The organism is Psychrobacillus sp. OK032 (genome assembly GCF_900111345.1).
Lineage (GTDB): Bacteria > Bacillota > Bacilli > Bacillales_A > Planococcaceae > Psychrobacillus.
Genome location: NZ_FOGY01000006.1, coordinates 115,344 through 173,014, shown reverse-complemented (window position 1 = coordinate 173,014; position 57,671 = coordinate 115,344). Strand labels below are relative to the sequence as shown.

General features: G+C 37.7%; 60 protein-coding genes, 1 pseudogene and 2 riboswitches (2 of these 63 cut by a window edge). Of the genes and pseudogenes, 20 read left to right on the top strand and 41 right to left on the bottom strand.

Annotated features, from left to right (window positions below; translation table 11 throughout):
• The 6 genes from BMZ04_RS13250 to BMZ04_RS13225 all read right to left on the bottom strand — a co-directional run.
• Positions 1–100, bottom strand: partial view of a carbohydrate ABC transporter permease gene (locus BMZ04_RS13250; protein WP_093271346.1) — the beginning only. 716 nt of this gene lie to the left of the window's left edge; 100 of the gene's 816 nt are visible here — the first part of the coding sequence; its start codon is at positions 98–100; the stop codon falls past the left edge of the window.
• Complete coding sequence (locus tag BMZ04_RS13245) at positions 97–990, bottom strand: carbohydrate ABC transporter permease (RefSeq protein WP_255367924.1); 894 nt, start codon at positions 988–990, stop codon at positions 97–99. Before BMZ04_RS13245 ends, BMZ04_RS13250 begins: the two co-directional genes overlap by 4 nt.
• A 44-nt stretch (positions 991–1,034) precedes the next feature.
• Positions 1,035–2,153, bottom strand: a complete 1,119-nt coding sequence (locus tag BMZ04_RS13240; RefSeq protein ID WP_093271343.1) for an ABC transporter ATP-binding protein — start codon at positions 2,151–2,153, stop codon at positions 1,035–1,037.
• A gap of 438 nt (positions 2,154–2,591) precedes the next feature.
• Positions 2,592–3,209, bottom strand: a complete 618-nt coding sequence (locus BMZ04_RS13235; protein ID WP_093271340.1) for a hypothetical protein — start codon at positions 3,207–3,209, stop codon at positions 2,592–2,594.
• Between the two features lie 15 nt (positions 3,210–3,224).
• Positions 3,225–4,403: a ParM/StbA family protein gene (locus BMZ04_RS13230; protein ID WP_093271785.1), complete on the bottom strand. Its 1,179-nt coding sequence runs from the start codon at positions 4,401–4,403 to the stop codon at positions 3,225–3,227.
• A 1,035-nt stretch (positions 4,404–5,438) separates the two neighbouring features.
• Positions 5,439–8,600, bottom strand: a complete 3,162-nt coding sequence (locus tag BMZ04_RS13225; RefSeq protein ID WP_093271336.1) for a DEAD/DEAH box helicase — start codon at positions 8,598–8,600, stop codon at positions 5,439–5,441.
• 191 nt (positions 8,601–8,791) lie between these two features.
• Between BMZ04_RS13225 and BMZ04_RS13220 the strand changes: the two genes are divergently transcribed.
• Together BMZ04_RS13220 and BMZ04_RS13215 are read left to right on the top strand one after the other, a co-directional pair.
• Positions 8,792–10,042: a mechanosensitive ion channel family protein gene (locus tag BMZ04_RS13220; protein WP_093271332.1), complete on the top strand. Its 1,251-nt coding sequence runs from the start codon at positions 8,792–8,794 to the stop codon at positions 10,040–10,042.
• A gap of 215 nt (positions 10,043–10,257) precedes the next feature.
• Positions 10,258–10,645, top strand: a pseudogene (locus BMZ04_RS13215) (YsnF/AvaK domain-containing protein).
• A 491-nt stretch (positions 10,646–11,136) separates the two neighbouring features.
• Here the strand turns inward: BMZ04_RS13215 and hpaB are convergent.
• A complete protein-coding gene (hpaB, locus tag BMZ04_RS13210; RefSeq protein ID WP_093271328.1) occupies positions 11,137–12,570 on the bottom strand; it encodes a 4-hydroxyphenylacetate 3-monooxygenase, oxygenase component in 1,434 nt (477 codons plus the stop codon).
• A gap of 177 nt (positions 12,571–12,747) precedes the next feature.
• On the opposite strand from hpaB, the gene BMZ04_RS13205 reads away from it, so the two are divergent.
• The 5 genes from BMZ04_RS13205 (at position 12,748) to BMZ04_RS13185 (ending at position 17,537) form a co-directional block, all read left to right on the top strand.
• Positions 12,748–13,356, top strand: coding sequence for a TetR/AcrR family transcriptional regulator (locus BMZ04_RS13205; RefSeq protein ID WP_093271323.1), 609 nt, complete (start codon positions 12,748–12,750; stop codon positions 13,354–13,356).
• Between the two features lie 19 nt (positions 13,357–13,375).
• Positions 13,376–14,875, top strand: coding sequence for an o-succinylbenzoate--CoA ligase (gene menE / locus BMZ04_RS13200; RefSeq protein ID WP_093271318.1), 1,500 nt, complete (start codon positions 13,376–13,378; stop codon positions 14,873–14,875).
• Positions 14,872–15,288 (top strand): MaoC family dehydratase, encoded by a 417-nt coding sequence (locus BMZ04_RS13195; protein WP_093271315.1) that lies wholly within the window; start codon positions 14,872–14,874, stop codon positions 15,286–15,288. Before menE ends, BMZ04_RS13195 begins: the two co-directional genes overlap by 4 nt.
• Entirely contained in the window at positions 15,285–16,286 is a 1,002-nt protein-coding gene (locus tag BMZ04_RS13190) for a 3-oxoacyl-ACP synthase (protein WP_093271311.1), read from the top strand. The genes BMZ04_RS13195 and BMZ04_RS13190 overlap by 4 nt, the downstream gene beginning before the upstream one ends.
• 63 nt (positions 16,287–16,349) lie before the next feature.
• Positions 16,350–17,537: a substrate-binding domain-containing protein gene (locus BMZ04_RS13185; protein WP_093271780.1), complete on the top strand. Its 1,188-nt coding sequence runs from the start codon at positions 16,350–16,352 to the stop codon at positions 17,535–17,537.
• Positions 17,538–17,612: 75 nt separating this feature from the next.
• On the opposite strand, the gene BMZ04_RS13180 is transcribed toward BMZ04_RS13185, so the two are convergent.
• On the bottom strand, positions 17,613–18,233 hold the full coding sequence (locus BMZ04_RS13180; RefSeq protein WP_093271306.1) for a hypothetical protein: 621 nt from the start codon (positions 18,231–18,233) through the stop codon (positions 17,613–17,615).
• 20 nt (positions 18,234–18,253) lie between these two features.
• The gene (locus tag BMZ04_RS13175) at positions 18,254–18,877 is read right to left on the bottom strand and encodes a hypothetical protein (protein ID WP_093271302.1); all 624 of its coding nucleotides are present in this window, start codon (positions 18,875–18,877) and stop codon (positions 18,254–18,256) included.
• Positions 18,878–19,048: 171 nt separating this feature from the next.
• Between BMZ04_RS13175 and BMZ04_RS13170 the strand changes: the two genes are divergently transcribed.
• On the top strand, positions 19,049–19,708 hold the full coding sequence (locus BMZ04_RS13170; protein WP_093271298.1) for a Dph6-related ATP pyrophosphatase: 660 nt from the start codon (positions 19,049–19,051) through the stop codon (positions 19,706–19,708).
• Between the two features lie 201 nt (positions 19,709–19,909).
• On the opposite strand, the gene BMZ04_RS13165 is transcribed toward BMZ04_RS13170, so the two are convergent.
• The 23 genes from BMZ04_RS13165 to BMZ04_RS13060 all read right to left on the bottom strand — a co-directional run bounded on the left by BMZ04_RS13165 (position 19,910) and on the right by BMZ04_RS13060 (position 39,638).
• Positions 19,910–20,761, bottom strand: a complete 852-nt coding sequence (locus BMZ04_RS13165; RefSeq protein ID WP_093271293.1) for an ABC transporter permease subunit — start codon at positions 20,759–20,761, stop codon at positions 19,910–19,912.
• Entirely contained in the window at positions 20,761–21,549 is a 789-nt protein-coding gene (phnE, locus tag BMZ04_RS13160; protein ID WP_093271288.1) for a phosphonate ABC transporter, permease protein PhnE, read from the bottom strand. The genes BMZ04_RS13165 and phnE overlap by 1 nt, the downstream gene beginning before the upstream one ends.
• A 13-nt stretch (positions 21,550–21,562) precedes the next feature.
• Positions 21,563–22,336 carry a phosphonate ABC transporter ATP-binding protein gene (phnC, locus tag BMZ04_RS13155; protein WP_093271284.1) on the bottom strand — a complete coding sequence of 258 codons (774 nt, stop codon included), beginning with the start codon at positions 22,334–22,336 and terminating at the stop codon, positions 21,563–21,565.
• Positions 22,337–22,413: 77 nt separating this feature from the next.
• Positions 22,414–23,454, bottom strand: a complete 1,041-nt coding sequence (locus BMZ04_RS13150) for a PhnD/SsuA/transferrin family substrate-binding protein (protein WP_093271279.1) — start codon at positions 23,452–23,454, stop codon at positions 22,414–22,416.
• A gap of 125 nt (positions 23,455–23,579) precedes the next feature.
• Entirely contained in the window at positions 23,580–24,404 is an 825-nt protein-coding gene (locus BMZ04_RS13145) for a PHP domain-containing protein (RefSeq protein WP_093271274.1), read from the bottom strand.
• Positions 24,394–25,116: a phosphonate C-P lyase system protein PhnL gene (phnL, locus tag BMZ04_RS13140; protein WP_093271271.1), complete on the bottom strand. Its 723-nt coding sequence runs from the start codon at positions 25,114–25,116 to the stop codon at positions 24,394–24,396. The genes BMZ04_RS13145 and phnL overlap by 11 nt, the downstream gene beginning before the upstream one ends.
• Before the next feature lie 20 nt (positions 25,117–25,136).
• Positions 25,137–26,318 (bottom strand): phosphonate metabolism protein PhnM, encoded by a 1,182-nt coding sequence (gene phnM / locus BMZ04_RS13135; protein ID WP_093271269.1) that lies wholly within the window; start codon positions 26,316–26,318, stop codon positions 25,137–25,139.
• A gap of 14 nt (positions 26,319–26,332) precedes the next feature.
• Positions 26,333–27,172, bottom strand: coding sequence for an ATP-binding cassette domain-containing protein (locus BMZ04_RS13130; RefSeq protein ID WP_093271266.1), 840 nt, complete (start codon positions 27,170–27,172; stop codon positions 26,333–26,335).
• Positions 27,165–28,031: an alpha-D-ribose 1-methylphosphonate 5-phosphate C-P-lyase PhnJ gene (locus tag BMZ04_RS13125; RefSeq protein WP_093271263.1), complete on the bottom strand. Its 867-nt coding sequence runs from the start codon at positions 28,029–28,031 to the stop codon at positions 27,165–27,167. Before BMZ04_RS13125 ends, BMZ04_RS13130 begins: the two co-directional genes overlap by 8 nt.
• A complete protein-coding gene (locus BMZ04_RS13120) occupies positions 28,021–29,136 on the bottom strand; it encodes a carbon-phosphorus lyase complex subunit PhnI (RefSeq protein ID WP_093271260.1) in 1,116 nt (371 codons plus the stop codon). The genes BMZ04_RS13125 and BMZ04_RS13120 overlap by 11 nt, the downstream gene beginning before the upstream one ends.
• Complete coding sequence (phnH, locus tag BMZ04_RS13115; RefSeq protein ID WP_093271257.1) at positions 29,136–29,732, bottom strand: phosphonate C-P lyase system protein PhnH; 597 nt, start codon at positions 29,730–29,732, stop codon at positions 29,136–29,138. Before phnH ends, BMZ04_RS13120 begins: the two co-directional genes overlap by 1 nt.
• 19 nt (positions 29,733–29,751) lie before the next feature.
• Positions 29,752–30,174: a phosphonate C-P lyase system protein PhnG gene (gene phnG, locus BMZ04_RS13110; RefSeq protein WP_093271254.1), complete on the bottom strand. Its 423-nt coding sequence runs from the start codon at positions 30,172–30,174 to the stop codon at positions 29,752–29,754.
• Positions 30,175–30,809: 635 nt separating this feature from the next.
• Positions 30,810–31,514, bottom strand: a complete 705-nt coding sequence (locus BMZ04_RS13100) for a GntR family transcriptional regulator (RefSeq protein WP_255367923.1) — start codon at positions 31,512–31,514, stop codon at positions 30,810–30,812.
• Between the two features lie 112 nt (positions 31,515–31,626).
• Positions 31,627–32,601, bottom strand: a complete 975-nt coding sequence (locus BMZ04_RS13095; protein WP_093271249.1) for an NAD(P)-dependent alcohol dehydrogenase — start codon at positions 32,599–32,601, stop codon at positions 31,627–31,629.
• Positions 32,602–32,648: 47 nt separating this feature from the next.
• Positions 32,649–32,912 (bottom strand): hypothetical protein, encoded by a 264-nt coding sequence (locus BMZ04_RS22035; RefSeq protein WP_143128303.1) that lies wholly within the window; start codon positions 32,910–32,912, stop codon positions 32,649–32,651.
• A 140-nt stretch (positions 32,913–33,052) separates the two neighbouring features.
• Positions 33,053–33,391 (bottom strand): YrdB family protein, encoded by a 339-nt coding sequence (locus BMZ04_RS13090; protein WP_093271246.1) that lies wholly within the window; start codon positions 33,389–33,391, stop codon positions 33,053–33,055.
• Between the two features lie 2 nt (positions 33,392–33,393).
• The gene (locus BMZ04_RS13085; protein ID WP_093271243.1) at positions 33,394–34,071 is read right to left on the bottom strand and encodes an MBL fold metallo-hydrolase; all 678 of its coding nucleotides are present in this window, start codon (positions 34,069–34,071) and stop codon (positions 33,394–33,396) included.
• 13 nt (positions 34,072–34,084) lie between these two features.
• Positions 34,085–34,705: a TetR/AcrR family transcriptional regulator gene (locus tag BMZ04_RS13080; protein ID WP_093271241.1), complete on the bottom strand. Its 621-nt coding sequence runs from the start codon at positions 34,703–34,705 to the stop codon at positions 34,085–34,087.
• A gap of 187 nt (positions 34,706–34,892) precedes the next feature.
• Positions 34,893–35,096 (bottom strand): hypothetical protein, encoded by a 204-nt coding sequence (locus BMZ04_RS22835; RefSeq protein WP_255367915.1) that lies wholly within the window; start codon positions 35,094–35,096, stop codon positions 34,893–34,895.
• Positions 35,097–35,126: 30 nt separating this feature from the next.
• On the bottom strand, positions 35,127–35,264 hold the full coding sequence (locus BMZ04_RS22830) for a sporulation protein (protein ID WP_255367914.1): 138 nt from the start codon (positions 35,262–35,264) through the stop codon (positions 35,127–35,129).
• Positions 35,265–35,548: 284 nt separating this feature from the next.
• On the bottom strand, positions 35,549–36,478 hold the full coding sequence (locus BMZ04_RS13070; protein ID WP_093271239.1) for a DUF2971 domain-containing protein: 930 nt from the start codon (positions 36,476–36,478) through the stop codon (positions 35,549–35,551).
• Complete coding sequence (locus tag BMZ04_RS13065) at positions 36,468–38,504, bottom strand: bifunctional diguanylate cyclase/phosphodiesterase (RefSeq protein WP_093271236.1); 2,037 nt, start codon at positions 38,502–38,504, stop codon at positions 36,468–36,470. Before BMZ04_RS13065 ends, BMZ04_RS13070 begins: the two co-directional genes overlap by 11 nt.
• Before the next feature lie 174 nt (positions 38,505–38,678).
• A complete protein-coding gene (locus BMZ04_RS13060) occupies positions 38,679–39,638 on the bottom strand; it encodes a 2-hydroxyacid dehydrogenase (RefSeq protein ID WP_093271233.1) in 960 nt (319 codons plus the stop codon).
• Positions 39,639–39,761: 123 nt separating this feature from the next.
• A riboswitch (TPP riboswitch) is annotated at positions 39,762–39,867 on the top strand.
• Positions 39,868–39,947: 80 nt separating this feature from the next.
• On the opposite strand from BMZ04_RS13060, the gene BMZ04_RS13055 reads away from it, so the two are divergent.
• From BMZ04_RS13055 to BMZ04_RS13030, 6 genes are all read left to right on the top strand, one after another.
• A complete protein-coding gene (locus tag BMZ04_RS13055; RefSeq protein WP_177184437.1) occupies positions 39,948–40,529 on the top strand; it encodes a YkoF family thiamine/hydroxymethylpyrimidine-binding protein in 582 nt (193 codons plus the stop codon).
• A 4-nt stretch (positions 40,530–40,533) separates the two neighbouring features.
• Positions 40,534–41,112: an ECF transporter S component gene (locus tag BMZ04_RS13050; protein WP_255367922.1), complete on the top strand. Its 579-nt coding sequence runs from the start codon at positions 40,534–40,536 to the stop codon at positions 41,110–41,112.
• Positions 41,072–42,475, top strand: coding sequence for an ABC transporter ATP-binding protein (locus tag BMZ04_RS13045; protein ID WP_093271224.1), 1,404 nt, complete (start codon positions 41,072–41,074; stop codon positions 42,473–42,475). Before BMZ04_RS13050 ends, BMZ04_RS13045 begins: the two co-directional genes overlap by 41 nt.
• A gap of 1 nt (position 42,476) precedes the next feature.
• Positions 42,477–43,211, top strand: a complete 735-nt coding sequence (locus BMZ04_RS13040) for an energy-coupling factor transporter transmembrane component T family protein (protein WP_255367913.1) — start codon at positions 42,477–42,479, stop codon at positions 43,209–43,211.
• Positions 43,212–43,245: 34 nt separating this feature from the next.
• A complete protein-coding gene (locus tag BMZ04_RS13035) occupies positions 43,246–43,746 on the top strand; it encodes a DUF1697 domain-containing protein (RefSeq protein ID WP_177184436.1) in 501 nt (166 codons plus the stop codon).
• Between the two features lie 302 nt (positions 43,747–44,048).
• A complete protein-coding gene (locus tag BMZ04_RS13030) occupies positions 44,049–44,417 on the top strand; it encodes a VOC family protein (RefSeq protein WP_093271215.1) in 369 nt (122 codons plus the stop codon).
• A 37-nt stretch (positions 44,418–44,454) separates the two neighbouring features.
• On the opposite strand, the gene BMZ04_RS13025 is transcribed toward BMZ04_RS13030, so the two are convergent.
• From BMZ04_RS13025 to BMZ04_RS12995, 7 genes are all read right to left on the bottom strand, one after another.
• Positions 44,455–45,663, bottom strand: a complete 1,209-nt coding sequence (locus BMZ04_RS13025; RefSeq protein ID WP_369802668.1) for a DUF418 domain-containing protein — start codon at positions 45,661–45,663, stop codon at positions 44,455–44,457.
• Positions 45,664–46,017: 354 nt separating this feature from the next.
• On the bottom strand, positions 46,018–47,049 hold the full coding sequence (locus BMZ04_RS13020; protein ID WP_093271209.1) for a ribonucleotide-diphosphate reductase subunit beta: 1,032 nt from the start codon (positions 47,047–47,049) through the stop codon (positions 46,018–46,020).
• Positions 47,021–47,464: a flavodoxin gene (locus BMZ04_RS13015; protein ID WP_177184435.1), complete on the bottom strand. Its 444-nt coding sequence runs from the start codon at positions 47,462–47,464 to the stop codon at positions 47,021–47,023. The genes BMZ04_RS13020 and BMZ04_RS13015 overlap by 29 nt, the downstream gene beginning before the upstream one ends.
• Positions 47,464–49,689 carry a ribonucleoside-diphosphate reductase subunit alpha gene (locus BMZ04_RS13010; protein WP_093271204.1) on the bottom strand — a complete coding sequence of 742 codons (2,226 nt, stop codon included), beginning with the start codon at positions 49,687–49,689 and terminating at the stop codon, positions 47,464–47,466. The genes BMZ04_RS13015 and BMZ04_RS13010 overlap by 1 nt, the downstream gene beginning before the upstream one ends.
• A 198-nt stretch (positions 49,690–49,887) precedes the next feature.
• Positions 49,888–50,065, bottom strand: a riboswitch (cobalamin riboswitch).
• Between the two features lie 160 nt (positions 50,066–50,225).
• A complete protein-coding gene (locus BMZ04_RS13005) occupies positions 50,226–51,053 on the bottom strand; it encodes an undecaprenyl-diphosphate phosphatase (protein ID WP_093271201.1) in 828 nt (275 codons plus the stop codon).
• Between the two features lie 11 nt (positions 51,054–51,064).
• The gene (locus BMZ04_RS13000; protein ID WP_093271198.1) at positions 51,065–51,667 is read right to left on the bottom strand and encodes a DedA family protein; all 603 of its coding nucleotides are present in this window, start codon (positions 51,665–51,667) and stop codon (positions 51,065–51,067) included.
• On the bottom strand, positions 51,667–52,755 hold the full coding sequence (locus BMZ04_RS12995) for a metallophosphoesterase (protein WP_093271195.1): 1,089 nt from the start codon (positions 52,753–52,755) through the stop codon (positions 51,667–51,669). Before BMZ04_RS12995 ends, BMZ04_RS13000 begins: the two co-directional genes overlap by 1 nt.
• A 233-nt stretch (positions 52,756–52,988) precedes the next feature.
• Here BMZ04_RS12995 and BMZ04_RS12990 point away from each other — a divergent pair, with 233 nt between their 5' ends.
• The 6 genes from BMZ04_RS12990 to BMZ04_RS22030 all read left to right on the top strand — a co-directional run bounded on the left by BMZ04_RS12990 (position 52,989) and on the right by BMZ04_RS22030 (position 56,929).
• Positions 52,989–53,342, top strand: coding sequence for a lmo0954 family membrane protein (locus BMZ04_RS12990; RefSeq protein WP_093271193.1), 354 nt, complete (start codon positions 52,989–52,991; stop codon positions 53,340–53,342).
• A gap of 13 nt (positions 53,343–53,355) precedes the next feature.
• Positions 53,356–53,994 carry a PspA/IM30 family protein gene (locus BMZ04_RS12985; RefSeq protein WP_093271190.1) on the top strand — a complete coding sequence of 213 codons (639 nt, stop codon included), beginning with the start codon at positions 53,356–53,358 and terminating at the stop codon, positions 53,992–53,994.
• 122 nt (positions 53,995–54,116) lie between these two features.
• Positions 54,117–54,818 carry a cell wall-active antibiotics response protein LiaF gene (gene liaF, locus BMZ04_RS12980; protein ID WP_093271188.1) on the top strand — a complete coding sequence of 234 codons (702 nt, stop codon included), beginning with the start codon at positions 54,117–54,119 and terminating at the stop codon, positions 54,816–54,818.
• Complete coding sequence (locus BMZ04_RS12975) at positions 54,815–55,972, top strand: sensor histidine kinase (protein ID WP_093271185.1); 1,158 nt, start codon at positions 54,815–54,817, stop codon at positions 55,970–55,972. The genes liaF and BMZ04_RS12975 overlap by 4 nt, the downstream gene beginning before the upstream one ends.
• Positions 55,947–56,588, top strand: coding sequence for a response regulator transcription factor (locus BMZ04_RS12970; protein WP_093271181.1), 642 nt, complete (start codon positions 55,947–55,949; stop codon positions 56,586–56,588). Before BMZ04_RS12975 ends, BMZ04_RS12970 begins: the two co-directional genes overlap by 26 nt.
• A 59-nt stretch (positions 56,589–56,647) precedes the next feature.
• Complete coding sequence (locus tag BMZ04_RS22030) at positions 56,648–56,929, top strand: hypothetical protein (protein WP_143128302.1); 282 nt, start codon at positions 56,648–56,650, stop codon at positions 56,927–56,929.
• On the opposite strand, the gene BMZ04_RS12965 is transcribed toward BMZ04_RS22030, so the two are convergent.
• Positions 56,832–57,446 (bottom strand): P-loop NTPase family protein, encoded by a 615-nt coding sequence (locus BMZ04_RS12965; protein ID WP_093271178.1) that lies wholly within the window; start codon positions 57,444–57,446, stop codon positions 56,832–56,834. The two genes, BMZ04_RS22030 and BMZ04_RS12965, sit on opposite strands and share 98 nt — an antisense overlap.
• A 116-nt stretch (positions 57,447–57,562) precedes the next feature.
• Positions 57,563–57,671 carry the 3' portion of an ATP-binding protein gene (locus BMZ04_RS22825; protein WP_255367912.1) on the bottom strand. It continues 23 nt past the right edge of the window, so only the last 109 of its 132 coding nucleotides appear in the window; its start codon lies beyond the right edge, outside the window; it ends in the stop codon at positions 57,563–57,565.

Genomic DNA, 57,671 nt, shown 5'->3' with positions numbered 1-57,671 from the left:
AGCTCATCACAATGGCCATAATCATGGGTCCTACTACAATAAGAGCTGAAAGGATCAGTATTACATATAAAATGACGCTTCGGCTTTTAGATATGGTCATTGATAGTGAACCTTCCTTTCCCCAAGCTTAAATTGCAATGCTGTCATCAATAAAATTAGGATAAATAATACAATTGCTTGAGCACTCGCGGATCCAAATTTATAATTCACAAAAGCTTCTCGATAAATCGAGTAAACGATTAAATTAGTTTCATTTATTGGACCGCCCTGTGTTAAGATATCGATTTGCCCAAAGGATTGAAAAGCATTAATAATCGTCACCGTAATTACAAAAAACATGGTCGGAGACAACATCGGAATAGTTACTCTTCTTAATTTGTATAAATATCCTGCACCTTCAATATCAGCACTTTCGTATAAAGATGAATCAATAGATTGCAAACCACCTAACAAAATTAAAAAAGTAAATCCAATATTCATCCAAATCGTAGTGATAGATACAGATAGGAGAGCCCATTTTGGGTCTGTTAGCCATCCAATTGCTTCAATCCCAAACGATCCTAATACTTGGTTAAGTAATCCCATTGATGGGTTAAATAAATACAACCAAAATACAGATGCAGCTGCAACAGATACTCCCATCGTTGAGGAATACATCGTTCGGAAAAAGCCAATCCCTTTCAGTTTTTCATTCGCAATAATAGAGAGAAATAAACTAATGATTACTGATGCAGGAACTGTATATAGAACAAACAAAAACGTTGACTTCATACTTTTTAGAAAAATCGGCGAGCTAAACATATTTATATAGTTTTCCAAACCAACAAATACAGTTGGATCTCCGTTAGCTTTCGTTAAAAAAAAGCTTAGATAAATAGTACGAAACATCGGATAAAATAAGAAAACGCTAAATAAAATAATGGATGGTAATAAAAAAGCCATACCTTTCATAAAGCTTTTGATTCGTTGTTTCTTTTTTACTGGCTCCATGTCAAATACAGTGGTTTCATTTATTTGAGCTGCGTTAGTCATGCTCATGTGGCAAAAACCTCTTGTTCTTTATCTTTCAGAGCAGATTGAATTAATTCGCCTGTTTCAGAATTAAAGAATAGTAGATTTTCCGGCAATATTTGTACAGGCACTTTTTGACCTACATGAATGGACCATTGCCCTGGCCACTTAGCCGTCCATAATTCTGACCCAACGTCAAATGCAATCGATGTTTCATTTCCTAATTGTTCCACATTGACCACTTCCAAAAAGTGATCTTTATTTTCATTTGTACCAGGCTTTAAATGCTCCGCCCGGATACCAATAGTTAACTGTTTATGTACGTGTATATCCTTTACAAATGCAGAATCAACCGGAATATGCAGTTGATTTTCAACAATTATTTCCTTGTTTTCTTTTGAAAATTTGGCTAGTCCTATATTCATCTTTGGAGAGCCTATAAAAGAAGCAACAAATAGATTTGTAGGTTCATTATAAAGAGTTATCGGTTTACCTACCTGTTGAATTTTCCCATCATTTAAAACCATTATTCTGTCACCCATTGTCATCGCTTCTACTTGATCATGAGTAACATATATTAATGTCATTCCTATTTTTTTTTGCAATCTACGAATTTGGATCCGCATATTAGCTCGAAGCTTGGCATCCAAGTTGGAAAGTGGCTCATCCATCAAACAAAGTGGCGCTTGACTGACAATAGTTCGTGCTAATGCAACACGTTGTCTTTGACCACCGGAAAGCTCTCTTGGTTTACGTTCTAACAATTCAGTTAGTCCCATCATTTCAGCCGCTTCTAATAATCTTCTTTGTCGTTCTTGTTTATCAACTTTTTTCGCCTTTAAACCAAAAAGAATATTCTCTTTCACTGATAAATGTGGATATAAGGCATAGTTTTGAAAAACCATTGATAAATTTCGATCCTTTGGTGGTATGTGATTCATCGATTTACCGTTAATTTTTAAAATGCCTCCAGAGATTTCTTCCAGTCCTGCAATCATTCTGAGTAATGTACTCTTTCCAGATCCAGAAGGACCAACAAGGACAAAGAACTCACCTTCTTCAATAGTTAAATTGATTTCGTCCAATACGTCTTGTTGTTTATCGTATGACTTCGAAATCCCAACTAACTCGATTTGACTCATACCCAGCCTCCTCTTTCTTAAATTTGGGCGCATAGTTATTAGAACATAAAGAATTATTTAAAATAGGAATTTTACAGACTTTTAACTAATATTTTACAAATCACGAGAAAATTAATGGATACTTTACAGTTTTTACATTTGTGGGGTTTAATAATACGAGGTATTTCGTTACCATTATAATGACTACAACTATAGTTCGTCTCAGTGTTTACCTGTGGATTTATGACACGGTGTTTAAAAAACATTAAAACATTCATGTTTATTTGAATAAACGGCAATGTTTCTAACATAGGTTCGCTTTAAGGAAAAATCTCTTTTTTTCATCCCCTTATCTATTTACACTTCCCCCCAAATCTCTCAAAAGTATAACCAAAGAAACCCCTGGAATAAGTGTCACTCATTCCAGGGGTTTCATAATTTATTTTATTTTTTCACTTATTACTTATTCATTCTCGAAAGAAAATCTCCAAGTAAATCATCTAAACTTTCGGTTTCGACATTCTCCTCTGAATCTTCTTCTGCGGACGTCTGCTCATGTTTTACTTGCTCCCAGTCAAAGTTCATCAAATCATCTTCTAATTCGTCAGCAAGAATTTCTTGTTGATTTTCCTCTTGTTCAGTCGATATATTAGTGTCAGTACTTGTATTTAATTCATCTTTTACATTTTCCGTCGGCTCAGTTTGTAAGTACAGGGCTTGGTCAATATCTAAAGCATTGCTGTTAAGAGAGGCAAGAATAGACATTGCCCGAACAGGATCTGACAACAAATGATAGACAATGTTTCCTAGCATAGCTTCTGAATGTGCGTGCTTTAGCCAGTTACGCTGTTCCTTGCTTAACTGTTTTGGCATCGGAATAGTTATTGTTTCTCTGTCCTTGGATAAAGAGTTACTTACACCATCCATAACAAACTCTGCTATTTTGCTAGAAAAGTTTCTTCTCTCTGTTTCTTTTAACTTTTGCATTTGCTTTAGAATGTGATCAGGAGTGTCAGATGGGAGACGAAATGTAATAGCTTGTCCCCTTTGAATACTAGAATTCCCCGATTTTTCCATGAAATCACCCTATTTTTATACTTTTTGTGTCGTTACCTCAGCTTTTTTTGTCTCTTTAGTATTCTTTCTTACAAAACTCGAAATTAGTTTAAGATAAGCATTCGCCATCATCCATATGCTCTCTTTTTCATCTTCAAAGAATTCGATATTATAGCCATTTAAGTTGTTATTTAGCGTTTTAATATAATCTTTTAATACGATTGACCCTCCGCCTACAAAATAGCAGATCTCTGTTTGCGAATTTTTTTGCCAAACATTACGTAAATGACGATATTCTTTCTTCGCTAAGTCTAAAAGAATTCGATCGGTAATATCATGAACGCTTGTACGGCTACCATTCACCATAATATGATTTCGGTCATTTTTTCTAGTGATGATATCTACAACATCTCTACGGCTATCTAATTCCACACCATGCTTTAATCTTATTTCTTCTCGAATGGACTCTAATGCTTCGGAAACACCTAGATTGAATCCCTGTGCTTTATCGTCGTCAACATTACGATTCTTAATGACTGCCACGTCAGTCGACAGGCCGCCAATATCTTGAATCAGGATAGCTTTGTCTACTAAATCTCTATTAATAATGTTTAAATCATTATCCATTACTAGGTTAATATAAGCCGCAAACCCTTCAGGATATATTTTAACTTCATCAAACTTAATATTTACTTTTAACCCTTGGTATTTAGGTGTTACTAAAAATTCAACTTGGTGAACCGATCCTAACAGCTGCGAACGATAGCCTACATCTTTTCCTTCTTTTACTTCACGAAGTGGCAGACCAGTACCTAGCGTATAGTTTGCATCAATTACATTATTATTCTTTTTAAATATGCTTGAGTTTTGTTCTCTAACTGCATCTAATGCTAAAGTAGCAAATAACATAACTAATGTTTGATCTTCCTCTGATTTGTTGCTACCAGGGTCTAATTCAGTTGCATTATCACTTTTTGTTGCTAAGCTACCAACACGATAAATTACATTGTTTTCGTTTAAGGCAGGGGAGTGTACTTTAATATGAATTCCTTCAATTGGATCCTTATCATTCAATTCCCCTATTCCTATTACCGGTCTGTCTTCTGTTGATACCGCAATTACATTGGGAATGTTTAGTTCATAATCCAATTTTCCAAATAAAGCTTTAACTGAGTCATTTCCTACATCGATTGCACAAATTCTTGAAGTGTTCATCCAATCCATCCCTTCTTCTATATGTTCTACCATTTAAAGGTTATCTTACAGACATTGCTCCGTCAATCCACCAAAAGTTGTATTCAAATTGTAAACATTCAATCTATTTTTGTATACAAACAATACAATTATGTATACTTGTAAACTTTATTGTACACATCTATATATAACGGGATGCATACGAGTTTGTATACAAGTTTACATTTATGTGTACACAATGTTTTCTTTTTGTATACTTGTATACGTTCGAAAAAATTCTCTATTAGTTAGTGAAAATAGGCTTTTCTATCTTTATTATTTGATGCTTCTACCTCCATAAAACTATTCTAAAACAATAGATAGTTATGAATATATATCCACATACTGAAGTTTTGACGATAAAAGTTTCATTTTCTAGTACAAGTACATGGAATTAGTTAGAGAATTAGTACCACTACTATATCTTCTTCAGAAACGTATTATCCAAAAAACAAAAGTGATATTATCAATAAGTAAAGGAATTTCCGGACAACAATTCGCGTTTAGTTACTCACTTGCTCTTATTTGCATTTAAAGTGCATTTTAAGGCCTCGGAACGAATTAGAACCTTTGGTATGGGAATTTAATTATAAAGGCTATAAAAGGGCATATTTTAAGTCAAATTAGTATAGGGTCATTAAAGATAACTATCAAATAGCCGGAAAAAGTATTAGTTTTTTCATGAAGCAGTCTGTCTGTCCAAAGGTCTCCGAAACAAATTAGTCTTTTGTCTTAAACAGGTGTTTGATCCTTTGTTATTTAAATAATCGACACCTGTATATAAATATAGGCATCGTGTTTAATAGAATTGCGCCCTTTACTAGTTAATTACTACACCCTTTATTGATTGTAGTGAAAGGCGGTGATGGCTCATCGCTCCCCCCGCGGAAAGCGTCCGCCTGTAACGGAATTCAGCGGTATCGTTTAAATGATATTCCATATACTTTGTTATCTAATAAAAAAATCCAAGATAAGCGATGCACGCTTAACTTGGATCATTCTTCGTATAAAAAGTTTCTATTCAATCATCAATATCTCTTTAATATCCTCTTCTGTCATAGTTGACAGTGTGTCCTCCCCCGAGTGAATAACTTCATCAATAAGGCTCTTCTTTTTGTGTTGCAGTTGAGTAATTTTCTCTTCGATGGTGCCCTTTGCTATTAAACGAATGATATGTACTTCGTTTTCTTGACCCATTCGGTGAGCACGGTCCGCAGCTTGCTGCTCCACGGCTGGATTCCACCACAGATCGTAAAGAATAACTGTATCTGCTCCAGTCAGATTCAATCCAGTCCCCCCTGCTTTTAACGAAATTAGAAATAGATTACCTTCTCCGTTATTAAATCGATCACATAATTCTACTCGTTCCTCCGATGGTGTTTGGCCATCTAAGTAGAAATATGGGTTTCCCTCACGTATAAGTTGGCCTCTAATGATGCCTAGCATCTGTGTAAACTGTGAAAAGATGAGCACTCGCCTACCCGATATTCGGCATTCCTCTAAGAGCTCCATCAACTGTTCAAATTTAGCTGAGCTACCCTTATAGCCTTCCACGAAAAGTGCTGGATGACAGCATAGCTGACGAAGTCTTGTTAATCCGGCCAATATTCTTATACGATTTCTTTGGAGATTACCTTTTTTCAAATGCTTCAATGCATCCTGTTTAAGTTCAGCTAAATAAGCTGCATATAACCTTTTTTGCTCCATTTGTAATTCGGAATACAGCATCGTTTCCGTCTTCTTTGGTAATTCCTTCAGTACTTCCTGTTTCATTCGGCGCAATATAAATGGACGTACTCGTTTCGCTATATTTTCACGGCTTAATTCACTAAAAGCTCTTCTACCAGGTAATAGCTCTGGAAAGACAATGTGGAATATGGACCACAGCTCGTCTAGTGCGTTCTCGATTGGCGTCCCTGTAAGTGCAAACCGGTACTCTGCTTGAATCATCTTCACCGCTTTTGCTGTTTTAGTCACGGGGTTTTTAAATGCCTGCGCTTCATCTGCGAACAACGTATGAAAATGACGATTTCGGTATAACTCTGTATCCATTCGAAGCGTTGGATACGAGGTAATTATTACATCAGCATCGGAAGTCCGTTTCCATAAACCACTTCTTTTGGTTTTATGGCCATCTACCACCTGTACTTGAATATGTGGAGTGAATTTTTCTAACTCATTCCTCCAATTGTATAGGAGAGATGCAGGGCATACGATTAGCACCGGTAAATTTCTTGCACGAATATCTGGAAGTGCAGATTCAATGAAAGCAATGCTTTGAAGCGTTTTACCAAGTCCCATGTCATCAGCAAGGATGCCTCCGAATTTATATTTTGCTAGTAGTTGGAACCATCGAAATCCTACTTTTTGATAATCTCTAAGGACCCCTTCTAAAGGGATCGGACCATCTAATTCTAAGTTTTCAGGATCGTGTAGAGTTTTCATTAGCTTTGCAAATTTTTCACCAGGCTCTACCATGTCGTTTTGCTCTAAGCTGTCGATCATTTGCATTCCTTTTATTAACGGAACACGGATCTCGTCTTCAATCGTATCCATTGTAATTCCCATATCGATAATAAAGCTAGATAACGCTTGGTATTCGGGTGTCTCAAGTGAAACTAAACTGCCACCCGGAATGCGGTAAAATTTTCGTTTTTCTTCAATAGAAGCCATCAATCGCTGGATTTCCTTTTCCGGAATATCTTTTAGATCGAACTTAAACTCTAGCCAATCTGTTCGCTCTTTTACTTCCACTCTCATCCTCGGACCTATATATCCTCTTTGTACACGCATTTTAACAGCTGTCGAAGCATAAATTTGCACCCATTTCTCCATATTTGGAAGTACATGATACAAAAATTGATATTCTGCTTCGTCATCGTATAAGTAAAATCCACCGGGTGTTTGGGTAAATGAATTTTCTAACAGTAAACCGATAATTTGTAGCTCCTTACTGCGCTGACGCCTAATCCCTGGATAATGTGAAAAAGAGTTGTCCGTTTCCTCACATGGATTTATGACAAGATGCCCATAATGGAATTCCAAACCCACTAGTAATCGGTGCTTTACTCGGTCTAAGTACATCTTGACCCGAAGTGGAGTTTCCCCTAACCTTTTTGAAATAGATTCCGCAATATTTACATGCCCGAGCTTCATCAAGCCCGGTATAACTTTTTCCATGAAATGATCTATTTGGTTTTCTGAGATGACGAGGTGGTGTTTTCCGGACTCGTCCAGCATTGTTTTCAACTCTGCTAACCGGTTGCATTCTTCTTCGTGCAACTTGTACAATTCACCGTTTGAAAGTGCGTAGCCGTAAGCTTTTAAAACGATTATTTGATCGAGTCCTTTCACATTCAATTGGTAGTCAGTCATATTCCCTTCCTCAAATTCAAAGCTTAAAGAAAGCTCTTTTCCAATACAGACCCCATCATAAATCTGTCCACCTTGCATAAACCTTACTGCCGGTGCTTTTTCCAATAATGGAAGGATCTGCTCCCAATCCGATGCGGAAATAAGCAATAATCCATCTTGCAAGGCTGCTTTACTTTTCACTCGCTGGCTTTTCATTAGAAATTGAAGAACTCCATCTGTTTCTCTTGGAAAACTGAAGAGCTCCGGCGCATAGATCAAGCCCTGAGCATATTCAAACGGTTCTCTACTTTCCATTGCACTGAGAAACTTTGCTATATGGGAGACTGGATGTAGCGTCTGAGAACCAATTCTTAACTGGATTCCAAATGCATACTCCCCTTCTGTCTGATAGACGGGGCGGCATGTAAACTCCATATGAAACGTTTGTCTATTGTCAAAATGCAGTTGCTTACCAGTAGGAGTAGCAGATCTACTTTCGAATAAACTCAGCATCTTAGCTGCCAATTGATCCTCTACTTGCTGTTTCTCATCAATAGCGAGCAATACCGCTGCGATATGCTGACAGTATGTCTGTACAAAGCTTACTTGCGGGCATGTACAAGTAGCTACTATTTTTCCACCTGGAGCTACTTTTACTAGGACATCAAAATCATCCCCCGCCTTCACACTTGCTTCGATTACTGAGCTGCCTTTTTGAAAGGAGTGAAGGTTTACTTTATCCGTGTGAAAATAAGCCTTACCCTTTTTAAAAGCGGTAACGCCGCATAATTTTTTTATTTTTGTTTCATTCATCGAAAAGTTCATCTTGTAGTCCTTTCTCGATTACTGTTAGTTATGATTTTTATTTATCGCTATATTTGTTTATATGTTAGAATGTTTCCTCGCGAAGTGGCGAAGAAAGTGAAGATCACTTTTTTCTGATACAATAGAAACTTGTTACATTATGGGTTGCACACTATGATACCAACAATAATACATACAATGAGGTGAAATATATGAATTACATTACTAACCTACTTTTAAGTTTTGGGATGGATTCTACATTAGTCGGGTATCTTTCCATTATTATCATGCTTCTTTTAATAATGATTATCTGTATTGTAGCTAATTTTATCACGAAAAAGGTAGTAATCAGGCTAATTACTAAAATCGTGAATAATACTAAATTCAAATGGGATGATATGCTTTTGGAAAGGAAGGTTTTTCATAAGCTATCACATATAGTTCCCGCAATTATTATTTACTTCTTTGCCTCCACTTTTTCATCCTATGAAGATTTGATAAAAAACGGTGCGATGGCCTATTTAATAATTATGGGGTTAATCGTTATTAATAGCTCATTAAATGCAATGAATGATATCTATCAATCCTATGAAATATCTAAAATCAAGCCTATTAAAGGATATATTCAGGTGGTTAAAATTATTATCATAACGCTTGGGGTCATCCTGGTGATCGCGAGCCTGATAGGGAAGAGTCCACTTATTCTTCTAAGTGGAATTGGTGCTCTGTCCGCTGTCTTCATGTTGGTCTTTAAAGATTCGTTATTAGGACTTGTTGCAGGGATTCAGTTGTCGACTAATGATATGGTGCAAGTTGGTGACTGGATTGAAATGCCGAAATATGGGGCAGATGGAGACATTATTGATATCTCCCTAAATACAGTAAAAGTGCAAAACTTCGATAAAACGATTACGATGATTCCAAGTTATGCCCTAATATCCGATTCCTTTATCAATTGGCGAGGGATGCAAACCTCTGGAGGACGACGGATTAAGCGATCATTATTTATCGATACAAGTAGTATTTCATTTTGTACCGAGGAGATGATCAATAACTTTAAAAATATCCACTATCTTTCGGATTATATTACTCATAGAGAACGTGAAATTGCAGAGTACAATACGAGGAACAAAATAAACCAAAGTAATCCAGTGAACGGAAGGGCGCTTACGAATATCGGTGTATTTAGAGCTTATATTAGCAACTATATCCGAAATCATCCTGGGATCAATCAGGAAATGACCTTAATGGTTAGACAGTTAGCAACAACCGAACATGGGTTACCAATCGAAATATATGCATTTACAAATGATACGGCATGGGCCGTGTATGAAACGGTTCAAGCCGATATCTTTGACCATCTTTTCGCTGTAGCACCGGAGTTTGGCATTCAATTATTCCAAAATCCATCTGGGAATGATTTGAAAATTATGGCGGATAATTATTACGAGAAAGATATTTAATCAAAGATCAATCCATAAGGGTTGTTATAAAAACGAGCTAGTACTGAGTTTTCAGTACTAGCTCATTTTCATGTAGCTATACGTAAGTGATCAATTACAAATCTATGCCTCAGCGATTATTATTCTCATTAAATAGACTCTAAATAAGTTATCATCCCCCACCTTTTCATGAAGAGCGCTTAACAATCGACAAAGAACGTCAACTAGCAGGAGAAGTGAGCGTCGATAAACGTGTTGTTGAAGAAGTAGAGACTGTTGAAGTGCCTGTTGAACGAGAGGAATATTGAGAAACGTGCTGCCCTTGATGAGACTGCAGCAGGAGAATTAGTTGATGATGGAGAGAATATTCATATTCCAGTCATGGAAGAACGAGTGGAAGTGACAAAACGCCCTGTAGTAAGAGAAGAAATCGTTGTTGGCAAGACAAAAGTTAATACGGAAACTGTTAACGAAACAGTCCGTCGTGAAAAAGCAGATATCCATCGTAAGGATGATATTCCAAATGTATCTGATTCCACTTTAGAGAACGAAGCTTTGGATAATGACCCTTTAGAGGAAAATCGATTAAATCAAGACCCATTGAATAGAAATAAAAAATTCTAACCTGACAGTGCGACTAATAACTGCTGATTCACTCCATACATGTAACCCCAATCATTAATATGGTTGGGGTTCTTTATTTTGTATGCACCACCATAAGAGACAAGACACTTTATGTAGATGTGCTCTGGGATTACTTTAAACTGAACCAGCTTACACGACTACCGAGACTTTCTTTAAAGTTAATAGTCTGTGTTTAGAAGTTATAATCTTTTTCAAAATTATTTACTTTACCAAGTATAAAAGTTAAATAGTTTGTATATATTATTAATAGATTACAAGATATATAAGGAGGTTTGAAATATGATGAGTCCATTTGGATTGCCCGAGCAATTGCCGGAGACGTTGGAAGAATTATTGAAACTTATACTAGAAACGATAGTTGCTTAAGGGAGATCAGAGATTATTGATGATATGCATAAACGCGCAAAAGTAGATATCTCTACTTTGATATCTACTTTTCTATCTTACTATTTAAAACTTAGTATCTAGCTTCACTCCAATATCTCCTTCACTCGCTCTACATATGGTTCTTTATTATACGATTGATATAATTGACTAGAAAGTCGAATAGGGTCACCAAAGAAAAAGCGTTCATACAACGTTTGACGTGTGCCGAAAGGGCTCATGGTTAAGTCCCACGCTAAACGAAAGAGTTTGACACGTTCTTCTGCATTATTGCCTTTTGATTGCAAGTACTGGTCTAAGTCTTTTCTTATAGATGATTGGAAAGCAAGTTCGGTTGGGACAGTCATTAGTCCACTTGCGCTTAAAAGCTGAATGATTTCAGTGAATCTTGGATAAGTGCGCGGAAAAATATTAATGGCTACAAGTAATGAAGTACTATCCGGTCGCATAAAACCCCATTTATCCACTTTTGCTTCTACTTCTGATTTGATAACTAATGCTTTCATCGTTTCAAGTGCCACAATAATCTCGGAGACTTTTTCTATCACATGTTGGTATTCTTTGATATTAATCGTGTCTATGATGGATTCGACCATACCTAATACAAACTCTGTTTTCACGATTTGTCTGGAAATCACTTGATGTAGTACAAATGCTTGAAATGAGCTCATTGTTTGGAAACTATTTGCAACAGCAGAATTATCATAATAAAATACACGCTCCCAAGGTACTAATACATTATCGAACACAACCATACTATCCATTTCCTCAAAGCGTGAACTTAATGGATAACTAAACGTCGAGTCTCCACCTACAAATGATTCTCTACAAATGAACTTTAAGCCCTTACTATTGCTTGGTATGGAAAAGGCAAATCCCCCCTCCTCATCCGTCATTTCTCCACCAGATAGGACCAAAATCTCATCTGTTATTCCACCTTGTGTTGCAAGTAATTTTGCACCTTTTACAATAATCCCTTCAATGTTTCGATCAACGATTTTTGCAGCAATAGGCTCATTTTTGTTCTCAAAATAAAATCTTGCCCTATTAACCTGTGGATCAATAAAAGTATGTGTCATCGATAAATCATGCTCACGTGCATATTCATAGAACGATTGTAAATGATCAGGAAAGCAGTTCTTCTTTCCTTTCAAAAGTTCTGAAGATGACGCAAAAGCCATTATCGTCGTGTTCATATAATCAGGGCTTCTTCCCATTAGACCATTATTAGTCCTAGCCCAATGTTGAATCATTTCCCTTCTTTTCACTAAATCCTCTTTTGTTTTAGGTTGTAAGTAAGACATGCCCACTGGTTCACTAGTAGATGGAGATGGATAAGTCATGATTTCCTTCAACGCAGCATCATGTTGTATATCGTATAAAGTTGCCTGGCTCTTCATGACTCCTTTAAATGCAGGGTGCTCCGAAATTTTACCTACGACAGGTTTACCATCTATCCATACTTCGGTTCTTAACTTATCAACCCTTTCTATATATTGCTTCCCCGTAATCACTGACATACGTCCACTCCTCGATGGTACAAACTAATTGTTCCGAACCACTTTTGATGTATATTATTAAAATTTGCTTATTGTTGTGACAAATACAATGATTTGACCTTAAAAACAAAAAAATAAAATAAAACTATTGTAATTTCTGAATATTAAACATATTATGAAAACTGAGAGGTGATTCATATGTCAGAAATAATAAAATTAGCATCAAATTCCTCACCACTGACAAAAAAAGGGGAAAAAACACGCCAACATTTACTGGATGTCGCAGAAGAAGTGTTTGGCAAGAAAGGTTATTTTAATGCATCCATCGTTGATATTACACAGAAAGCAAATGTAGCTCAGGGAACATTTTATAATTATTTCCCTTCTAAGCATTCTATTTTCGAAGAACTAGTGAGAACTATGAGCCACACTTTTCGGAATGAAATTCGAAATGCAATCACAACAGCTACAAATTTTGAAGAGTCTCAACGAATTGGATTCAGGACCTTCTTTTCTTGGGTAAAAGATCATCAAAACTTGTATAGTATCGTTCAACAAACAGTTCTAGTGGATGAGCAGCTTTATCGTTGGTATTACGAAAGACTTGCTTCTGGTTACATTAAAGGGTTAGAAGAAGCGATTGGAAAAGAAGAGATTAAAAAGTACGACACGGAAACAATTGCCTATTGTTTGATGGGCATTAGTCAGTTTTTAGGAATGAGATGGATCTATTGGGAAGATAAAAATGTACCTGAAGAGCTTTTAGAAGATGCTATTTCGCTTATTTTCCAAGGATTAAGTAAATAAAGATAGGAGGGATTTCGAAGTGTACGGCATATCACATTGGATTGATAAGCACGCAAGCATTACGCCAGAAAGGATAGCGCTAATTGATGAACATAGAAAACTAAACTATAAAGAAATGAGTGAAATAGTCAATCATTTTGCTAGTGTTTTACAGACAACCTACTCAGTAAATAAAGGAGATAGAGTCGGTCTTTTATCCAAAAACAGCATGGAATATATTATTGCATTATTTGCATTAGCAAAACTTAATGCTATCGTTGTTCCCCTAAACATTCGTCTATCTATAGATGAATTAGAGTTTCAACTGAAGGATAGCGGACTTCAAACACTTATTGTAGACAGATATCATTGCTCGAAAGGAAAGGAACTATTACAACAAACTCATTTTCCATATTTACTAACTTTCGATTCTCTCTTTCAAGCTGAGACAGAATCATTGATACACACCGAAATTGACCCCACAGCACCATACATCATTTGTTATACATCAGGGACAACCGGCAGACCTAAAGGAGCCGTATTGACGCAGGAAAATATGTTTTGGAACGCCGTTAATAACACACTCAGTCTCGATATCACATCTAAAGATAAAATCATAACATTATTGCCATTATTCCATATAGGTGGAATTGGCCTTTTCACTCTACCTGTATTGTTAGCAGGAGGAACGGTCGTTGTTCCCGACAGATTTGAACCCGAGCAAGCATTAAAAAATATAGAAAAATTTGCAGTTACAATCGTAATGGGCGTCCCCACAATCCATGATGCATTGCGAAAATCACCATACTTTGAAACTATGAATCTATCGTCCGTTCGCTTTTTTTATAACGGTGGTGCCCCTTGCCCAGAGGAGTTAATACGGTGGTATTTACAAAAAGGCATTCAGTTTGGGCAGGGCTATGGTTTAACAGAAACGTCCCCTACTGTATTTTTACTTTCTGAGGATGACTTTCAATGTAAAGTCAGCTCTATCGGAAAACCAGTTATGTTTACAGAAATACTCGTCGTGGATGACGAAGGAAGAGAAGTAGTCCGAGGGGAAATAGGAGAACTGCTCGTAAAAGGTCCGAATGTTATGAAAGAGTACTGGAACCTGCCTGATGAAACGGATAAATCTATACAAAATGGATGGTTTTCTACAGGAGATATGGTTAGACAGGATGACGACGGTTTCGTCTATATAGCGGGACGAAAAAAAGAAATGATTATTTCTGGAGGAGAAAATATTTATCCCCTAGAAGTAGAAAAGGTCATTTACGACCTACCTGAAGTAGAAGAAGTAGCTGTAATTGGAGTTTCTCATGACAAATGGGGGGAAACACCTATCGCCTTTGTATCAATAAAAGATGAAGTCGTTCTAACGGAGGACGATTTGAAACAACATTGTGCACGAAAATTAGCCCGTTATAAAGTACCGAGTGTTTTTAAACTTGTAAGCGCTTTACCGAAAAATGCAACTGGCAAAGTTGATAAAGTTGCACTAAAAAAATATTACGTAGGAGAAGTGATGAACTTATGATGAATTTTTTTGTTGGTCAGACCGCCTCCTTTAGCAGAACCGTTACGGAAACAGATATTGTCATGTTCGCAGGAATAAGCGGAGATTATAATCCTGTTCATGTCGACAAGGAATTTGCTGGTGGCACTAGATTTGGTCAGCAGATTGCCCATGGTTTACTAACTACCTCCTTTCTTTCGAGGCTTCTTGGAATGGAGCTTCCTGGTCAAGGATCTGTTTATTTAGAGCAGTCGTTAAAGTTCAAAAAACCAGTATTTATTGGAGATACGGTAACAGTAAGTGCTGAAATTTTAGATATTGATCAAAAGAGAGGAATCATTCACCTTGAGACGATTTGCCGAAAACAAGATGACACGGTCGTATTAACAGGCGAGGCGAAGATGATGATGCCAAAAGAAGGAGCAAAGATATGATACAGATTGTACAAACAAGCACTTATTTTCCTCCTGGGATTGAAACAGCAAAAGATCTTGAAGAGAAAACAAGTATTCCTGAGCATGTAATAATAGAGAAATTTGGCCTTTATGAAAAACATGTAGCAGATTCATCTACGCATGCTTCTGATATGGCAATAAAGGCCGCGTTACCAATATTAGAAAAAATAGACCCGCTTGCAATTGATGTGATTATTTACTTTGGAAGTCCATTCAAAGATTATGGGGTTTGGTCAAGTGCACCTAAAATTCAATATGAATTAGGTGTCAAAAATGCATATGCGTTTGAAATTATGAATGTTAGTTCCTGTTTTCCAATTGCACTAAAAGTAGCGAAAGATATGTTGAATGCGGACAAAACGGTTAATCATATTTTACTTGTTGGCGGATGTAAGGAGTCTCAAATAATAGATTATGAAAATCCAAGATCGAGGTTTATGTTTAATTTTGCTGACGGTGGTGCTGCAGCACTTTTATCAAAAGATGATGGTAAATTCGAGATTTTGGAGTCTTCTATTTATACAGACGGTTCTTTCCATGATGATATTCGAGTCCCAGCTGGAGGATCTGCTCTACCTGCTTCACACGAGACAGTGGAAAATAATCTTCATTTCATCGATGTGAAAGATCCAGCAGATATGAAAGAACGACTTGACCCTGTTTCAGTATCAAATTTTATAAAGGTAGTAAAGGAATCCGTTGAAAAAAGCGGATACAACTTAAAAGATATTGATATGCTACTGCCCTTGCATACAAAAAAGTCCATGTTTAAACAAATAGTAGGCGGGCTTAATCTTCCAGAGGAAAAAGCTATATACCTCGATCACTATGGCCATATGTCTTCTCTAGATCCATTGATTGGATTGGATATAGCAGAATCAGAGAAAAAACTTAAAAAAGGCAATATAGTTGTTGCGGTTAGTGCAGGTACTGGATACACATGGGCAGCGACAACATTAAGAAAAATAAGAGATTAGGGGGAAAAGAAAGTGAAGACGTCTACAAACAAGTTAATTTACGTAGGTTTATTTGTTTTACTCATGCTGTTCATCTCTGGTTGTAACTCTGAAAATGATGAGAATACGGAAGTAGAAGCTGGTACAGTGGAAACTCAAGATAATAAACCTATCAAAATCGGCGTTCTCGCTTCTCTAACAGGTGGTCTTGAATCCTATGGAAAACAAAGCGTTCGAGGATTCGAGCTTGGGCTCGAGTATGCAACTGAAGGTAAAATGGAAGTCGAAGGTCGCAAGATTGAATTTATCGTAGAAGATACAGAAACTAAAGCAGAAGTTGCCGTTCAGAAAGCTACTAAATTATTAGAAGATGACGAAGTGGATTTCCTTGTAGGCTCTTCTAGTTCTGGAGATACACTCGCAGTTTTACCACTTGCCGAAGAATATGAAAAAATTATGGTAGTGGAACCTGCTGCTGCAGATAGTATTACAGGAGCGGAATTCAATAAATACATTTTCCGAACTGCACGTAACTCCTCTCAAGATGCTGTAGCCGGGGCTGCTGCCATTGTTAAAAAAGGTGTTAAAATTGCAACGCTTGCACCTGATTACTCCTTCGGTCAAGATGGAGTGGCTGCATTTAAAGAAGCAGCTATCAAACTAGGCGGAGATATTATTCACGAAGAATATGTAGATCCAGCAGCGACGGACTTTACTTCAAATATTCAAAAGATTATTGACCAAAAACCTGATTATTTATATGTTATCTGGGCAGGCTCAAATACGCCTTGGAACCAGATCATGGATATGAAAGTACAAGAAAAAGGAATCAAAATTTCAACTGGGATCGCGGACATTGCTACTCTACCTACTATGATACCTCTTGTTGGAATGGAAGGATTTACTGTTTATTACCATGAGTTGCCGGACAACGAAGTAAATAAATGGCTTGTGGAAGAACATAAAAAGAGACATAATGGCGACGTACCTGATCTCTTCACCCCCGGTGGTATGAGTGCAGCGTTAGCAATTGTAGAAGCATTGAAGAAAACAGAAGGCGATACTGATTCTGCTAAGCTTATTGAGACGATGGAAGGTATGAGCTTCGAATCACCAAAAGGAACAATGACATTCCGCCCAGAAGACCATCAAGCACTTCAATCGCTTTATGCAGTAAAACTGGAAAATAGAGAAGGATTGGACTATCCTGTGCCGGTATTAATCAGAGAGCTAACACCTGAAGAGACTGCTCCACCTATACGGAATAAATAATTCGTTAGACTATTAAATTCATAAAAAAAGAAGACTCCCACGCTTAAATGAAATCAAAGTGGGAGTCTTTCTAAATTATTGCTCTTCTAGTGCGTCTGGATAAATGATCGTGTCAAATACTTCCCCAGAGGCTTCATCTTGAATAGAGATTTCTACTTTGTATGCTTCTGCGTCTACCCCATTGAAAAGTTGGTAGTATGCTCCCACCATTCCTAATCCTAGAGCTGCAAAACCATCAAAACTATTTTCATATACGGCTTTATCCACAACTATTGTAAATGCTGACATGGAGTCATTGTATGTAATGTCTTTGATAGAAGCAAAATCTTCACTATTCTTCGTTTCTTCTACACTTTCCATTACGCTTTTTTTGATTTCGGCTAACATTTCTTTATGTTGAGATTTAGACATTTTGTATGTGACTGATCCGTCCTCATTTGCTATTGCTTCACCAAAGCCTTCTTCTTTCGCATTTGCCACAACTTGATTGATGTCTTCTCCTTCAAAAAAAGTTGCTGGTAACGTAACTTCCACATTGAATAGACCTTTATCCACATTAACTGATTGGCTTTCAGTTTCTTCAACATTGCTTTTTTCTGTTTCTGTTTCTTTCTCTTTTTCACTGCTTGTTTTTTCTTGACCACATGCTGATACGATAAAAACTAAAACGAATAATACTGATAATAACTTTTTCAAGACTTTATCTCCTATCTATTTTACTTAGTAGAGAAAAACACATTATCCCAATTTCCATCTTCGTAAACTACCTTGATTGGATCATTTACTTTCACTTGATTGATAATAAGTCCTTCTACAGTTCCTCCAACATAAACTTCACCATGGTATGCCGGCTCATGAACAACTGAAACCATTTCATAAGGAGAACCATCTTCACCTATAAAGTTAAAATCCCATCCATCAGCTAACCAAGCATAGTCTTCCGTTTCTGCTTCTTTCAATGTCGCTTTGACATTTAGCATGATATATTCATATCCTTCTGGAGGAGTTTCATTGAATTCATTTTGACCTTTTACAAAATCTAATACTTCTTGACCACGTTTTACATCAGTAATAGTGATATCTGCTTTCCCTGCGAATGAATTAGATTCATTGTCATAAATCACGATATCAACCGGCTGAGTTGTCCCTACTGGCACAGGATTTGATCTTTTCCCAAATGCCCCTTCTTCTATAGCATTTTCTTTCGATTCTTCTGTCGTTTTCACATCTTGCTCTACTTCTACATCCGAAGTTGTATTTTCTGGTTCTACAGCTTCTTCACCACATGCTGCTAATAGCATTGCTGATACAAAAGTTGTAAATAGTAATAATTTTTTCATAAAATTCTCCTACCTTAATCTATTAAAATATTGAAACACTCGTATAATTTTACCATATTTCCCATTCAATATTTATCCAATTTTTGGTCCTGTTGCCATTTTGTTTTACTATTGCTAACTAGAATCTTTATAATTAATAAGGTAACTTATATGTAAAGGGGTGTTTCTAGTATGAGAAATGCAATATTTGTAGCCTCATGGAGTGGCGGAAAAGATTCTGCTTTGGCTTATTATCGAGCATTACAATTAGGAATGGTACCAAAAAAGGTGTTGACAATGTTTGAAGAAGATGGAGAAATCTCTAAGTCGCATGCGCTTCCGTTAGAGGTAGTTCAAGCTCAAGTGAAACGACTCGGCGTGCCTATATTAACAAAAGCAGCTAGTTGGGGTACATATGAGAATCAGTTTATCAGCGCAATGGATGCTTGCCGGGAAGAAGGAATTACGCACGGGGTGTTTGGTGATATTGATTTAGAAGGACATTTAGAATGGGTGCAAAAGACGTGCACTAAGTCAGATATTGTAGCCGTACATCCGCTTTGGCAAATGTCGCGAAGAGCAGTTGTGGACGAGTTGCTAGCTGAAGGGTTTGAAGCTTGGATCGTTGTTGTAAATACGACGATGATGCCTGCTAAGTATGCCGGGAAAATATTAACAAGAGAGATTGTAGAGGAACTCGAACTCGCAGGCATCGATGCTTGTGGAGAAAACGGTGAGTTTCACACTGTTGTAGTGGATGGACCAATTTTTTCTTCGCGCATTCCGATTATGATTGGGGATCCTGTGGAGAATGGTAATTATATGTTTACTCCTGTGACGCTTGCAGAGTAGTCTGTTGGTTGGTCGTGTTCGAGGAAGCGTTTGTCGTGTTGGGCGGTCAGTTTGTCGCGTTCACGAGTGGTTTTGTCGCGTTCAGCTGCTCTTTTGTCTCGCTTAGGATTATTTATCCAAATAATCCTCCCTTAAATAAGAAAATGATTACATTTAAATTTTCAAAAGGGCTTTCCGTTAGTCGGAAAGCCCTTTTTCTTATTATCTAATAGCTTTTGCTGGAAAATAGCGTTTTTTCAATTGAGTTGACATAATTTCCAACACAACTGCTAGCAATAGAATCATATAGGTGATTAAACCAACTTCACGCATATCAAAATAGAATCCGGATGCCATGAACAGTTCAAAACCAATTCCTCCAGCTCCAGCTGCTGCTCCCATTGCGACAGCTACGGAGAAGTTAATCTCGAACCTTAGGAATGTCCAAGACAACAAATAAGTAAAAGTAGATGGTAAAACAGCATGTGTGACAATATGCCACCAATTAGCTCCAGTTGCCGTCAATGCTTCTAAAATGCCTTTATCGACTTCCTCAAATGCCTCTGAAAATGCTTTGACTAAGTAGGCAATAGAGTGAAATAGCATCCCTAGTACAGCTGCTTCGCTTCCTAATCCTGCAGCAATCGCGAAGATTAGAACCCATAAAACAGTCGGTACCGCACGAATAAAAGCTACGATAATTCGTACCGCCTTGGACACCCATGGATTGGATAGATTGATCGCAGCCATTAGCGCTAGAAAAAATGCGATTACTGCACCAAGAATTGTCGCTAGGAAAGCTAATCCAAGTGTAATCCCTACTTGATAAATGGCTTCACTCCAAGTGAAATGACTTAAAGCCGGCTCCAAGAACATTACTTTTAAATTATAAGCTGTTTCAGGGATAGCCTTTGATAACTCTAGTCCTGCATAATTGAAAAAGAAAAAAGCTAGTATTGTAAGAAGTGATAAACTAACGATTGTTCCAGTCATGACTTGCTCTACTTTATTGCCTGATTTAATCGAAATTTGACCATTTGCTCTCCGTTTTACGAAGGATGTAGTGGCCTCCATTATAAAATCACCTTCCGTATTCTGTTTGACATAAGTTCAATAATAATTACGGAGATGACGATAGCGAAAGTAACTAGTGCTACTGCATTATAGTTAAGCGTCTTATAATACAAGTCAAAGGAATATCCAATCCCCGTTCCTGTTAAAATGCCAACTAGTGTGGCGCTTCGGATATTCGTTTCAATCATAAACAAAATCCAACTGATCATTTGAGGTAGACATTGAGGAATAACCGCTTTGAAGACAATCTGAAAATAAGTAGAACCTGTAGCTCGGAGCGCCTCTACCGCACTATGACTTGCTTCATCTATCGTTTCAATAAATGCTCTCGTTAGAAAGCCTAATGACCCTACAAATAATGCTAAATATCCTGTCATCGAATTCTGGCCAAAAGATAGAAGGAGTATTAATGCCCACGCAACTACAGGAATATTTCGTGCAACAGAAGCAACTAGTCGTGCGAATACGCCTAGTACACTACTAGTACCAGTCGTTTTAGAGCCCATTAACCCTAAGAACAACGAAAAGACTGTTGCTGTTGTTGTTGCTGCAATAGACATAAGAATTGTCTCGGCTAATTTCTCTAATATCTTCGGCAATCTTTCCAGCGTTTCCGGTGTTATATACAAATTGGAAAATATCCATGTAATGGCATTGGGTAAAGTTGCAATCCCATGTATGATGTTAAAATTTGTAATGTCAGATGCTAAATACGTAAATACGATAATAATCGCTACCCAAATAATTGTTTGCCATTTTCGCTGGCTCCGCATTGCTTTTTCATTCACGTTTAGTTGCCCCTTACACAGAGACTAGCTTTCTAGCCTCTACCGTTTTTGTCCCATAAATTTCATCTGTATGAGCAGAAGTAAGCATAAAGCTCGGACCGTCAAATACGACGTTGCCTTTACTTAAGCCAATAATTCGATCGGAATAACTACATGCGATTTCCACTTGATGGAGATTTACGATACACGCAATATTTAGTTCCTTCGTAATCGATTTTAAGTAGTCCATAATGACTTCAGAAGAATTTGGATCTAGTGAAGCGATTGGTTCATCACAGAGCACCACTTTTGGTTCTTGAATTAGAGAACGAGCAATACCAACTCGTTGCTGTTGTCCTCCACTCAACTGATCGCATCTTTTATACGCATGATCTGCAATACCTAACTTTTCTAATAGATAAAATGCTTGCTCTTTTTCGAGCTCCGTAAATCGGTTAAATACACCTTGTAGCGTTGTTTTATATCCTAAACGACCATGTAAAACATTTTCAATAACGGATAATCGTGGCACGAGGTTATAGTGTTGGAAAATCATTCCGATATTTGTGCGCATTTTACGTAATTCTTTTTTGTTCAAACTACCCACATCGTGACCGTCAAAAATGACTTTTCCTTCATCGATTTCAACCATTCGATTGATGCATCGTAAAAGTGTCGATTTTCCTGCTCCAGATAGACCGATAATCGAAACAAATTCTCCAGCTTCAACATCAAAACTAACATCCTTTAATACTCTCGTTTGTGCATTATAAGATTTACCTAGGTTTCTCACTTCAACTAATGTCACGCTTTTACCTCCTTTTTGTAAATTAGAGCATGCACGTTAATACATGCATGCTCTATTTGTTCAAAAGTATCGTTTAATTATTTGGAAAGCTCACGTATTGGATCGAACCATGCATCTTCCACTTCTGCGAATCTCTCATTTTCTGTTTTGAAAAATAATCCTGGTTTTCCAGAATCTTTTGGTACAAAGATTTTTTCATTGTTTGCAATTTCATCAGAAGAGAATAATTCTTTTAATTTATCATAATCTTCTTGACCTAGTGCTTCTAAATTTGCTGCGAATGGTGCGTTTAATACTGGTGTCACTGACATTAAGATAAATTCTTTTCCAGTTACTGTGTTGAAAGGTTCCGCTGCATCGTCTTTTACTTTGTAAACAGATCCTACTTTATTATCTTCTCCTTCAATAACTTCTACATAGTTTCCTACGCAAGTGTCACAGAAAGCCGCTACCTCTGAGTTGTTGCTTAGTAAGTTAACCGCCGAACCTTGGTGTGAATTTCCGAATAATACTTGTGAGAAAAGCGGTCCGCCTTCCATTAGATCTTCTGCAACTAAATCTTCAAAGCCTGATTTTTCTGCATAATATCCGATAATCGATGAAGTTGGAACGACAAATCCTGATGTTGAACTATTCGAAACGAATGACATACTTTTTTGTTCTAATGTATCTAATGAAAATTCTCCATCAACTTTAAAGTCATCTTGTGCATCTACATTTACCGCTAACCAGCTATGGTATAGTGCATCATCTAATGTGCCTGATTTACCAGTAGGTACAACTAAAGGTTGAATCGAATCATTTCCATTTTTCGCCTCGATATATCCTTGTGCTCCCATAAAAGCAAGATCCGCATTATTATTGATCAATGTTTCAATAGCAATCGCATAATCTGTTGTTAATTGGTGTTCTACTGTTTTGCCTGTTGCTTCTTCAATTACTCGACCGATTTCATCACGTGACGATTTCATATCTGTCCCAGATTCATTTGGGTACCAAGCAATTTTAATAACGTCATCCACTTTTGCATCTTTAGCTCCAGCTGTTCCTTCTGAGCATGCTGATAATAATAGAGCAACTACTAAAAATAGGCTAATTCCAAACCAACTTTTCTTCATTACTAATTCTCCTTTTCGCTAAATAAAATGGCAGTGCAATGTTGTTAGCTCACCTTACTTTAATATTGAACCATATTACTTTTTACAATTGTGGGAATTTACAGTAACTTTATAAAGTATTAACCTTATTTACACCAACTTTTTATTACTTTAAGAAGACTTGATGGACTAGTAATCTCACCAAGTTCGACGGTCGCACCATATGTGCCATGAAAGTCCGAGCCACCTGTCATAACCAGTCCATATTGCTTGGCTAAAGACTCTACCTTTTGATGATCGCTAGCAGTATGATCCAAATGATTTCGCTCGATTCCCCCTAATCCATGCGGCACAAGCTCCGGAATCAAATCATACGAATCTAACTGACCTGGGTGTGCCACGACAGCAAGTCCCCCGTCTGCGACAATTGCTTTCACAGCATCAAATACATCAATGTATACAATGTCTCCTGATGCTACCCCATCTCCTTTAAATAAGCTTTTATACAATTGCTTGTATGCATGAGATGTATAGTCGGCTTCTGTTAAATGACGCATAATATGCTGTTTGTAAACCGTCTCCGAAGGTTTTGCTGTTTCTATGATTTGTTTGATATCTAGTTCATATCCTGAGGTTTGGATTTGTTTTATTTGCCAAAGAGAATGAACTTGGCGTCGTTTGAGTAACTCGTCGCAAACAGATCTAATATGTACTGCATCTGCGTTATAGTTATAGCCGAGTATATGTACTTTACGATCTCTTTTAAAGTCATACGCAGAGATTTCAATACCTGGAATAACCTCTATATGGTATTTTTCACCGAGCATAATCACCTCAGGTAGTCCTTTAACTGTATCGTGGTCGACAAAACTAATTTGTGTTACACCGCGCTCCTTTGCAAGCTTCATCACCGTTTCGACCGTCTCAGATCCGTCTGAGTAGCTACTATGAACATGTAAATCAGCTTTCATGAATTACTACTTCTTTCGTTATCGTCAGTTGCCTTGTTTGCATGTCGTAAACTTTGTCGCATAAACCATCCATAAATTCGATATCATGAAAAATCCCAACTAAAGTGGTGCCTTGTTTTTTTAATTTCTCAATGATTTCTCGAACTTTTATTTTGGATTGTTGGTCTAGGCTTGCGGTTGGTTCATCTAGTAGTAATAATCTAGGCTTTTTAACAGTCGCCATCGCGATATTCAATCGCAGTTTTTCTCCACCGGAAAATGTATTGGGATAGCTGTCCCATAGTTTTGGATCTAACTCAAAATGAGCTAGAGCTTTTTCTGCTTCTTTGAGTGCAACTGCTTCCGACTCGCCCATTTCTAGTAATGCGTTCGTTACGAGCTGGCGGCATGTCGTTCTCGGCATCACACTTAAAAACTGTGACACATAGCCAATTTCATATTTTCTCAAATACAACATTTGCCTTTCAGAGATTTGTGCCAAATCAGTTTCCCCAAAGCGTTCGGAGTCGTACATAATTTTCCCTTCATCAGGTAAGTACGTTCGATAAATACTCTTTAGTATGGTGGACTTTCCACTACCACTCTTACCGACAATTCCTATGAATTCTCCTGCTTCCAACGAAAGATTGATATTTTGGATAGCAGGCATCGTTTTTCCTAAATGATGAATGGTGAAACGCTTGCCAAAATCCACTATTTCTAGCATCGCCATATGGCTATCTCCTCATTTCATTATTTAATCCGGTAATTGGTTGTTGTTATTAAAACACCGTTGACCATCGTTGCAGTCAACATCGGATAGCCATCTTCCATTCTTTCAATGACAAGTATGTCTGCTTTTTTACCAACTTTTATCGAACCTAGCTCTTCGTCCATGCGTACAGCTTTCGCTGGATTAAGCGTAACCATCATGAACATTTTGTGTAGATCATTTCCGTACTTTTCATGTAAATCAAAGATGGCGTGAAGTAGCGCTGCAGGATAGTAATCACTACAAAGAATATCAACACAATCATGCGCAATGGCTTCTGCTGCTGATAAGTTTCCAGAGTGTGATCCACCAAGTAACACATTTGGTGCACCAGCAATTGTATGTAAACCGATTTCTTTTGCCTTTTTAGCAACTTCTAGCGTGATAGGAAACTCACTAATAGTCGTTCCAAACGATCGCACTAGCTCTAACTTTTTAATATCGTCATCGTCATGCGATGCAACTGCAATTCCCTTAGATAAAGCAATATCCGCGACTTCCTTAATCTTTTCAATTGTTAAAAACTCTGTGCTTTGTCGTTCTGCAATGAGTACATTTACATCATCATCGGAAATGTTTCGGTATCCCTTTAATGTTTCGCGGTACACTTCTAAATTACGATATTGTCCTTGACCAGGTGTATGATCCATAAAGGATAGTAAATGTACTTTACCATCTTCGATATTTTGGACAAGACTATCTACTTCATCGATATTGTCTATTTCAAAACGGGCATGTAAACGGTGGCGTATTAAATGCAATTCATGATGCGTCGCATCTATCGCATCTACCATTCGTTGAATATTTTTCGGATTTCGCATCGGTTTATGAGTAAATACGTCTTCTTTGTAAAAAGAAAGGGAATGGAACATCGTCGTAATTCCGTGGCTGATCAATATCTTCTCAGCTTCTCTTAAACTAATATTGAAATCCATCATACTAGTCGGCCTAGGTGAAGCAACCGTTTCGATATAATCTGAATGAATATCGATAAAACCTGGTGAAATATATCCACCTTTTGCATCGATTAGCTCAGCATTTGGATAATTTATTATGTTTGCTTCCGGGATAATCGATTCGATGATCTCTCCCACAACAACGACAGCTTTTCCTTCGATAATTCCCTCTTCTGTTATAACTTTTCCATTATGAATAATATACAAAGTGGTCGTTCCTCCTATAGTAATGAGTAGACTAATTGTTGCGTGTACTCATGTTGTGGGTCTTCTAACACTTGATCTGTTAAACCTTCTTCGATAATTTTTCCGTTTAGTAAAACAATGGTCCGGTCTGCGAGCATACGTATGACAGCTAAATCATGTGATACGACAATCATGCTAATCCCTAAATCACGTTGGATTACTTTGATTAAATCGAGTACATTTGCTTGTACAGATAAATCGAGTCCTGTCGTTACTTCGTCTAAAAATAGGATTGGTGGATTGTTTGATAATGCTTTCGCAATTTGAACACGTTGCTGCATCCCACCAGAGAAGTTTCTCGGTTCTTCCTTCATACGATGTAACGGGATATGCACATTTTCTAGCAGCTTTTTACTAGTTGCTTCCATTTGTCCAACATTTCGGTTTCCCGCTGCAATTAGTTTCTCGGCGATATTACCGACAGAAGAAAAATTCATTTTCAAACCGTGCACTGGATTTTGATAAACCATGCCATAAACATGATTTCGGATGGAACGCTTTTTCTGAGCGGACAGTTCAAATACATTGTTGCTCACCAATTCGGGGGTGTTGATAAAAGCTTCCCCCGACGACACTTCGTTGTCGAAGTACAAACATTGCATCATCGTCGATTTTCCACTTCCACTTTCTCCGACAATCCCCAAAATCTCTCCTGGATACAAGTCGAAGGAAATATCTTGGCAAGCATACACGGTGCCACAATTTTTACAGAAGTTTTTCTCTAGTTTTCGAGTTTCTACTTCCGCACATTCCATGCATCCCGTTCCAAATTGTTTGCGTAAGTTTCGTACTTGTAATATTGGCTCTTCAAGCATAGCTTGTTTGCACCTCCGCTTCTGCTTTCTTATTCAACTGCTCTATACAGTAGCTTGTATCATTACATTGATGAATCGTTTCTCCTGTTTCCGGGTCGATTAATTCATCTAAAAAGACATCTGTTGAACCACATAAGTGACAATGCTTACCTTCGAAAACTTCTACCGAAAAAGGATAATCCTCAAAAGCAAGTGATTCTACATTTGTATAAGGTGGTACTGCATATATTTTCTTTTCTCTCCCTGCTCCCAGTAGTATTAAAGCTTCCGATTGGTGCAATTTGGAGTTATCAAATCGCGGTATCGGACTAGGAGCCATTACATACCGGCCATTTACGTAAACTGGATGATCTGCTGAAGTAGCTGTCTTGCCGTATTTCATAATTTGTTCGAATAACATGAGCCACACGCCGCTATAATCATCTTCTGCATGCATTCTCTTTGTCATATATTCGCTCGCTTCCACTTTGCGTAGTGGTTCCGGCATTGGAACTTGCAGGACGATAATTTGATCTTCCGTTAGCGCCACTTCAGGTATACGGTGCCTCGATTGGATAACACTCGCTTTATTCGTTTGTTCAGTTAGCTCAACACCCGTTGTTTCATGAACTAATTTTTTTATGCTAACAGCATTCACCGATTCATCTGCACCTTGGTCAATCACTTTCAGCACATCGGATTTTCCGATAATGGAAAGTGTAATTTGCAAACCACCTGTCCCCCAACCTCTTGCAATAGGCATTTCTCTAGAAGCAAACGGCACTTGATAGCCAGGAATCGCAACAGCCTTCATAATCGCACGGCGAATTTCTTTTTTAGAACCTTCATCGAAAAAAGCAAAATGCGTATTAGTTTTCAACTTCCTGCACCTCTTTCTTCACTTGGCGTACACTGTCCAGCCTGGATTGGAACGTCACATAATGTGGTAATTTCAAGTGGGAAATAAACCCTGTCGACTCCACAGAATCGATGTGCAATAAAACAAATTCCTCATCATGTGTAGGAAAATCAGCTTCTGGATGCTCAAGACATTGATCAAGAATACTCATCGCAATCGCCTTCGTTTCATTTTGCCCGTAGCAAATGCCGTAGCCAATTTCAAATTGTAGTTCATATTCATTGTTGGCATTTTTCACTTGTGTCGGGACAAATGACTCCACTTCTGTTACTTTAATGTCCCCGATATAAAAGTCTTCATCTGTATCGTGTTCCATTTCATTTGGATGCCCTACATAAATAGGAACAGCACCAACACGCACTTCGCCGACGTTCGGATGCACTTGCCCGTATCCTCTTAAAGAAGCATATCCAAGAGATGTGACAGCTCCCGTTTGCCCACGTGTCAATACTTGTAGTCTCTCACTTCTAGTAGAAGGAAATTGTAAACTTTGTTTGGTAATGTCTTTAGGCGCCGTGTTATTTTCCTCGTATTTCTCAAACAGCCCTTCTTCGCGTAAATAATCTACTACTTTAGGGAAATATTTCACTTCATCAAAAGTTTCTACTTGCTGCAATTCCATTTGGTAGTTGTTTAGCCACTGTTGGATGCTTTCTGAACTTTCACCTATCAAATCAAAATCTAATAATCGATGCGTATAATCATGAGTCGCACCTAATAGTTGACCACCTGGGATATCTTTAAAGCTTGCGGAAATGCGACGCTCGACTAGCATAGCCTCGGGTTCCACTGTCTTACTGTAATAAGGTCGAGGCAGTGTAGATCGATGCGCACGCATAAGGAAAACCGCTTCCTCCATACTACCTTCCGCTTGTTTAATCGCTAGCGCAGCTAAGAAAGGTGAATATAAGCTACTTTCGGACATTACTTGATCAATCATTCCACGCATCGTGGACATAATTGTATGGATCTCTATTGTTTCATTCCCTTTTAAACGCTCGTATTTTAAACGCTTAATAGAGGCATCAATTGCTTGTGTACCACCTTTTACTGGAACGTAACCCATTAGCTCACCCCCGTAATTTCCACTGTAGTTGTACGAGGAATACAGACAACTTGGGCATTCTCATCTGTGATAATTAAGTCGATGCCTAGTGGATATTCCTTTGTTCGTTCGTTTCTTGCTTGCCACAATGATGAGCTTAAACTTGTATGTAGCCTAGCTTCATGTTGTATACCAGGACCTGTTAATGTTAGTTCGCCCGAATTAGATAAGGTTGAACTTTCAATAATCCATATCGAAGAATGTTGTGGATCAATGAGCGTGCCATTTTTACACTCCGCAAAAGCATGTTGAATGGACTCTTCTGTATCTTCCTGAAGAATAATGATAAAATCCGCTTCGTTAATCGGTGCATATTTTGAGGATGTATATGCCGAAATTTTATCTATTAAGCTTTGTTGCTCTGTTGAAAGAATATGAAATGTCACTTCCGCATCCAAAAATGTCATCGCACTTAAGAACGTTGCATGAAAGCACGAAAGGTTAAAATCTACTTTTTTCGCGTTATCAGCTAGCGAAGAAATTGTGCCTGGTCGTGACATACTATGCAATACTTTTCTGTACACTTGCTGCAAATCATGTACTTGATCGATAGCCATACTATCCCTCCTTATTTCGTTAAATTTCCATCGTTTCAAAGTTAACTTTCGTTTTGAAAAGCTCTGCTTGTTTTTTCGCATGTTCTTTTATGATTTGTTTTTCTGCTTCAATTAGCTGATTTCGCCAAGTGATTGTTTCTGGTAATTTTGCTTTATATGCTGCATCGATTATTGCGAGGTGTTTGGCAAGTTCATCTTCCATGCCTACAACGATTCCTAATCCGATGCAATTATTTATCTCTACTTTTGCTTCTGTTATAAGGACTTCTCCTATATAAAATAAAGATTTTTTAGCAGATTCACGCATTTTAATCATCGTTAATCCATATTGCGGTGCTAAAATTTCTTTGCATTCATATGCATCTATTATTGTTTCCGCTAGCTCTTGCGCTAACTGGCCATTTTCTTGAATGAGAATTTCAGTTCTTCTTCTTCTTTTCATACGGTTGAATCCTCCTTTGCAAGTTCATCTTAACTTGTCGCCAAGTTGCTGTGTTTTAAGGTATCGTAAATGTTTGTAAATTTTCTTAATAATTGGACTCGTTGGGTTGGCTTGCTCGGACTTCTTCCCGATGAAAAAAACCTTTAATAATCGATAGTTCATGCACAAATAGGAATAATGCGCACTAATAATTTTCCGCTTGAATTTCCGCTGCAGGGCGGACGCTTTCCGCGGGCATGGCTTCAGCCTCCTCAGGCCAACAGGATGTTGGTCACGAAGGCGTTGCCACACGAGGTGGCGTTCTTAGCCTTTGTTCCTTTATGCGCTCCTGCGGGGTCTTCAGCTCATGCACCTGCCGCTTTGCTTTCGGTGCAGAAAACATCTGCTATTCCCGCTGGAGTCGCCGCGCGAAATCCAGTAAATGGCTGAACGAGACAAAATGCACTGTGAACGCGACAAACTAGCCTTCGAACACGACAAAGCCCATCTCGAAAGCGACAAATTGGCTTCCGAACACGACAAACTTTCTCCTGTGACGCATTATTCCTATATTGTTTTTGAAGAAGTTATACATTTCCTGAAACAATAAAAAAACAGGTAAAGGACAATCTCATCCTTTACCTGTTGCTTTTTGGTCAATCCATTGTAATATCATATTTAAATTTATCACTACGATACAGTATTTTTGTATGTTCAAGTACTTCATTTGAAGCTACATCGATACATTCACTCTCCACGACGATAAGCGGTATCATGCTTTTACAAAATAATAGTTGCTGTTCCTCGGAAGTTGGAAACGTAATGCTTAGCAAGCTTTTCTGACTGGCAAATTCCTTGTAGCCAAGCTTACGATAGTAAGCGAACATCGATTTAATTTTTGGACCATCTTTCTCAATTTCTCCGAACATCTTATCACTTACATAGGAATAGTGAATGGCTATTGGTTCTCCGTTGATATAACGAATTCGCCCTATTTTATAGACACTATCCTCTTTGTTTGCATTTATTTTATTAAAGAGTTGTTCGTTATACGCTATCATTTCACAGAGAATATTCTCCGTTTTCAAATCATATCCTGCTTCCTTCATTTTATCTGTAAAGCTTGTTTTACCTGTTAAATGTAACTGAATTTGAGTGGATGCTTCTTTTAAATAGCGTCCTTTTCCTTGAATGGAGTATATATATCCTCGTTCCTCTAATTTTGTCAGTGCGTTTCTTACCGTCATTCTCGGCACTTTATATTTGGCGGCGAGTTCGTTTTCGGAAGGTATTTTTTCTCCGTGCTTCATTGTTTTGGAGACTATTTGCTGCATGACATCGTCAATAATTTGTGTTTCCATATCCACTGAAATAGGGAGCCCCCCTTGCATTTGAATCGTTTATTTTTTTGCTTATTGGTATTATAACTTAACTCTCGCACCAATAAAGGATAAATAGTCATGAATAGACTATTCACACAGTGATGACAACCTTACCTTGAGAGTGACCTTGTTCAAAATATTTGAGAGCTTCGGGAACTTCACTCAACTTATAACTTCTATCAATAACAGGTTTTACTTTGCCGGCTTCAATAAGTGCTTTTATAAAAACTAAATCTTTTTGGTTTGATCTTTGTAAAAAACTACCTATTCTCTTACTCCCTGTCATTGAAATCCATGGCCCTTGCAACATGGCTTGGAATAATTGAGACCCAGAACCTCCAACGTGAACAAAAATTCCATGGGGATTCAATGCACGTTTATAAACTGATATCGGATTGTTTCCATTTACTCCAAGAATAAGATCATAACGCTCCTTTAATTTAGCAAAATCCTCCTTCTTATAATCGATAACGAAATCTGCACCACTCGATTTTGCTAGACTTATATTTCTCGTACTACACACAGCGGTTACTTCTGCTCCGAACGTTTTAGCGATCTGTACCGCAAAATTCCCCACACCACCAGAGGCACCATAAATAAGAACCTTTTTTCCTGATTGAACCTTGCCTTTATCCCTAAGACTCTGTAGGGCCGTAGCGGCTGCCATTGGAACGGCTGCAGCTTCCTCAAAGGATAGATTGACAGGTTTTAAAGCTAATACATTTTCGGGAACAGAAACATATTCGGCAAAACCACCCCAACCACAACGGGACAAGTCCCCGAACACTTCATCTCCTGGCTGAAAATCCTTAACATCTTTGCCAACTGAATCAACCCGTCCTGCTATGTCGCCTCCGGGTATTGAGTATTTTGGTTTTAAAAGTCCGAACGCGAGGCGAGCTAAGAACGGTTCCCCTTTCAAAAGAACCAGGTTCCCATAATTCACGGATGCCGCATGAATTTTTACTAGTACTTCATTGTCCTTAAGATTTGGGTTTTCTACCTCTTTTAGTTCTAGAGTATCAGGTGTACCATATTTATTAGAAACTATAGCTTTTATAAACATTCCTCCTAATGTATTTTGGCTTACTTTCCAATAAACGCTTGAAACTATTACGACAGAACCATACTAATACCCCTTCTAGTAACACGACTAAAATGGCTAAAGGAAGCAACTCGGAGTCTACAAAAAGATGACATGCTAATATATTGACGATAATACTCGCCAAAACAACTAAAACAAGTGGAACGAACCTGCAAATTATTAATACCTGCCCCTAAAAAAATGATACCTAACAATAGCTCTGCAATTCGAATAAATATATTCAAATATACTCCCCAATATTGGAATTCTAGTTTGTCAGTGATATTCGTCATTAGGATTTTCATTGATTTATCTATACTTTATTAAAAAAATAACCCCAATATGAATTGATGAAGCAGTTTGCTCCTTACTTCCGATTGCCCCTTTAAATGTTACCTTTCTTATTAACTGTACGAAGAAAAATACTTAATTATCATTCTTCGATTGTGTACATTAATATCATTTCAACCAATACAACTACTCCAAATATAGCCGCCAGCTTGCTCTTTCCCGAAAAATATAGGGCTGCAGTAGCTAAAGCAAAAACTATCAGCTGTAAAATAATTCGTAACGAAGTGGACACAGGAAAAGAGGCTTTTGGGGCAATGAATGTCCCCCAAAACACGGCGATCAGAAGTGGAGTTCCTAACCCAAACAAAAGCTTTATAAACCAGCCACGATCCATATGAAATCCCCAGTAGGAAAACGCTGTTAGTGCACATAATTCCATTAGAAAAAATAGACCAAATACCGTATATTGAACAATCAGCACGATTAAATTCCCCCGAATTTTTTCTCTGTTTTTCGAACGTATTCTTCTAACTGGTCCACGGGATGGAACACTGAGTTCCCATGGCAAACTTCCAATCTTTTTGGTTTTAATTGCCCTACAATGGCAGCACTTTTTACTGCTTTAGCCATTTCAGCAGTAAACATAGGCGGATGCAATTTCCCTTTTTTCGAGTTAAATAGGTCACCCGCTAGCAGCACTTGATCCTTCTCATGATAATAGACAACATGGCCTGGGGAATGACCCGGTGTTAGAAATGGTGTAAGTCCGCCTACAGATTTTAAGTTCCCAAACTCATCTTCTGAGAGGGGCTCGGTTAACTGTTTAGGCAAGTTGTATTCCAGTTTCTTTCGTTTAGGATAAAGAAGTTCTCCTTCCAAATATGGAATTTCAATTCGATGCGCGTATACCGGCACTTCATTTTCAGTCAATATCGATTTTACCGCTCCAACATGATCTACATGACCGTGGGTTAGTAGAATTCGCTTGAAAGGTCCGGCATTCAATTGTTTAATAAATTTCATTATTTCTTTTGCCATCATCTGCATCCCTGCATCCACTAATGTGACCCCTTCTTCATCCACAACGACCCACACATGAATTGGTACGAACATCCACGTTTTCAAACTCCAAATATGTTCAGAAATCTTCTCCGCTTTCATCTTCATGTCCCCTTTATGTTAATTTTTCTTTAAAACCTAATAAAAGAATTTCAATAGCAAGGTCAAACGTTGGCGTCAATCTATCCATTAAAACGTCAAGCGGTTCATGTTGATACGAGTAAGTACTTAAAATACCATTCAACTGATAATAATAAATCCGAGAAAAGGTCAATAATCGTTCATCATTTGGAATAGAAAGACACTCTTGAACAACTAGCTTCATAAGTGAAAAAATTTCCAATCGAAGTTTGTTGATTTCCAGTTCTGGCACTTCTTCATCCACTCTTGAAGATTTTGCGTTGAAAAAAATATCGTACATATTGCGATTGTTTAAGCAAAAGTAAATATATTCACGACTAATTTCTTTTAATCTGTCTTCTGCTGATAATGTATTTACCTTTGAAATTTGTTGCAACTTTCCATGTAATTCTTCCAAGGAAGGCATCGAAAGTTGGTGTAGCAGCGCATCCTTATCTTTAAAATAAAGATAAATGGTAGTATGCGAACAACCCGCATCCTTTGCAATTTCTCGTATCGTTACAGTATCGTATCCTTTTTTAGCAAATAACTTTCCAGCGGATTGTAAAATCTGTTTTTTAGTTTCTTCCGAACGTAATCCCTGTTTACTTTTCATATAATCCCATCTCTCTACAAAACTAACCACTGGTTATAATATAACCAGTGGTTAGTTTTGTGTCAATTTATGTAGTAGAAGAGTAATTCCCACGATTTCTGATTTTCTTAAAACTAATTAGAATAAAAATCTATTAAAAAGGCTAAGAACGAAGCTATTCTTCAAAGCTTCTTCCTTAGCAATAATTTTATATAAAGTGGACACTGGCACTAAATGGCTTCTTCAAAGATGATTCGATATGACTTGTTTCAACTTCTCCTGTAAATACTTGCATTGTGATGGAAAGTCTAATATGACTCGCATCCATTTCCAGTGCTTCTGCAAGAAAACCTCCAAACGGTTCATTGATCTTAATCTTTTTCACTGGTGCAACATCTGTGTATTTTTTCATCTGACTCTCGGATGTAAGTCGTATACACAGTTAAATAAAGGAGTCCACTTGTTGATCGATATTCCCTCCGTAGACTTCCACTTCGCTTCTCATCATTTCTCCTGCGACATACACTGACTTTTCAAGTTTTGTATCTACTTTGGCTCCACCTACTCCAAAGCTTGCCAATACTTTATTAAAAAAGACATCTGTAGCTCACCCTTGTTAACTTACTGATTAATATACGAAAGTCGCAAATCAAAGGTTTCAGTGAAAATTTACTATCTATCTTGATGCTGCATTGTACAGTTAGAAAAATAAACCTGGCGCTTCCGATATTACCTCCAAGGACCAAGCTGTAAAAATATGAATGTCTTTAAAAATTGGAAGCAATCAACTTAGTACCTCAAGCGACCAAATTACCCTGAAGGCAACTAGTTCTCCTTGGGACGAACACTTTTATGAGGTAGTTCTTAACGGTATGGAATATGGGATATTTTAATAGGAACGGTTGGGTATCCAACGTTTTTCAAATAATAGTTAAGGCTTCTTGCGGTGAACTCATTTGTTCCAGAAGGTCCTATAGTTATTTGGTTGATTGGGAGTTTGTTATCATTATGCGTCACTTTGTTATGTGTTAACAATTCGATATACGGCAAAATAATATTATCGCGGGCACGAAATTTTAGTTCGTGCTGATAGGGCATACTTTTGGAGTTTGTTACGATGATTCGCCATTCTTTTTCTTCAGAAAACGTAGAATGCTTAAAGAGAGGTAAGAAGTACCCGATTGTTCTTGCTACTTCTTTTGGTGTATATGAAGGTTTGTCGGCATTCATTTCAATACTAGCTAATGCGACATCGATTATGCGATGAATAATTTGCTGTTGTAATTGGTGGTTGTAAATGACTTTTCGTGGAAAAAAGTTTTCTTCGCTTAGATGAAAAGAGACGTCAAAAAGAGCAGCATAGTCAAAACCAATCGATACACCATATTTGCTACGACTATATCCCCTCCATTGACTAAGTAGATCTTCACTTTCACAAAAAGATACGACAAAAATGTCCGTATCTTGTTCTTCTAAAATTGTAAATACTTCCTCCAAATAGGAACGTTTTGGATTTTCTTTTAGGAATTCTTGTATTAAATTTTGTACAATTGCTTCACATATTTCCAAGCCGTGGCTATATTCTTTGGAATCATTCATAAATTTTATATGGGAAGCCCAAAATGTCTTGTTGCTAATTATCCCTTGGGCTCCTTCTAGATCCGTGTAATGATACAATGCTGTAATATCTTTCGTAAAATGCGATTTGAACTCTTTACTAATGAATAGAATAAGTGATTTAGAATCGACTTCAAGATGATTGTTCATTTCTGAATAAAAAAGTTCATTCGACATCTTTATTCCTCCACTCTTTTAGTTCCTCTGGCTTCATCGGCTTCGCAAAATAATAGCCTTGGATAACTGGATCTTTACATGTAGCAACTAAAAACTCTACTTGTTCCTTTGTTTCGACCCCTTCAAATACAATGCTTAAGTCCAAAGACTCTCCAAGCCTTATTATCGCTTGAATAATGGAAGAATCCTTTTTAGAATGTGGTATTTCATCTATAAACGACTTATCTATTTTAAGCGTAGATATTGGCATCTGCTTTAAATAGGATAAAGAGGAGACACCCGTTCCGAAATCGTCTAATGCTACAGAAAATCCTTCTTCGCGAAAAATACTCACCGCTCGCATCGCTTCCGCAATATTTTTTACGAAACTCGTTTCTGTAATCTCTAGCTCTAATTGTGCTGGTTTTATATCATAATCGTTCAATGTACGTTTTAATACTTTTAGTAACCGTGGAGAAATAATATACTGACCTGGTATATTAATCGCTACTTGCCCAATAGGGATTCCCTCGACGCTCCAAATGGAGATTTGACGACAGACAAGTTTAATAATCCAATCCGTTACATCCATCATTCGATCATGATCTTCTAAAATAGGAATAAATACACCCGGGGAAAGCATTCCATAAACAGGATGATTCCACCTTAGTAATGTTTCTACTCCCATTATTTCATTCGTTGGCATACTAACTTTAGGTTGAAATACAAGATAAAGTTCGCCTTTATACATTGCACTTAATACATCATCTGCAATTTCTCTTTCAAACGTATATGTATGAATAGATGGATCATACGTAACTACCTCGTGAGTGTATTGAACGGACCGATGATTTAAAACACTTAGCGCATTTGCATAAATACTCGATGCTTCGTCATAATTATATGCCTTAGAAATTGCACATACCGCTTGAATCATCACTTCCTGATTACGAATAGAAAATGGCTGGCGAAGTAATTCCGCTACTTTCTCCATCTCTTCTTGCATTTGCTTTTCCTCATACATATCCCTTGTCAAAAAAGCAAAACGATTGCCTTCTATTCGGTATAAGTCCATCTTATTGGAAGTGGAGGACTCTAACATATTCGCCACCCATTGGATAACCTCGTCACCAAACTTGTAATCATATTCTCTATTCACTTTTTCTAAGTCATGTAAATGCCAAATAGCTAAATGCTCTGGAAATACTGGCTTGCCTAACTTTTGCTCAAATAAACGACGATTCGGTAATTTAGTTAACACATCAAAATAATTGGCTCGGTATTCTACATAACGATCTACCAAGCTGGAAAAAAGTAAAGTTCCAAGTAAAATAATCATACCAATCGTTACACTTACTGCGACCCCACTCATGTCCATCATATGCATTTGCTGCGGGTCGAGTGTAAAATCATTCGGAACGTAAAATGTAATAGCCGCCATTCCTGTGTAATGCATACTGGAAACTGCAAGTCCCATAACGATAGCAGTTATTAACTGGATAACTCGATTCACTAAAAAACGATGAAAACTAGAAAATATATATATCGCTATAACAGAGACAATTATTGCAATGGCAATAGATGCTACAAACAAACCTTTATCATAAGCATATTGAAGATCCATTTGCATAGCGTACATTCCTATATAATGCATCGAAGATATGCCTACTCCCATTACAGTACCAACAAATATATATGTCCAATAAGTTCTTTTTGAACGACTAGCAATATAAAATGCCAAAAAAGACGCTAACATCGCAGGTATAACAGACACAACCGTTAATAATTTGTGGAACTGCATTTCAACTGGCAATGAATAAGCACTCATCCCTATAAAATGCATGGACCATATTCCAAAACCCATTGCAATAGAAGCTAATATTAACCAAATATTTCGATGAATAAAACCATTTTTTTGCGCTCGCTCATTCATAGATATTGCTGTATAAGAAGCAACTGTCGCTATAATAACCGACAATAAGACAAGTGGAAAGGAATAACTTCCATGTAATTCGATAAATTGTTCTCCGGAAGGAGTAGTGAACATATTGGTCACTCTTTTCTACGTATACAATATTGTTGATGATTTATTTTTTCAAAAAATAATCACCCTCTTTGTATCGGTTGGGTAGTTATTTTGTTTAGAATCTACCCGCCAACTGTTTTCAATGGACAAAAAGCACAGAATATCATTCCTGTGCTTTTGTTTATTCTTCTATAGTTAGACTACTCGGTTTTCCGGTTCTTTTTCTTCTAACACGGCTTCAATAGCTTCTGCATTCATTTGCATCATAGCCATGCGGGTGTGAATACTTGCACTACCTATATGAGGCAACACTGTCACGTTTGGCAATGTAAGAAGCGGATGATCCAGTGGCACCGGTTCAACTTCAAATACATCAAGCCCGGCAGCCCATATTTTATTTGTCGTTAAGGCTTCGTATAACGCTTCTTCGTCAATAATCCCACCACGTGCAACGTTAATAATTGCTGCAGTTTCTTTCATCAAGCCAAGCTCCCGTTCACCAATTAATCCTTTTGTTTCTGCTGTTAATGGAGTTAGTAAAACGATAAAATCGGATTCTTGTAGAAGTGCGTCCAGTTCTAGATAAGAAAAACCAAATTCTTCTTCCGCCTCTATTTTACGCGTGCGGTTATGATACAGGACTTTCATATTAAACCCCTTAGCACGTTTTGCTACTGCTTCACCGATACGCCCCATACCAATAATTCCAAGCGTTGCACCAAATACATCCATACCGGTTAGACCCATTGGCGTCCATGATTTCCACTTACCGGCACGAAGATCGCGTTCAGCTTCTGTTATACGTCGAGCTGTCGCTAAAAGTAAGGCAAATGTCAGATCGGCTGTTGTTTCCGTTAGAACTCCAGGTGTATTTGTAACAATGATACCATGTTCTTTTGCCGCTTCGACATCTATATTATTGTAGCCGACTGCTAAGTTACTAATAATTTTTAAGTTCGGCAGACTTTCGATCAATTCTCGATCTACTTTATCTGAAAGCATCGTCCAAAGTGCATGTGCGTCTTTTGCTTCTGTTTTTAACTCTTCATAAGTCATTTGAATTTCTTCGCTATGCCACATCGTTACATCAAATTTTTCTTTTAATGGATTTACTATTTCATCTGGTAATTTTCGAGTTATATATATTTTTTTCAAAGCTGTTACCTCCAAATACTCTAATTATTTAAGCATGGACGAGTTGATGAAATTTTTCAACTATATTTACAATAATATTTTCATAGGGTATACTGGGGGCACATTTAAAAAACTACATACCGTTTTCTGCACTAGGGGTGCCCATTATGGCTGAGATGCGAGCATTTGCTCCGATCCCTTATAACTCGATCAGGATAATACCTGCGTGAGGAAGTGCGGTGACTTTCCTAAATCTTTTCTATTGGATAAGTGGCTGCATCTTCACGGATGTGGTCTTTTTTTATGAAAATTTTTCGGGAGGTTTTTATTATGCAATGTGGTTTAAGTCCTATCGTCGGATTTCGTTTCTCGTTACATCCGATGACCAATGATTTTATTTCGGTGATTAAAGGTGCACTTCAAGAAACGGATACGTCGAATGTGTGGATGCATACAGATGATGTGTCGACAGTCATTCGCGGAAAACAAGTGCATGTGTTTAACGTCGCAAAAGCACTAACGCTTCACGCTGCCAAAACAGGAGTGCATGTTGCGTTATCTGGGACATTTTCTGCTGGTTGTCCTGGGGATACTGCCGGGGATGTCTTTTTAGATAAAGGCGATGATTTGGCAAATATGGATACGACAAAGCAATACGTATCTTCTCAATTTGCACTTTATCCAATGAATAATCCGAATTATATGGATGTCATTTACCGAGAAGTTGCTCGCGCTAAAGAACGCGGTGTCTTCAATGAATCCATGCATTACGCCAGTGGGATTCACGGTGATATTCATGATGTATTTGCATTTTACGAAGAGACTTTTACCCACGCCCGCTCGGAAGAACATAAACATTTAGTCATGACCGTTTCAATGAGTATTAATAGTCCTTCGCACGGAGGTCTTTAAAATGTTGAAGTCTTGGAAGTTAAAAGAGATTGTATTGATGTCTCTATTTGCAGTCGTGTTTGGGATTGTGTATTTGTTATTCTTGCATGTCGGCAATATTTGGGCAGGGTTTATTGGTCCTATTGCATATGAATGGATTTTTGGTATTTGGTTTATCGTATCAATTATTTGTATGTATATTATCCGAAAACCTGGTGCTGCGGTCGTTTCAGAAACGATTGCTGCTGCGATTGAAGTTTTACTCGGAAATGCAGTTGGACCTCGCTTAATACTTTCAGGTTTGGTGCAAGGTTTAGGGGCGGAAGCGGTATTTGCTGCGACACGTTATAAGCGTTTTGACCTGTGGGTGCTGATTCTTGCTGGGGTTGGTTCATCGGTATTTAGTTTTGTTTATGGATATTTTTTAGGTGGTTTTGCGGTTTATAGCACGGGTTATGTAGCTTTAATGCTCGGAATTCGAATCTTGAGTGGTGCATTACTTGCTGGAGTAGGTGGTAAAGCGGTAGCTGACGGGTTGCTAGCAACTGGTTCTCTCCGAGGATATGCAATATCACGTTCGAAAAAAGGTGAGGCTCGTGCATGATGTCATTCAGTTTGAGAAAGTGAGTTTTCGATATCCAGATGAGGAAAAGTGGATACTTGAAAATCTTTCGTTTTCCGTTCAGCGCGGTGAACGAGTAGTTATTACCGGTCCGAGTGGATGCGGTAAAACGACGCTGCTTTATTTGTCCAATCGGTTGTATCCGGATAATTGCGATGGTATTTTGTCTGGTTCCGTGAAACTATTTGGAAGAGATAGCCTTTCTTTTATTGCCGGGGAAATAAATCATCGAGTCGCAACAGTTTTTCAAGACCCCGATTCCCAATTTTGTATGCAAACAGTCGAAGAAGAGCTTGCATTTACATTGGAAAATCTGCATGTGAAGCGAGATGAAATGGAGAAAAGGATTTGTGAGGTGTTGGAACTCACTGATTTAACCGAGTTTCGCCATGCTATCATCCAAAAACTTTCCGGTGGTCAGAAACAACGTATTGCTACCGCATGTGCACTTATTATGGAACCGGAAGTGCTGTTGCTAGATGAACCACTTTCTCATCTAGACCCGTATAATGCAAAAAAATATGTAGAGTGGTTAGATGAACTCCAGCAAAAACGAGCGATGACGATTGTTGCCATCGAACATCGACTGGATTTATGGGGAGACTTTTTTGAAAGAAGTATTTCATTGAATAAAAACGAAGTTGCTCCTAACTTAGAAAAAAGAAGATGCAGTATAAAAGATGACGCTTCTTTAGTGGTTAATAAAGTGCAAACAAAATCCTTTTTGCAAGAAACCACTTTTGTGTTAAATCAAGGAGAAATTGCTGTGCTTGCTGGTCCAAATGGCAGCGGAAAATCTACATTGTTAAAAGCATTATGCCAGCTCATTCCTTCTAATGGGGCTGTACAACCTAAATTACTAGGATATGTCCCTCAGTCTCCTGAGTTTTTATTTCTTACAAAAAATGTACGAGATGAAGTCGGATTTGGTGGCGGCAATAATGTGGAAGATATGATGACTCGATTGCAATTGTTACCTATTGCGGATTCCCATCCCTTTGCAGTAAGCCATGGGCAAAAGCGTAGAGTGGCGATTGCTGCGATGCTTACGGATGGGCGACAAGTAATTTTAATGGATGAACCGACTTCTGGTCAGGATGCGCAAGCTTTATCGGAGTTATTTCAACTGATAGATGAGCGTGCTTGCGAAGGTACGACGTTTTTAATCGTTACGCACGATATGGAATTTGCTTATTGTATTGCAGATTCGATTTTATTAATGAATGATGGGCTTTTGACCGGAAAATTTGAAGCCAATGAGGTGTGGGTAGATGAGCAATTATTATTGGATCATCACCTCCTCCCTCCGAAAGGAATGATGCTCCGTGAAGAATGCTTTGCATAGAATGAATCCTTCAGTGAAATTTTTGGCGGTTACTATTTGTATGTTTGCGATGGCATTCTTTTTCGATCCTTGGACTCCGCTAGTGTTTTGGGTTGGTGTACTTGTGTTGCAAGTTTTCTTTAGTCAAATTGACTGGAAGAAATGGTTGCTTTTTATGCTTCCGTTTTTTGTAACAGCTTTCGGATATTTTTGGACGACGCTTGTTTTTGCTGAAGACCAGTCAGGGCCTGTTATTTGGACTATTGGGGATTTGCAAATTACTGAAACACAGTTAAATCATGCACTGTCCCTTAGTTTTAGAGTATTGGCTTTTTCTAGTTTATCTTTATTATTTGCTTTAACAACGAATCCTGTGACATTCATTTTAAGCTTGATGCAACAATTAAAGCTGTCTCCTAAGATTGCATATGGTGTGATGGTCGGGTATCAGTTTTTGCCTGTTTTGAAAGATGAATTTGTACAAATTGGGCAAGCCCATCGCTTGAGAGGTGCTGGTGGAGAGAAAAATGCCTTGCAACGACTGCTTGGTGTTCGACGGATTTTGATACCTATGCTTGCTGGTGCTGTTCGAAAAGCAGAACGAGCTGCGTTTGCGATGGAGGCGAGAGGTTTTACCGGTGAACAGAGAAGTAGTTATTTTCAAGTGATTTCGATTGGGAAAGTGGACGTTGTGTTAATTGCTTTGTTTTTATTCGTGTTAGTTTTGAGTTGTACAAATGGGCTCTGGCTTAGTTAATATAGAACTAGATATTAGCTAAGGAGTGATGAAGTTGTCATTTGTTGCTTTACTTCGCGGCATTAATCTTGGTGCTAAAAATAAAGTGGATATGAAGTCATTGAAGGTTCTGTTCGAAGAAATGGGTTACGAAAATGTGCGGACGTATATACAAACGGGGAATGTGATTTTTGATAATGCTACTTATGATGTTTGGCAGATTGAGAATAAGCTTCGTGAAACGTACGGTTCTGATATCCCAGTTGTTGTCCGTTCAAAGGAAGAGTTGGAAGAGATTCAGCAGCATCCTATTTTCTTAAAGGAACAGGTGTATGTCATGTTTTTAGCGCATGGCATATCGGACGAACAGCAAGCATTATTAGATAGTTTAGTAGACGATGAATTTATTGTACGGAATGGTCGAAATGTCATCATTAGCTTGTCGAAAAACTATCATCAGACGAAATTTACAAATGCCTTTTTCGAGAAAAAGCTTGATATGGCGTCTACCGCGAGGAATCAGAATACGGTGAATAAGATTTTGATGAAAATGTAAATTGGTTTCCACCTCTTGGAGGGGTGGAAACCTTTTTCATAAGGAATTATCCGATTTTGATGCTTCATTATCCGATTATCGTGGCTGATTATCCGATTAGCTCACTTGATTATCCTATTCTCCCGAGTGATTATCCGGTTTTGGCTCTTCATTATCCGATTCTTACTTTACAGGTAGCTGAATGTACAAGGGGTAAAATCTGCACATTAGTTTTATTTATGTGAATCCATAATTATTATAAAATTTTCAAATGACTCACTTTAGGTTAAGCTTAAACTAGAACAAAACAAGGGGGATTTATCATGTCATTTGTTTTTAAGTCAATCGATCATGTTCAACTAGCAGCTCCTAAAGGTTCAGAAACAATTGCAAAACAGTTCTTTAGTGGAATACTGGGGTTTCAAGAAATAGAAAAGCCTGAGACATTAAGAAAAAAAGGTGGAGTTTGGTTTACGTTTGCAAATTATCAAATTCATATAGGCATTGAAGAACCATTTGCTCCAGCTAAAAAAGCACACCCTGCTTTTCAAGTTGAAAACTTAGATGCGTTGAAAGCACATTTAACGAAAAATGAAGTTAGCTACATTGTAGATACCGATTTGCCAGGAGCAAATCGAATTTATATACATGACCCATTTGGTAACCGAATTGAAATTTTAGAGTGGACTTAATTCGATATATTCTGTTGGAAAAACACCTTGGTCCCAATTAAACCAAGGTGTTTTCTAGCTCTATTTTTTTTGATTTTTTTAATCTTGTTTTTCTCTTTCTCACTGCACCGTTCCAAGAAAAGTTTGTACCTATTCTCAATATTATCTCAAGTGGACCTCGTCGAATTTTTTTCAAATATAGAGAACTACACAAACATTGTAATGCAAAAATTACAAGTCCAAGAATAATACTATTTAACATTCCAAGGTCTCCGAACAATCCTAAACCGTAACCATAAAAGATGGTCGTGCATATAACACTTTGCATGATATAGTTCGTAAGAGAAAGCTTTCCGACACTTTGAAAAGCGAGAAATACCTTCGAATGGGCGAATGCGATAAATAAAAGCGCAAATAGAGAGATATATCCAACAGAAAGAAGCTGGGCACCCACATTTAATAACATTCCAGACCATGCATTTTCTCGTAGAAATACACTAGCACCTTTTAACGCAAGACCGATTGGCAGTAGCCATACACCTATTTTATACCATTTTCGTTCCAAACTAGGTCTAGTAAATAAGTTAGCCTTTGCTGCCGCCATTCCGAATAGAAATAGTGGAGCAGTTACGAATGGAGCTAAAATGATAACGAAAATTAGAAGGAATTCATTCTCATCTTCAAATATAGGTGGCATTTCATTATTTCGATGATGAGAAATATCTGAATAAGTGCCGTTTGTATAAATATCATTTGTTTTAGTTATATAAGTCGAAAGTTTTTCCTCTTGTTCTTTCGTTTCTTCCAACACCCCATAGTTCATCGCGCTGGTTAAAAGAAATAAAATAGCTCCCCAAATGATCAGCGTTTTTACCTTCCTGTTAATAAAAATTAATAGGAAGAATCCCATAAAACCGTAGAAAGCTAAAATATCCCCTTCCCACAAAAAAGTTCCATGCAAAATGCCAATGATTATGAGTAAGATAAACCGTCTAACTAAATGCCATCTCACCCTAACATCTTTTTTCCTTAATGATTCCACTAGTTTGATAAGTGAATATCCAAACAAGAATGTAAAAATCGGCATAAAACTGCCTTCTACTACTATTTTTATAAATTGGTATGCTCCTGTATCAAGATCTGACAGCGAGAAGTAAGAAATTTCATCTTTCCCAAACATCCCGTATTGAAATATAAGCATGTTCGCCAGTAATATGCCGAACAAACTAAAACCTCTTAAGCCGTCTATTAATCTTACTCTTTCCATTTTCACTAGAAAGTCCTCCTAGAACATTATCTGGAACTAATATAATTATAACGAAAATAAATAAATAATTTTCGACTTTTTTTGCGATGTTATTATCAAACAGAAATAACCATACTCCACCTTTTTTCTTTAATTCTGTTGGGTTTTCTACTTCTCAAAATCCAAGCATTTTTATGAAGAACCGTTTGCACCAGCTAAAAAGGCACATCCAGCTTTGGGATAATCGGATAACCCTCTTGGATATAGTTATTTTCTAACGAGAAAAGTCATTATCCGATTCTAAGCTTTCCATTAAGATTTGACATAAATAAGCGCTCTATCAGTCATAAATAACTACTAGAGCGCTTATCTTTATCACAAATCATCAAATCCATTATCAATCGCATTCACTTTTACGTACTGACGAGATTTTTGCTCAAAGAAATCTGTTTTCGTCCCATCTATATTGTCTGCGTATGCACGAATCCATTTCATTGGATTTTCTACATATTCCGGGTAGATTTCACTCAATCCGATGAGACGCAGCATTTTATTTGCACGGTATTTGATATAGCCTTGCATATCATCTAGGTCAATTCCTTCAATATCCTTCAATACATAATTGGACCACTCGATTTCTAACTCTACGGATTCCTTGAATTGGTCGTAAACCCAACCGATTAGCTCATCATTATTAAGCTCTGGATTTTCGGATAATGTAGCTCTAAACAATTCGGAGATAAAGCGTCCATGTTCGAGTTCATCGCGGTTAATATAGCTGATCATCGTTGATGTACCGACCATTTTATTGTAACGAGCTAAGTTATAGAAAAATGCAAACCCAGAATAGAAAAATAAGCCTTCTAATAATGTCGTGTATGTTAATGTTTTAACTATATTTTCAGTTGTAGGGTTTTCCACAAATTCATTATAATATTTAATAATATTTTCATTTCTTTTCAACAAAATAGCATCTGTTCTTCCAAATTCAAATGATTTATTTTGCTCGTCTAACGATACAACGGATGATAAGACATATGAGTAACTTTCGTTATGAACCGCCTCTTGCTGCGCAATTACAGCCATAATCGATTGAACAGAAGGATCTGTTGCATATAACGATAGTAATAATGCTGTTCTTGTTTGCGGAGCATCAAGCGTTGCTAGTAAACCGATCACTTTTAAATAAGCATCTTGCTCCGTCTTCGTTAAATTTGGAAATTGTTTTACATCACTCGACATATTCACTTCGTCTGCTTGCCAGTAGTTTCCGAGTAATCGCTTATATATTTTATACCAGTGTGGATAAGCGATATCGTTCCAATTTAATATACCACTTGATTTACCATTAAAAATCCCTGTCGATTTATTAGGATTTCTAGGTTCTAATGTTTTTGCTTTTTCCATGTTCTAAAACTCCTTCTAACCACTTAGTTACTATTTTTTCTTGGCTTCCTCTTGGAGATTGCTCTATTTTTAAGCCTTTGTATGTACTGTTATAAAAATTTCTTAACTTATCAACAGCCCCGCAAAATAACTCATCTCCACCGAATTGCGTATCCCCAGAACCAAACACGTATACATTGTCTGGTTTATAGCCAATTTCACGTGCAAAGTCTTTCATTTCGTCGGGTGTGCTGCCTTTATCCCATGTGAACGTTCCGAAAAATAGCTTGTCGTATGTGGATAGGTCCGGTACAGCACCGAAACCTACCATATACATATCCACAACATATCCACTTGCTACAAGCTGGTCCTTTATTAATTCCGCTACTTCCTCTGTGTTTCCGCTATAGCTCAAATAGCAAACAATTGCTTTCATTAGCTTGAACAAGAGTCGCAATCGACTAATTCAACGGAAGTCGAGCGTACATAATACGTCGTTTTGAGTCCGCTTTTCCAAGCATCTAAATGTAAATCTAGCAGCTCTTTTGCTTTAATCGTGTTTTGCACGTATAAATTTAGTGAAACACCTTGGTCGATATGACGTTGGCGTGCGGCATTTTGTTTTAATGTCCAATGTTGATCGATGAAATATGCTGATTTATAAAACCATGTTGTCTCCGAATTCAAATCCGGCACTGTTACTGGTATTTTATAATCCTTCTTCTCTTCGGAATAGAATTTTTGGAAAATCGGGTCAATACTTGCCGTGCTTCCAGCTAAAATAGATGTTGACGAGTTCGGTGCAACTGCCATTAAATAGCCGTTTCGAATACCATTTGTAGCTACTTCTTGGCGTAATCCCTTCCACTGTTCGCTCTCGTAGTAGCGATTTTCAAAATAAGCTCCTGTTTGCCAATCTGACCCTTCAAATAAAGGATAAGCCCCTTTTTCTTTCGCTAGCTCACTAGATGCTTGAATTGTTAAGAAAGCGATTCTCTCATATAACTTATCTGCAAACTCTACTGCATCAAAGGATTCCCAGCGAATATTATTTAGAGCAAGTAGATGATGCCATCCAAACGTTCCAAGCCCAATTCCACGGTATCTTGCATTCGTGCGCTCTGCTTGTGGAACTGGAATCATATTCAAGTCAATTACATTGTCGAGCATACGCACTTGGATTTTGATTAAGCGTTCCAATACATCCGCTGGAACTGCTCGTCCAAGATTAATAGAAGATAAGTTACAAACAACAAAATCCCCTGGTTTACGACGAGTTACGATAATATCGTCTTCTAATTGAATTGATTCGAAAGAAGTAGCACTTTGGTTTTGGAAAATTTCTGTACATAAATTACTGCTGTACACCATCCCTGCGTGCTTATTTGGATTGCTGCGATTCACTTCATCCCGGTAAAACATAAAAGGCACGCCTGTTTCAAGTTGAGAGCGCATAATTCGTTTCATTAAGTCGATTGCTGGGACCGTTTCACGAGATAAGCGATAATCATTCACGCATTCCTCGTATTTTTCTCGAAATGAACCTTTGCCACGTTTTTCGTCGTAAAAATCTTCTAATGAATAACCTTTTAACCGATGTACTTCATGTGGGTCAAATAAATGCCATTCCTCACGCGCATCTACTTTTTCCATGAACAAATCTGGTAAGCAAATACCTGTGAAAATATCATGTGCACGAAGACGATCATCTCCGTTATTTAGTCGCAAATCTAAAAAGGTAAAAATATCTTTATGCCAAACATCTAAGTAAACTGCAATTGCCCCTTGACGTTGACCAAGCTGGTCCACACTTACCGCTGTATTATTTAATTGTTTAATCCAAGGTAGAACACCACTTGACGCTCCTACAAATCCACGAATCGACGACCCTCGACTTCTAACTTTCCCCATGTATACGCCAATTCCACCACCAAATTTTGAAAGGGTCGCAACATCTGTATTACTGTCGTAAATTCCTTGTAAACTGTCATCAACTGTATCGATGAAACAACTTGAAAGTTGCCCATGAGGCTTTCCTGCATTCGAAAGGGTTGGTGTTGCAACGGTCATATATAGGTTGCTCATTGCCCAGTAAGATTCTTTAATTTTAGCAAGACGATTATCTTTTTCGTCTTTCATGAGCGTCATTGCAATCATCAACCAGCGTTCTTGTGGGAGTTCGACAATTGTCTTATCAAAGTCTCTTGCAACATATCGATCTAGCAATGTTTTCAATCCGATATAGGTAAATAAATAATCACGCTCTGGCACGATTATTTCTGTTAGTTGTTGTAGTTCTTCTGGTGAATAGGATTCCGCAATTCGTTGATCGTAAAGCCCTTTTGAAATCAGCTTTTGCACATTGCTTGCAAACTTTTCATATACCCCGTCTGTTGTTGTCCCTCTTTGTACTGCTACTTTTTCATAAACATCTTGCAAATGGATGCGCGCTGCGACAAATGTCCAGTACGTTTCTTGTTCATCTAAAAAGCTTAATGCTTCTAGTGACATCGATTTAGCCCATGCGGATGTCGTTCCCTCTGGATATTTCGCCATCCATTTTTCATTTACTTTCACTAATGGAGCAATATTTGCTTCTCCAAATTCATTTATTAGTTGCTGTAATAGCTCTTGTTTTGTAGTGTTTGATATCGTTGTCATATTAATTCCTCCTTAGTTATTCGGTTCGTATTGATATATGTGGTACTCACAACTTTGGAACACAAAAAAGCGATGTCTCAAGCCATCTTCGGCTGAGTCATCGCTCAAAATTTTAAAGTAGGAAACAATAAGACTATTCCATGGAAATGAGTAAGAAAGAGTCCTTCGCCTCCACCTCTCAACCCCCGAAGAAAGTGTTGCTTCGTACGATAATAAGGCAGGTCTACTGGCTCGTGTTCATCCTTCTGTCTGCCTTCCCATGAATTTTCACAGTGGCTCTTAGACAGTTGTCTACACTTACAGTTGCGGGGACAGCTTCGGTATTTCACCGAATTCCCTATTAAACCATAAAGGTACCTAATCATCGTTAACATACTATATATTGTGTTTACTTCACTCATTTAATCTAACATATTGTGTTTAGGCTTGTACAGGGGAAAGAAATAATTGCATCCAAAGAATCATTTCAATAGTTATTTGACCGAAATAATAAGCAACGCAAAAGGCAGACACCCTAAAATGTCTGCCCTCTCTTATTACATAAATACGATTATAGCTAGCACTGCCGCTAACACCAAACGGTAAATCGCAAATGGCATTAATTTGATGCGTGAAATAAGTTTTAAGAAGAATTTGATTGAAATAAGTGCGAATACAAATGCACTGATAAAACCTACTGCATAAAATCCTAAATCATTCATATTAATCTGTTCCCAGTTTTTCAGAACTGACACTAGGCTTGCTCCAGCCATAATTGGCACTGCCATAATGAACGTAAAATCTGCCGCTGTTTTATGGCTCAACCCGAATAATACACCACCAGAAATGGTAGCACCTGAACGGGAGAATCCTGGCCATAATGATAGACATTGAACTAATCCCACTTTAAAGGCTTGTGCATATGTAATCTGATCCAAACTAACAATTTTCGGTTTTTTGGGTCCAAACTTATCCGCAATAATCATTAAAATAGATCCAGCTACAAGGCTGTATATAACTGTTTTTACACCAAATAAATTATCATCAATAAAGTCCTTTAACGCAAATCCTAAAATAACAGCAGGAAGCATTCCAACAATTACATGTAGCAAATTAAACTGTTTGCTCGATTGTTCACTATCCATTTTATATAATCCTACTAAACTAAATAACCGCTTCCACATGACAATAACTACAGCTAAAATTGATCCCAATTGTACAACAATTTTAAATGTATTTGCAGAATACTCTCCTAAAAATAGCTCTGTTTTCAACCACATATCATCGACAATGATCATATGCCCTGTGGATGAAACAGGTGCAAACTCCGTCATACCTTCAACAAAACCTAATATTAATGCTTTTAATAACTCTAATAGTTCCATAAGATCATCCCTTAGTCACGTTTTTTAAAATACCATACAAGAAATGCAATACCTACAATTGCTAAAATAACATATACGATATTAGAGTAAATATCCATATATCCTACGATTTTATCCCAATTTTCTCCTACTGCTGCTCCAACCGAAACTAAAACCGTATTCCAAATGAGTGTTCCTAGCGTTGTAAATAATAGAAATAAACCAAACTTCATTTTCGACATACCAGCTGGAATCGATATTAAACTTCTAACAAGTGGAACAAGTCTTCCGAAAAACACTGCCCAAACGCCGTATTTGTCAAACCATGCGTCCGCTTTATGAATATCTTTAATCGTCAAACGCAAGAACTTCCCATACTTCTGAACTATTTTCTCTAAACGCTCTACATCTAACAGCGTACCGATCCAATATAAAATAGCTGCTCCAACAACCGAACCAGCCGTTGATGCGGCAATTATCCCAAACTTAGTCATCATTGTTGTTGTCGTCATAAATCCTCCAAGCGTCAAAATGACTTCTGAAGGAATTGGCGGGAAAATATTTTCAATTAATATTAGTAAAAATACACCAAGATAACCAAACTGATTCATCCAATCTGCGATCCATGCTTCCATTATATTTCCACATCCTCTAACTTAATGTCTACTGTCCATAGCTCCGATTGGCTCCCTAACCGAATAGGTGGACCCCAAAAACCAAACCCGGACGATACTATAGCATGCAAGCTTCCTTTTTGTTTATACCCATAATCTAATTCAAATAATTTCCGAGTAAAAAGATGGTTCGGCCACATTTGCCCACGATGTGTATGTCCAGATACGTGAAAATCAGTGCCTTCTTTTTCTGGGATTGATAAATTCGAAGGTGTGTGATCCATCACAAACCACGGAAGATTGTGTTGCTGCGGGGCTAAATCCGAAAGTTGCTTTCTTTCTTTATTCGTCAAATCTTCTCTACCAGTTAAATAGAACGAATCCGCCACTACAATAGTTTCATCTAGTAACATTTTTACATTAGATGCTTCCATTTCTTCTACCAAAAGGGGGATTTGCTTTCCATAGTACTCATGGTTTCCAAGGACTCCATAATTACCATACGTAGAAGTGAGTTGTTTCATCACTTCAGACATTCCTTTTTTCACAAACCAGATCGGATCATCATCGACTAAATCGCCAACTAATAATACTACATCTGGACGCTCTTCGTTCGACTTTTTCACAAAACGTTTTAAATGCGCCTTATTGGATAATAAACCAATATGGAAATCAGAAGCAACTACCACTTTTAATGCGGTCAACTCTGCATCCTTTTTTGGCAACGTAATTGAAAGCTCACGAACGACGGGCGTATATGCATTATACGTCCCAATAACAATACTTAATACAAATAAAAAGAAAACAATCGAACCAATGACTATGAGTTGATCTGGCATAATCCACGTTGCAATCGTTGCTAATGGAAAAAGGATTATTCCATACTGCATAATAATCATCCAATAAGAACCTATTATATGAAACAACCGTAATCGATGATCAATTCTCGCAATTAATAAGGCATATCCAATGAGTGCCCATATAATAATGAAAACCAGCCTATTCACTGGTAGGAATACTTCTAACCACTTAAAAACACACCAACCAAAATAAAACACAATGGCGGTATAAACAACAATTGCTAGTACAATAGCGCCCACTTTCTTCATTTCCGCTCTCCATTTTATGTATTTTCCATTAGTATAGCAGATTTTAACTTGCTTTCGCAGAAGCAAGTTAAAGCCTTAGGCGGATGTCACAATTTTTGAATTGCGACGAGGCGCGATTGTTCTACCTAGTATCTCTAGGCCTCTAGACCGATATGAAAATCATTTCTAAGCCCGTTTGGATAAGTTCATGAAATTGATAAGCTATAACTACAAACGAGAGGAGGAACACTCACATGAAAAAATTTGGTTTATTAGTACTTGGTATTATTGCAGGAATCGTAGTTCTTGCTAACTTAGGTTCCCTATTAGGATTAGGTGTATCAGCGTTAATCGTATTTGCAGGGATACACTTCTATTTAAAAAGTGAATCTACTTTTTTAAAAATCTTTTGGGCAAGCGTTAGTATTTTAGGGTTAATCTCTGCAGTAGTAAACGTACCTGGTTTCTTCGGAATTTTGGCAATCGTAGGTGTCTGGTACGTGGTTAAAAAATGGAATAACGAACCTGTAAGCTTTTCCAAATCAGCAGTAAAATCAGATGACCCATTTGTAAATTTCGAAAAACAATGGAACGAACTTTCAAAATAAGGAGGAAACAAACATGACATCATTATGGAATCGATTAAAATATTCAGTAGAGGCAGATTTACACAAACTATTTGATAAAAAAGAAGAACAAAACCCGATTGCGATGCTGAACCAATACATCCGTGAAGCAGAAAAACAAACAGAGCAAACTGGTAAATGGTTAGAACGACAAGGACAATTAAAACAAGAGCTTGAAAAAGAACTTGCAGAAACGACGGAAATGGTAGAAAAACGTACACGTCAAGTAGAGCTTGCCACTGCAAGCGGTGAGGAAGATTTAGTCGCTTTTGCACAAGCTGAAGTAGATGCTTATAGCGAAAGAACAGCTGTCTTACAAAACAGTATCTTAGAAACTACAGAAGAACTTTTCGGGTTAGAACGTAAATACGAAGAGATGAAGCACAAAATAAAAGACATGAAAGTTCGTCAATTACAATTAATGGGCAAAGAAAATGTAACACGTGCACATCACCAAATGGATCGTGTGCTGCAACCGGAACAAAAAGAAAAAAACTTCGGCACATTCCAAGAAATGGAACATTATATCGAACGCTTAGGACAAAAGATTGAAAAAGAACATGAAGTTACTTCTATGGAACAACGTTTAGTAATGTTAGAAAAAAACGCACAAACTAAGCAAGAAATTGTGTAAACTATAGATAATGAATAGAGGGGAAGTAATCTTCTCCTCTCTTTATATCTTAACGAACAATAAGATATGTATTTAAAGGTTTAAATCTGTATCTTATTGTTTGTAAAAAGGAGGGAAACTGTATGAAGGAAAATCAAACGAACAAGCTTGCCTTTATTATTATCTGTTTTGTTTTTCTTATGTTCATTGAGGCTACAGTTTTTGGAAACGGTAGTATTATATTAGCCCTTCTTGGTATTGGGATGATCTATTTTAGCCTACGTAAACAACGTCGTTTTTTATTTTGGACTGGGGTTATCTTTCTTCTTATAGCCATTTTTTCCATGTGGAGTTTGCGACTTTTCCTGATGGCCATTATGTTGTATATCCTTTATAAACTTTGGAAGAATGAGCCGATACGTAATGTAGTCCGTCCATTTGGTAACGTATATGTTGAAACACCAAATAGTATTATTCAAAATAAGTTATTTTCAGCACAGACGACTCCTTTTCAAGCGTATGAATGGCAAGATGTCCATGTACAAGGTTTTTACGGAGAGCATATGATTGATGTGACGGAAACAGTTTTACCGAAAGGCACTTCTTTTATTTCTATTCGTCAAACGCTCGGAAAAGTAGTCATTTATGTTCCGTATGAAATCCCTGTGCGACTCCACTATGCAACCATTATTGGGGAAGCGAATATTTTCGGCCGTGGTGCTCAACGATTATGGAACCAATCTATCGTATTAAAGGATGGTTATTTGGATGATGTGACATATGCTTCGGAGTTAGTAATCACTGTATCTACATGGATTGGGGATATCGAGGTGATTCGCAAATGAAGATATTTCTAGGGCAAGGATTTTCTATTTTTATAATATTATTGGCACTTGCAACGCTGCTTTTATATGCCGTTTGGGGTTGGCCAAACGATCTAATGTGGTGGTCATTACTAGAAAACACGTATGCGCAAGTACCTTTTGGAGTTTGGATTATTGTTGTTTTAGCATTTATGAGTTTTAGTTTTTCACTGAACACACTTCAAAAGGTACGGGACCAAGAAAAAAAGATTGAAACAAGCTTACGACCGTTGTTAGCGGCAGAATCTTATGTACCGAGCAAGAAAAAATATGTGCATTCCAAGCGCCTACAGGTTACAGCAAATCAAATAGAACAACTCATTTTGACGCAGCGAAAAACATTAAAACGAATTACAAATGAAAAAGCAGAAGCACAAGATAAGCTTATTCAAGAACGAATCGTGCAAGAAAGACAAAGACTAGCAAGAGAATTACATGATTCGGTTTCACAGCAATTATTTGCTGCATCGATGCTTCTTTCTGCAATGGTGGAAATTGAGGAATCACAGCACGGAAAAGCTTCCAAAACATTAATGCAAACCGAAAAAATAGTACAACAAGCCCAGCTGGAAATGCGGGCATTACTTCTCCACCTTCGTCCAGCGGCTTTGCATGATAAAACATTGAAAGAAGGATTAGAAGAATTACTAGTTGAGTTGCAGCAAAAAGTATTTTTCACGATACGTTATCGACTAGAAGAAGTTCCATTGCCTAAAGGAGCGGAGGATCATTTATTCCGCATTGCTCAAGAAACACTTTCCAACACATTGCGACATGCAAATGCAACAGAAGTCGATATTCTATTCGTTGAACGAGACAACCTCGCTATTTTCCGCGTGCAGGATAATGGTGTTGGCTTTGAATTATCTGAAGGTAAAAACGGTTCGTATGGACTTCAGAACGTAAAAGAACGAGCAGTAGAAATCGGAGCGACTTGCAAAGTAGTTTCAGTCCCTTCACAAGGTACGATTGTCGAAGTGAAACTACCAATAGAAAAGATAAGCGAAGGGAGCTCGCTTAGCCTTGACAAGCAGATAGCAATTCCCGAGGAGGAAGCTCCTCAACCACCTCAAGCTTGGCATTCGGATACTAGAAAAGAGGAGATAGATAATGATTCGAATATTATTAGCGGATGATCATGAAATGGTTCGAATTGGCGTATCTGCTTATTTACAAGCACAGCCTGATATGGAAGTTGTCGCAGAAGCAGTAAACGGTAAAGAAGCGGTAGAAATGGCACTACAGCATAAACCAGATATTATTTTAATGGATATGGTCATGCCTATTATGAATGGTGCAGAAGCGACACGTGAAATCGTGCAAAAGTGGCCAGAAGCAAAAGTAATGATTGTCACAAGCTTTATCGATGACGATAAAGTATATCCCGCACTTGAAGCTGGCGCAATCAGTTATTTGTTGAAAACGTCCAAAGCTTCTCATATAGCGGATTCTATTCGAAAAACATTAAGTGGCGATGCTGTTTTAGAACCCGAAGTAACGAATAAAATGATGAAGCGGATGCGCCAAGGTTCTGAACATGCACTCCATGAGGATTTAACGGATCGGGAACGCGAAGTATTGCTGCTGATGGCAGAAGGAAAAACAAATCAAGACATTGCGAACACCCTTTTTATCGCATTAAAAACAGCTAAAACGCATGTCAGCAATATTTTATCGAAACTGGAAGTAAGTGACCGGACGCAAGCTGTTATTTATGCGTTTGAACATAAGCTTGTTACACCGAAAAAATAACCGATAAGCGCTGTTCATCATATGCTAATAAAAAGACGGAGTAAAGGATGTTTGTGTACATGATGCCTAAAGATCCAAGTAGCCAGTTACCGCCCCGTGTAGGTGCGACCGTGGGTTTAATTGGAGCTGCCATTATTACGATTGGCTTTATCGTAGATACCATAGGTGAGGGAATTGAGTTATCTGAAACACTTCGAAGAGACGAGATTGAAAAGCGATCAATTAAGAAACAGCAGCTACAGTTTAAACAAATACACCAAAAACTGGATCGTTTAGTAGATGAAATAGATGAAATGAAGAGAAGAGAAGAGAAGAGAAGAGAAGAAGATGATAGCCTATAACGGATTTTAGGTTATCTTTTTTTTTTAGAAACCAATCTTCTACCTCTTCATCTGTTTGAAATCGATGTACTTTATGCTCAAAAGCACTAAATTTCATGATAAACTTTGGCTTCATCTGCTCTTCGAAGTATCTATTCCATTTGAACATTTGACGAAACATAGAGAATGTCGGTTTATAATTTGCTTTCTCAATCCGCAACAACTGGCGGATATATCTTTTTACAATTCGCTGTACCCGCTTTTGCGAAGGGAAATCTAAAAAGATAATTTGATCAGCTTCTTGCAACCCCGTATCTGTCCAATCTATATGAACTCCTTCAATAATCCAATGATCCAATATAATGGCATCCTGCAACAGCTGATCACGCACTTCTATTTCATTTCGAATGTCACCCGTCAGATGCCTTGTCCATACGAAATTATCTGTTTGAAAATGTGGCACTTGAAGCTTTGCTGATACTATACGAGCTAGCGTTGTTTTACCACTACCTACCGATCCTACTATATAAATCTTCATTTCGTAAATCCCCTTTTACTAATCGTATCAAAATAGAGAGTGATGGTTTTCCAACTAAACTATCATTTTTTCCCCTTCTCATCACACACACCTTTAAAAAAACGGGACATCCTTAATTAGATTCCCCACTCGCAATCCGCCTCCGCGTAGACAATCGATTGAGTAATGGCAAGGCCTAGTCCAGATCCATCTGTATGGCTTGATTTGTCTGCTTGTTTGAATCGC

Coding starts and splice junctions, on each gene's coding strand:
- BMZ04_RS13245 (WP_255367924.1), bottom strand. CDS start 990: ATGGAGCCAGTAAAAAAGAAACAACGAATCAAAAGCTTTATGAAAGGT.
- BMZ04_RS13240 (WP_093271343.1), bottom strand. CDS start 2,153: ATGAGTCAAATCGAGTTAGTTGGGATTTCGAAGTCATACGATAAACAA.
- BMZ04_RS13235 (WP_093271340.1), bottom strand. CDS start 3,209: ATGGAAAAATCGGGGAATTCTAGTATTCAAAGGGGACAAGCTATTACA.
- BMZ04_RS13230 (WP_093271785.1), bottom strand. CDS start 4,403: ATGAACACTTCAAGAATTTGTGCAATCGATGTAGGAAATGACTCAGTT.
- BMZ04_RS13225 (WP_093271336.1), bottom strand. CDS start 8,600: ATGAACTTTTCGATGAATGAAACAAAAATAAAAAAATTATGCGGCGTT.
- BMZ04_RS13220 (WP_093271332.1), top strand. CDS start 8,792: ATGAATTACATTACTAACCTACTTTTAAGTTTTGGGATGGATTCTACA.
- hpaB (WP_093271328.1), bottom strand. CDS start 12,570: ATGTCAGTGATTACGGGGAAGCAATATATAGAAAGGGTTGATAAGTTA.
- BMZ04_RS13205 (WP_093271323.1), top strand. CDS start 12,748: ATGTCAGAAATAATAAAATTAGCATCAAATTCCTCACCACTGACAAAA.
- BMZ04_RS13195 (WP_093271315.1), top strand. CDS start 14,872: ATGATGAATTTTTTTGTTGGTCAGACCGCCTCCTTTAGCAGAACCGTT.
- BMZ04_RS13190 (WP_093271311.1), top strand. CDS start 15,285: ATGATACAGATTGTACAAACAAGCACTTATTTTCCTCCTGGGATTGAA.
- BMZ04_RS13185 (WP_093271780.1), top strand. CDS start 16,350: ATGCTGTTCATCTCTGGTTGTAACTCTGAAAATGATGAGAATACGGAA.
- BMZ04_RS13175 (WP_093271302.1), bottom strand. CDS start 18,877: ATGAAAAAATTATTACTATTTACAACTTTTGTATCAGCAATGCTATTA.
- BMZ04_RS13170 (WP_093271298.1), top strand. CDS start 19,049: ATGAGAAATGCAATATTTGTAGCCTCATGGAGTGGCGGAAAAGATTCT.
- BMZ04_RS13165 (WP_093271293.1), bottom strand. CDS start 20,761: ATGGAGGCCACTACATCCTTCGTAAAACGGAGAGCAAATGGTCAAATT.
- BMZ04_RS13150 (WP_093271279.1), bottom strand. CDS start 23,454: ATGAAGAAAAGTTGGTTTGGAATTAGCCTATTTTTAGTAGTTGCTCTA.
- BMZ04_RS13145 (WP_093271274.1), bottom strand. CDS start 24,404: ATGAAAGCTGATTTACATGTTCATAGTAGCTACTCAGACGGATCTGAG.
- phnL (WP_093271271.1), bottom strand. CDS start 25,116: ATGGCGATGCTAGAAATAGTGGATTTTGGCAAGCGTTTCACCATTCAT.
- BMZ04_RS13130 (WP_093271266.1), bottom strand. CDS start 27,172: ATGCTTGAAGAGCCAATATTACAAGTACGAAACTTACGCAAACAATTT.
- BMZ04_RS13120 (WP_093271260.1), bottom strand. CDS start 29,136: ATGGGTTACGTTCCAGTAAAAGGTGGTACACAAGCAATTGATGCCTCT.
- phnH (WP_093271257.1), bottom strand. CDS start 29,732: ATGGCTATCGATCAAGTACATGATTTGCAGCAAGTGTACAGAAAAGTA.
- phnG (WP_093271254.1), bottom strand. CDS start 30,174: ATGAAAAGAAGAAGAAGAACTGAAATTCTCATTCAAGAAAATGGCCAG.
- BMZ04_RS13100 (WP_255367923.1), bottom strand. CDS start 31,514: ATGGAAACACAAATTATTGACGATGTCATGCAGCAAATAGTCTCCAAA.
- BMZ04_RS13095 (WP_093271249.1), bottom strand. CDS start 32,601: ATGTTTATAAAAGCTATAGTTTCTAATAAATATGGTACACCTGATACT.
- BMZ04_RS22035 (WP_143128303.1), bottom strand. CDS start 32,912: ATGACGAATATCACTGACAAACTAGAATTCCAATATTGGGGAGTATAT.
- BMZ04_RS13085 (WP_093271243.1), bottom strand. CDS start 34,071: ATGAAAGCGGAGAAGATTTCTGAACATATTTGGAGTTTGAAAACGTGG.
- BMZ04_RS13080 (WP_093271241.1), bottom strand. CDS start 34,705: ATGAAAAGTAAACAGGGATTACGTTCGGAAGAAACTAAAAAACAGATT.
- BMZ04_RS22835 (WP_255367915.1), bottom strand. CDS start 35,096: ATGAAAAAATACACAGATGTTGCACCAGTGAAAAAGATTAAGATCAAT.
- BMZ04_RS13070 (WP_093271239.1), bottom strand. CDS start 36,478: ATGTCGAATGAACTTTTTTATTCAGAAATGAACAATCATCTTGAAGTC.
- BMZ04_RS13065 (WP_093271236.1), bottom strand. CDS start 38,504: ATGTTCACTACTCCTTCCGGAGAACAATTTATCGAATTACATGGAAGT.
- BMZ04_RS13055 (WP_177184437.1), top strand. CDS start 39,948: ATGCAATGTGGTTTAAGTCCTATCGTCGGATTTCGTTTCTCGTTACAT.
- BMZ04_RS13045 (WP_093271224.1), top strand. CDS start 41,072: ATGCAATATCACGTTCGAAAAAAGGTGAGGCTCGTGCATGATGTCATT.
- BMZ04_RS13040 (WP_255367913.1), top strand. CDS start 42,477: ATGAATCCTTCAGTGAAATTTTTGGCGGTTACTATTTGTATGTTTGCG.
- BMZ04_RS13030 (WP_093271215.1), top strand. CDS start 44,049: ATGTCATTTGTTTTTAAGTCAATCGATCATGTTCAACTAGCAGCTCCT.
- BMZ04_RS13025 (WP_369802668.1), bottom strand. CDS start 45,663: ATGGAAAGAGTAAGATTAATAGACGGCTTAAGAGGTTTTAGTTTGTTC.
- BMZ04_RS13020 (WP_093271209.1), bottom strand. CDS start 47,049: ATGGAAAAAGCAAAAACATTAGAACCTAGAAATCCTAATAAATCGACA.
- BMZ04_RS13015 (WP_177184435.1), bottom strand. CDS start 47,464: ATGAAAGCAATTGTTTGCTATTTGAGCTATAGCGGAAACACAGAGGAA.
- BMZ04_RS13010 (WP_093271204.1), bottom strand. CDS start 49,689: ATGACAACGATATCAAACACTACAAAACAAGAGCTATTACAGCAACTA.
- BMZ04_RS13005 (WP_093271201.1), bottom strand. CDS start 51,053: ATGGAACTATTAGAGTTATTAAAAGCATTAATATTAGGTTTTGTTGAA.
- BMZ04_RS13000 (WP_093271198.1), bottom strand. CDS start 51,667: ATGGAAGCATGGATCGCAGATTGGATGAATCAGTTTGGTTATCTTGGT.
- BMZ04_RS12995 (WP_093271195.1), bottom strand. CDS start 52,755: ATGAAGAAAGTGGGCGCTATTGTACTAGCAATTGTTGTTTATACCGCC.
- BMZ04_RS12990 (WP_093271193.1), top strand. CDS start 52,989: ATGAAAAAATTTGGTTTATTAGTACTTGGTATTATTGCAGGAATCGTA.
- BMZ04_RS12985 (WP_093271190.1), top strand. CDS start 53,356: ATGACATCATTATGGAATCGATTAAAATATTCAGTAGAGGCAGATTTA.
- liaF (WP_093271188.1), top strand. CDS start 54,117: ATGAAGGAAAATCAAACGAACAAGCTTGCCTTTATTATTATCTGTTTT.
- BMZ04_RS12975 (WP_093271185.1), top strand. CDS start 54,815: ATGAAGATATTTCTAGGGCAAGGATTTTCTATTTTTATAATATTATTG.
- BMZ04_RS12970 (WP_093271181.1), top strand. CDS start 55,947: ATGATTCGAATATTATTAGCGGATGATCATGAAATGGTTCGAATTGGC.
- BMZ04_RS22030 (WP_143128302.1), top strand. CDS start 56,648: ATGATGCCTAAAGATCCAAGTAGCCAGTTACCGCCCCGTGTAGGTGCG.
- BMZ04_RS12965 (WP_093271178.1), bottom strand. CDS start 57,446: ATGAAGATTTATATAGTAGGATCGGTAGGTAGTGGTAAAACAACGCTA.